Origin of the sequence: Isoptericola halotolerans (assembly GCF_013149785.1) — a bacterium.
Taxonomy (GTDB): Bacteria; Actinomycetota; Actinomycetes; order Actinomycetales; family Cellulomonadaceae; genus Isoptericola; species Isoptericola halotolerans.
The window spans coordinates 1,588,758-1,641,054 of the sequence record NZ_JABEZU010000001.1; the positions used below are offsets into that span (position 1 = coordinate 1,588,758).

The 52,297-nt window shown below is 72.8% G+C and carries 52 protein-coding genes and 1 rRNA gene; 36 read left to right on the forward strand and 17 right to left on the reverse strand.

Features of this window, described 5'->3' with window-relative positions:
* Positions 1–111 precede the first annotated feature (111 nt).
* From HDG69_RS07515 to HDG69_RS07525, 3 genes are read left to right on the forward strand one after another with little or no spacing between them, the layout of a single operon-like run.
* A complete protein-coding gene (locus HDG69_RS07515; protein WP_171783046.1) occupies positions 112–573 on the forward strand; it encodes a TraR/DksA family transcriptional regulator in 462 nt (153 codons plus the stop codon).
* Between the two features lie 17 nt (positions 574–590).
* Positions 591–1,223 (forward strand): signal peptidase II, encoded by a 633-nt coding sequence (lspA, locus tag HDG69_RS07520; RefSeq protein WP_171783047.1) that lies wholly within the window; start codon positions 591–593, stop codon positions 1,221–1,223.
* Positions 1,223–2,152, forward strand: a complete 930-nt coding sequence (locus HDG69_RS07525; protein ID WP_171783048.1) for an RluA family pseudouridine synthase — start codon at positions 1,223–1,225, stop codon at positions 2,150–2,152. The genes lspA and HDG69_RS07525 overlap by 1 nt, the downstream gene beginning before the upstream one ends.
* Positions 2,153–2,155: 3 nt before the next feature.
* Here the strand turns inward: HDG69_RS07525 and HDG69_RS07530 are convergent, their stop codons facing one another.
* Positions 2,156–3,124, reverse strand: a complete 969-nt coding sequence (locus HDG69_RS07530) for a substrate-binding domain-containing protein (RefSeq protein WP_171783049.1) — start codon at positions 3,122–3,124, stop codon at positions 2,156–2,158.
* 94 nt (positions 3,125–3,218) lie between these two features.
* Between HDG69_RS07530 and dnaE the strand changes: the two genes are divergently transcribed.
* From dnaE to HDG69_RS07545, 3 genes are read left to right on the forward strand one after another with little or no spacing between them, the layout of a single operon-like run.
* The gene (gene dnaE / locus HDG69_RS07535; protein ID WP_171783050.1) at positions 3,219–6,806 is read left to right on the forward strand and encodes a DNA polymerase III subunit alpha; all 3,588 of its coding nucleotides are present in this window, start codon (positions 3,219–3,221) and stop codon (positions 6,804–6,806) included.
* Entirely contained in the window at positions 6,803–7,303 is a 501-nt protein-coding gene (locus tag HDG69_RS07540; protein ID WP_171783051.1) for an NUDIX hydrolase, read from the forward strand. The genes dnaE and HDG69_RS07540 overlap by 4 nt, the downstream gene beginning before the upstream one ends.
* Positions 7,304–7,313: 10 nt before the next feature.
* A complete protein-coding gene (locus HDG69_RS07545) occupies positions 7,314–7,721 on the forward strand; it encodes a TIGR03618 family F420-dependent PPOX class oxidoreductase (protein ID WP_171783052.1) in 408 nt (135 codons plus the stop codon).
* Here HDG69_RS07545 and HDG69_RS07550 read toward each other — a convergent pair.
* Positions 7,706–7,945: an RNA-binding S4 domain-containing protein gene (locus tag HDG69_RS07550; protein WP_171783053.1), complete on the reverse strand. Its 240-nt coding sequence runs from the start codon at positions 7,943–7,945 to the stop codon at positions 7,706–7,708. The two genes, HDG69_RS07545 and HDG69_RS07550, sit on opposite strands and share 16 nt — an antisense overlap.
* Positions 7,946–8,055: 110 nt before the next feature.
* Here HDG69_RS07550 and hisD point away from each other — a divergent pair, with 110 nt between their 5' ends.
* Positions 8,056–9,378 (forward strand): histidinol dehydrogenase, encoded by a 1,323-nt coding sequence (hisD, locus tag HDG69_RS07555; protein WP_171783054.1) that lies wholly within the window; start codon positions 8,056–8,058, stop codon positions 9,376–9,378.
* A 19-nt stretch (positions 9,379–9,397) separates the two neighbouring features.
* On the opposite strand, the gene HDG69_RS07560 is transcribed toward hisD, so the two are convergent.
* Positions 9,398–10,240, reverse strand: a complete 843-nt coding sequence (locus HDG69_RS07560) for an alpha/beta hydrolase (protein WP_171783055.1) — start codon at positions 10,238–10,240, stop codon at positions 9,398–9,400.
* Positions 10,241–10,338: 98 nt separating this feature from the next.
* Here HDG69_RS07560 and HDG69_RS07565 point away from each other — a divergent pair, with 98 nt between their 5' ends.
* Complete coding sequence (locus HDG69_RS07565; protein WP_171783056.1) at positions 10,339–13,647, forward strand: SNF2-related protein; 3,309 nt, start codon at positions 10,339–10,341, stop codon at positions 13,645–13,647.
* Between the two features lie 41 nt (positions 13,648–13,688).
* Here the strand turns inward: HDG69_RS07565 and HDG69_RS07570 are convergent, their stop codons facing one another.
* Together HDG69_RS07570 and HDG69_RS07575 are read right to left on the reverse strand one after the other, a co-directional pair.
* The gene (locus HDG69_RS07570; protein WP_171783240.1) at positions 13,689–15,968 is read right to left on the reverse strand and encodes a RecQ family ATP-dependent DNA helicase; all 2,280 of its coding nucleotides are present in this window, start codon (positions 15,966–15,968) and stop codon (positions 13,689–13,691) included.
* A gap of 235 nt (positions 15,969–16,203) precedes the next feature.
* Positions 16,204–16,617 (reverse strand): hypothetical protein, encoded by a 414-nt coding sequence (locus HDG69_RS07575; RefSeq protein ID WP_171783057.1) that lies wholly within the window; start codon positions 16,615–16,617, stop codon positions 16,204–16,206.
* 50 nt (positions 16,618–16,667) lie between these two features.
* On the opposite strand from HDG69_RS07575, the gene HDG69_RS07580 reads away from it, so the two are divergent.
* The 7 genes from HDG69_RS07580 (at position 16,668) to HDG69_RS07610 (ending at position 21,771) form a co-directional block, all read left to right on the forward strand.
* A complete protein-coding gene (locus HDG69_RS07580) occupies positions 16,668–17,135 on the forward strand; it encodes a QcrA and Rieske domain-containing protein (RefSeq protein WP_171783058.1) in 468 nt (155 codons plus the stop codon).
* A gap of 136 nt (positions 17,136–17,271) precedes the next feature.
* Positions 17,272–18,396: a histidinol-phosphate transaminase gene (locus tag HDG69_RS07585; protein ID WP_171783059.1), complete on the forward strand. Its 1,125-nt coding sequence runs from the start codon at positions 17,272–17,274 to the stop codon at positions 18,394–18,396.
* Positions 18,396–18,998: an imidazoleglycerol-phosphate dehydratase HisB gene (gene hisB, locus HDG69_RS07590; RefSeq protein WP_171783060.1), complete on the forward strand. Its 603-nt coding sequence runs from the start codon at positions 18,396–18,398 to the stop codon at positions 18,996–18,998. Before HDG69_RS07585 ends, hisB begins: the two co-directional genes overlap by 1 nt.
* 1 nt (position 18,999) lies before the next feature.
* Entirely contained in the window at positions 19,000–19,524 is a 525-nt protein-coding gene (locus HDG69_RS07595) for a hypothetical protein (RefSeq protein WP_171783061.1), read from the forward strand.
* Positions 19,521–20,261: an imidazole glycerol phosphate synthase subunit HisH gene (hisH, locus tag HDG69_RS07600; RefSeq protein ID WP_171783062.1), complete on the forward strand. Its 741-nt coding sequence runs from the start codon at positions 19,521–19,523 to the stop codon at positions 20,259–20,261. The genes HDG69_RS07595 and hisH overlap by 4 nt, the downstream gene beginning before the upstream one ends.
* Before the next feature lie 44 nt (positions 20,262–20,305).
* Positions 20,306–21,037 (forward strand): bifunctional 1-(5-phosphoribosyl)-5-((5-phosphoribosylamino)methylideneamino)imidazole-4-carboxamide isomerase/phosphoribosylanthranilate isomerase PriA, encoded by a 732-nt coding sequence (priA, locus tag HDG69_RS07605; RefSeq protein ID WP_171783063.1) that lies wholly within the window; start codon positions 20,306–20,308, stop codon positions 21,035–21,037.
* A complete protein-coding gene (locus HDG69_RS07610) occupies positions 21,034–21,771 on the forward strand; it encodes an SseB family protein (RefSeq protein WP_171783064.1) in 738 nt (245 codons plus the stop codon). Before priA ends, HDG69_RS07610 begins: the two co-directional genes overlap by 4 nt.
* A 19-nt stretch (positions 21,772–21,790) precedes the next feature.
* On the opposite strand, the gene HDG69_RS07615 is transcribed toward HDG69_RS07610, so the two are convergent.
* From HDG69_RS07615 to HDG69_RS07635, 5 genes are all read right to left on the reverse strand, one after another.
* Positions 21,791–22,525 (reverse strand): trypsin-like peptidase domain-containing protein, encoded by a 735-nt coding sequence (locus HDG69_RS07615; RefSeq protein ID WP_343036311.1) that lies wholly within the window; start codon positions 22,523–22,525, stop codon positions 21,791–21,793.
* Entirely contained in the window at positions 22,522–23,001 is a 480-nt protein-coding gene (locus HDG69_RS07620) for a hypothetical protein (RefSeq protein ID WP_171783065.1), read from the reverse strand. Before HDG69_RS07620 ends, HDG69_RS07615 begins: the two co-directional genes overlap by 4 nt.
* A gap of 121 nt (positions 23,002–23,122) precedes the next feature.
* Positions 23,123–23,485 (reverse strand): DUF1844 domain-containing protein, encoded by a 363-nt coding sequence (locus HDG69_RS07625; RefSeq protein ID WP_171783066.1) that lies wholly within the window; start codon positions 23,483–23,485, stop codon positions 23,123–23,125.
* Between the two features lie 163 nt (positions 23,486–23,648).
* Positions 23,649–25,100, reverse strand: a complete 1,452-nt coding sequence (locus tag HDG69_RS07630) for a catalase (protein WP_171783067.1) — start codon at positions 25,098–25,100, stop codon at positions 23,649–23,651.
* A 38-nt stretch (positions 25,101–25,138) separates the two neighbouring features.
* A complete protein-coding gene (locus HDG69_RS07635; RefSeq protein WP_171783068.1) occupies positions 25,139–25,582 on the reverse strand; it encodes a Fur family transcriptional regulator in 444 nt (147 codons plus the stop codon).
* Positions 25,583–25,947: 365 nt separating this feature from the next.
* Here HDG69_RS07635 and infC point away from each other — a divergent pair, with 365 nt between their 5' ends.
* The 8 genes from infC to HDG69_RS07675 all read left to right on the forward strand — a co-directional run bounded on the left by infC (position 25,948) and on the right by HDG69_RS07675 (position 33,764).
* Positions 25,948–26,691: a translation initiation factor IF-3 gene (gene infC / locus HDG69_RS07640; RefSeq protein WP_171783242.1), complete on the forward strand. Its 744-nt coding sequence runs from the start codon at positions 25,948–25,950 to the stop codon at positions 26,689–26,691.
* Positions 26,692–26,792: 101 nt separating this feature from the next.
* On the forward strand, positions 26,793–26,987 hold the full coding sequence (gene rpmI, locus HDG69_RS07645; protein ID WP_171783069.1) for a 50S ribosomal protein L35: 195 nt from the start codon (positions 26,793–26,795) through the stop codon (positions 26,985–26,987).
* A gap of 62 nt (positions 26,988–27,049) precedes the next feature.
* Positions 27,050–27,433: a 50S ribosomal protein L20 gene (gene rplT / locus HDG69_RS07650; RefSeq protein ID WP_171783070.1), complete on the forward strand. Its 384-nt coding sequence runs from the start codon at positions 27,050–27,052 to the stop codon at positions 27,431–27,433.
* A gap of 42 nt (positions 27,434–27,475) precedes the next feature.
* Positions 27,476–28,351 carry a TrmH family RNA methyltransferase gene (locus HDG69_RS07655; RefSeq protein WP_171783071.1) on the forward strand — a complete coding sequence of 292 codons (876 nt, stop codon included), beginning with the start codon at positions 27,476–27,478 and terminating at the stop codon, positions 28,349–28,351.
* A 203-nt stretch (positions 28,352–28,554) separates the two neighbouring features.
* Positions 28,555–29,214, forward strand: a complete 660-nt coding sequence (locus HDG69_RS07660; protein WP_171783072.1) for a 2'-5' RNA ligase family protein — start codon at positions 28,555–28,557, stop codon at positions 29,212–29,214.
* Between the two features lie 41 nt (positions 29,215–29,255).
* Entirely contained in the window at positions 29,256–30,323 is a 1,068-nt protein-coding gene (gene pheS / locus HDG69_RS07665; protein ID WP_171783073.1) for a phenylalanine--tRNA ligase subunit alpha, read from the forward strand.
* A complete protein-coding gene (gene pheT, locus HDG69_RS07670; RefSeq protein ID WP_171783074.1) occupies positions 30,323–32,926 on the forward strand; it encodes a phenylalanine--tRNA ligase subunit beta in 2,604 nt (867 codons plus the stop codon). The genes pheS and pheT overlap by 1 nt, the downstream gene beginning before the upstream one ends.
* Complete coding sequence (locus HDG69_RS07675; RefSeq protein WP_171783075.1) at positions 32,919–33,764, forward strand: SDR family NAD(P)-dependent oxidoreductase; 846 nt, start codon at positions 32,919–32,921, stop codon at positions 33,762–33,764. Before pheT ends, HDG69_RS07675 begins: the two co-directional genes overlap by 8 nt.
* 6 nt (positions 33,765–33,770) lie before the next feature.
* Here the strand turns inward: HDG69_RS07675 and HDG69_RS07680 are convergent, their stop codons facing one another.
* From HDG69_RS07680 to HDG69_RS07705, 6 genes are all read right to left on the reverse strand, one after another.
* Positions 33,771–34,559: an LLM class F420-dependent oxidoreductase gene (locus HDG69_RS07680; RefSeq protein WP_171783076.1), complete on the reverse strand. Its 789-nt coding sequence runs from the start codon at positions 34,557–34,559 to the stop codon at positions 33,771–33,773.
* A gap of 80 nt (positions 34,560–34,639) precedes the next feature.
* On the reverse strand, positions 34,640–35,434 hold the full coding sequence (locus HDG69_RS07685; protein ID WP_171783077.1) for a methyltransferase domain-containing protein: 795 nt from the start codon (positions 35,432–35,434) through the stop codon (positions 34,640–34,642).
* Positions 35,435–35,465: 31 nt separating this feature from the next.
* A complete protein-coding gene (locus HDG69_RS07690; protein WP_171783078.1) occupies positions 35,466–36,107 on the reverse strand; it encodes a response regulator in 642 nt (213 codons plus the stop codon).
* Positions 36,104–37,231: a histidine kinase gene (locus HDG69_RS19535; protein ID WP_171783079.1), complete on the reverse strand. Its 1,128-nt coding sequence runs from the start codon at positions 37,229–37,231 to the stop codon at positions 36,104–36,106. The genes HDG69_RS07690 and HDG69_RS19535 overlap by 4 nt, the downstream gene beginning before the upstream one ends.
* Positions 37,232–37,241: 10 nt before the next feature.
* On the reverse strand, positions 37,242–37,889 hold the full coding sequence (locus HDG69_RS07700; protein WP_171783080.1) for a DUF2306 domain-containing protein: 648 nt from the start codon (positions 37,887–37,889) through the stop codon (positions 37,242–37,244).
* A gap of 89 nt (positions 37,890–37,978) precedes the next feature.
* Positions 37,979–38,962: a quinone oxidoreductase family protein gene (locus HDG69_RS07705; protein ID WP_171783081.1), complete on the reverse strand. Its 984-nt coding sequence runs from the start codon at positions 38,960–38,962 to the stop codon at positions 37,979–37,981.
* A 35-nt stretch (positions 38,963–38,997) separates the two neighbouring features.
* On the opposite strand from HDG69_RS07705, the gene HDG69_RS07710 reads away from it, so the two are divergent.
* The 11 genes from HDG69_RS07710 to HDG69_RS07760 are packed head-to-tail and all read left to right on the forward strand — an operon-like array spanning position 38,998 to position 49,501.
* Complete coding sequence (locus tag HDG69_RS07710; protein ID WP_343036312.1) at positions 38,998–39,510, forward strand: GNAT family N-acetyltransferase; 513 nt, start codon at positions 38,998–39,000, stop codon at positions 39,508–39,510.
* A 53-nt stretch (positions 39,511–39,563) separates the two neighbouring features.
* A complete protein-coding gene (gene argC / locus HDG69_RS07715) occupies positions 39,564–40,646 on the forward strand; it encodes an N-acetyl-gamma-glutamyl-phosphate reductase (protein ID WP_171783082.1) in 1,083 nt (360 codons plus the stop codon).
* Complete coding sequence (gene argJ / locus HDG69_RS07720; RefSeq protein WP_171783083.1) at positions 40,643–41,824, forward strand: bifunctional glutamate N-acetyltransferase/amino-acid acetyltransferase ArgJ; 1,182 nt, start codon at positions 40,643–40,645, stop codon at positions 41,822–41,824. The genes argC and argJ overlap by 4 nt, the downstream gene beginning before the upstream one ends.
* Positions 41,821–42,744: an acetylglutamate kinase gene (argB, locus tag HDG69_RS07725; RefSeq protein ID WP_171783084.1), complete on the forward strand. Its 924-nt coding sequence runs from the start codon at positions 41,821–41,823 to the stop codon at positions 42,742–42,744. The genes argJ and argB overlap by 4 nt, the downstream gene beginning before the upstream one ends.
* Positions 42,741–44,003: an acetylornithine transaminase gene (locus HDG69_RS07730; protein ID WP_171783085.1), complete on the forward strand. Its 1,263-nt coding sequence runs from the start codon at positions 42,741–42,743 to the stop codon at positions 44,001–44,003. Before argB ends, HDG69_RS07730 begins: the two co-directional genes overlap by 4 nt.
* Positions 44,003–44,935 carry an ornithine carbamoyltransferase gene (argF, locus tag HDG69_RS07735; RefSeq protein WP_171783086.1) on the forward strand — a complete coding sequence of 311 codons (933 nt, stop codon included), beginning with the start codon at positions 44,003–44,005 and terminating at the stop codon, positions 44,933–44,935. Before HDG69_RS07730 ends, argF begins: the two co-directional genes overlap by 1 nt.
* Positions 44,932–45,465, forward strand: a complete 534-nt coding sequence (locus HDG69_RS07740; protein ID WP_171783087.1) for an arginine repressor — start codon at positions 44,932–44,934, stop codon at positions 45,463–45,465. Before argF ends, HDG69_RS07740 begins: the two co-directional genes overlap by 4 nt.
* Before the next feature lie 44 nt (positions 45,466–45,509).
* Positions 45,510–46,739, forward strand: coding sequence for an argininosuccinate synthase (locus tag HDG69_RS07745; RefSeq protein WP_171783088.1), 1,230 nt, complete (start codon positions 45,510–45,512; stop codon positions 46,737–46,739).
* Between the two features lie 3 nt (positions 46,740–46,742).
* Positions 46,743–48,212: an argininosuccinate lyase gene (argH, locus tag HDG69_RS07750; protein ID WP_171783089.1), complete on the forward strand. Its 1,470-nt coding sequence runs from the start codon at positions 46,743–46,745 to the stop codon at positions 48,210–48,212.
* A gap of 3 nt (positions 48,213–48,215) precedes the next feature.
* Complete coding sequence (locus HDG69_RS07755) at positions 48,216–48,827, forward strand: uridine kinase family protein (RefSeq protein ID WP_171783090.1); 612 nt, start codon at positions 48,216–48,218, stop codon at positions 48,825–48,827.
* Positions 48,824–49,501 (forward strand): DNA-3-methyladenine glycosylase, encoded by a 678-nt coding sequence (locus HDG69_RS07760; protein WP_171783091.1) that lies wholly within the window; start codon positions 48,824–48,826, stop codon positions 49,499–49,501. Before HDG69_RS07755 ends, HDG69_RS07760 begins: the two co-directional genes overlap by 4 nt.
* Here the strand turns inward: HDG69_RS07760 and HDG69_RS07765 are convergent.
* Positions 49,471–50,391, reverse strand: a complete 921-nt coding sequence (locus HDG69_RS07765) for an MHYT domain-containing protein (RefSeq protein ID WP_246256011.1) — start codon at positions 50,389–50,391, stop codon at positions 49,471–49,473. The genes HDG69_RS07760 and HDG69_RS07765 overlap by 31 nt on opposite strands.
* A 114-nt stretch (positions 50,392–50,505) precedes the next feature.
* Between HDG69_RS07765 and tyrS the strand changes: the two genes are divergently transcribed.
* Both tyrS and HDG69_RS07775 read left to right on the forward strand, forming a co-directional pair.
* Positions 50,506–51,765, forward strand: a complete 1,260-nt coding sequence (tyrS, locus tag HDG69_RS07770) for a tyrosine--tRNA ligase (protein ID WP_343036313.1) — start codon at positions 50,506–50,508, stop codon at positions 51,763–51,765.
* A 464-nt stretch (positions 51,766–52,229) separates the two neighbouring features.
* Positions 52,230–52,297 (forward strand): 16S ribosomal RNA (locus tag HDG69_RS07775); the annotation flags it as partial.

Genomic DNA, 52,297 nt, shown 5'->3' on the forward strand with positions numbered 1-52,297 from the left:
AGTCCCGCGCGGACCGGCTCGCACCCAGGACACGCCACGTCGGCGCGTGCTGTTGTGCGGGCCGGTCCGCGCACTTACGCTGCGGTGACTCCACGAACGGAAGGGCAGCGAATGTCCAAGCTCTCCACCTCTCAGCGCGCGACGGTCCGCGACGAGTTCCCGAACCTGGCGAAGGACGTCAAGACGTTCCCCGTCCGCGACGGGGAGGATCCCTGGACGCTCCCAGAGGTCTCCGAGCTCGCGGTGCTCCTCCTCGAGGACCGGGAGCGCTTCACGCGCGAGCTCGCGGCCGCGGACGCCGAGCTGAGCGACCTCCTGCGCAACTCCGGCGACGGCGCCGGTGACGACCAGGCGGACTACGGCTCGAGCGCCCTCGAGCGTGAGCAGGAGCTGACGCTGGTGAACAACCTGCGCGACCTGCTCGCACAGACGACCCACGCGATCGGGCGCATCCGCAACGGCACGTACGCCACCTGCGAGATCACCGGGGCGCCCATCGGCAAGGCGCGGCTCCAGGCGTTCCCGCGAGCCACCCTGTCCGTGGAGGCGAAGGCGCGCGAGGAACGGCGCTGACCGTAGAATCGGGCGCGATGTCCTCCACGCCCGCCGGTCACGACCCGGCTTCCGCTGTCCCTGACGACGACGCTCCGGCCGCCGATCGGACGTCCTCGCGGCGTCGTCGGCTCGGTACCTGGGCACTCGCCCTCGCAGCGGTGGTACTCGTGGTGGACCAGCTCACCAAGTGGTGGGCGCTGAGCGCGCTGACCGTGGGTGAGCGGATCGACCTGGTGGGCGACCTGCTCGGACTGTCCCTCGTGTTCAACGACGGGGCAGCACTGTCGATCGGGTCCGGGTACACGGGCGTCCTGACGGTCGTGGTGGTCGTCGTCGTGGTGGTGATCCTGCGCGCGATCCGCAGGATCGGCTCGGTCGGGTGGGCCGTCGCGCTGGGGCTGCTGCTCGGCGGTGCGGTCGGCAACCTGCTCGACCGGCTCTTCCGCGAACCAGGGTTCGCCCGCGGGCACGTGGTGGACATGATCGCCTATGCCGACTTCTTCGTCGGGAACGTGGCCGACATCGCCATCGTGGTCGCGGCAGGCCTGATCGTGGTGCTGTCCTTCCGTGGCATCGCGCTCGACGGCACCCGGCACGAGGAGCAGGGCCGCGGCAAGGACGAGGCCGACGCGGACGCCCCGCCCCGCACGGACGAGGACCGTCCCTGATGGCGCTGAGGACGCTGCCCGTGCCGGACGGTCTGGCCGGCGAGCGCGTCGACGTGGCCCTCGGGCGGATGCTCGGCTTCTCGCGCACGCAGGCCGCCGAGCTGGCTGCGAGCGGCGCCGTGCACCTCGACGGCCGGGAGGTCGGCAAGTCGGACCGCGTCACCCCCGGCGGCTGGCTCGAGGTCGACGTCCCGGAGGCGCCGTCGTCGACGCCGGTGGTCGCCGAGCCCGTGGAGGGCATGGCGATCGCCTACGAGGACGACGACGTCGTCGTGATCGACAAGCCGGTCGGCGTGGCCGCCCACCCGTCGCCGGGATGGACCGGACCGACGGTGGTCGGGGCGCTCGCTGCGGCGGGGTACCGGGTGTCCACCTCGGGGGCCGCGGAGCGCCAGGGCATCGTGCACCGGCTGGACGTGGGCACGTCGGGCCTCATGGCGGTCGCCAAGAGCGAGGCCGCCTACACCGGTCTGAAGCGCGCCTTCAAGGAGCGCACGGTCGACAAGGTTTACCACGCCCTGGCGCAGGGGCACCCGGAACCCACGACGGGCACGATCGACGCCCCGATCGGCCGGCACCCCCACCACGACTACCGGTTCGCCGTCGTGGCCGACGGCAAGCCGTCGGTGACGCACTACGAGGTCCTGGAGATGCTGCCGGCCGCGTCCCTGGTCGAGGTGCACCTGGAGACCGGGCGGACCCATCAGATCCGCGTGCACCTGTCGGCCCTGCGCCACCCGCTGGTGGGCGACCTCACCTACGGGGCCGACCCGGTGCTGGCCTCGAAGGTCGGGCTCGAGCGTCAGTGGCTGCACGCCATGCGGCTCGCCTTCGACCACCCCGTGACCGGCGGGCGCGTCGAGGTCACCAGCGAGTACCCGGCCGACCTGCAGGACGCTCTCGAGGTCGTGCGCGGCGCCTACTCCTGACCGTCAGGCCGACTCGCGGACCACCACGTAGGCCGGGTCGTCCGGCCACGGCGGGGAGACGAGACCGTCGAGCGCGGCCAGCACGACGGCCGCCAGGTGCTCCGACTGCGGGGTGACCGGCTGGGCGACGGTGGTCAGGGTCGGTGCGGCCACGGCGGCTGCGGGGGAGTCGTCGACCCCGATCACCGCCAGGCTCTCGGGCACGCCGAGCCCGGCGACCCGGGCGCCGGCCAGCACGGCCAGCGCCACCTCGTCGTTGTAGGCCGCCACGGCCGTGACGCCGTCCCGGTGCCAGCGGCGGACGGCGTCGGTGGCGGGTTCGTCCGTCCGCACCGCGGTCCGTCCTGGCCGCGGCAGCCCTCGGTCGGCGCAGGCGTCCTGGACGCCGGTGTACCGGGCGTCACCGAACCGGCGGAGCCGGTCGTCCGTGGTCGTGGCGAACGCCACGGACCGGTGCCCGCGGGCGGCGAGATGGTCGACCTGCAGTGCCGCGAGGTCGTGCTGGGACCGGTCGAACGCCCCGGCGTCGGCGGGCTCGACGGGTCCCACGACGGTGATCCCCGCCTGCTGCATCGCGCGCGCGTCGTCGGCGGCGAACGGGGCCAGCCCGACGACCGCCTGCGGCGTCACGGCCCGCCACAGGTCGCTCAGGGCGCGCGAGTCGCGGTGGTGGTGGACGAGCACGAAGAGCCCGCGTTCCGCGAGCACGTCGGTCAGATGGTCCAGCAGGGAGTCCACGACCGGACCGGTGGGCCAGTCGGGCAGCACGCAGACCACCAGGTCGCTGCGACCGCGCCGCAGCGTGCGTGCGGCCGCCGACGGCGCGTAGCCGAGCTGCGCGGCGGTCTCCCGCACGTGCCGGCGGGTCGCCTCCGAGACCGACGCCCCCGGGGTGTCGTTGAGGACGTAGCTGACGGTGGTACGAGAGACCCCCGCGGCACGGGCGACGTCGGTGCTCGTCACTGAGCCCACGGATCCTCCTCCTGCGACCGGACGTTGGGCAGCACTGTACTGGGCCGCGCGGCGCGGCCGGGAGGTGTCACCCGCGGGACCTAGACTCGTGGCCATGTCGGACGCCGCTGCACCCCCCGGACCTGCCTCCACCGCAGAGAAGGCGGACGACTTCGTCCACCTCCACGTCCACACCGAGTACTCGATGCTGGACGGCGCGGCACGGATGAACGACCTGTTCACCGAGGTCGCCCGGCTGGGCCAGAAGGCCATCGCGATCACCGACCACGGGTACCTGTTCGGAGCGTTCGACTTCTGGAGCACGGCGCAGAGGTTCGGGGTCAAGCCGATCATCGGCGTCGAGGCGTACGTCACGCCGGGCACCAGCCGTCACGACCGCACCAAGGTCCTGTGGGGGGACCAGAACCAGCGGCGCGACGACGTCTCCGCCGGTGGCGCGTACACCCACATGACGCTGTGGGCCCGCGACAACGTCGGGATGCACAACCTCTTCCGCGCGTCGTCGCTGGCCTCGCTCGACGGTCAGATGGGCAAGTGGCCGCGCATGGACCGCGAGCTGCTGGAGACGTACTCCGAGGGACTGATGGCCACCACGGGCTGCCCCTCGGGAGAGGTGCAGACGCGGTTGCGGCTCGGTCAGTGGGACGAGGCCGTGCGGGCGGCCGGCGAGCTCCAGGACCTGTTCGGCAAGGAGAACTACTTCGTCGAGCTGATGGACCACGGGATCGAGATCGAGTCCCGCACCTCCAAGGACCTGCTGCGCCTGGCCGAGCACATCGGTGCACCGCTGGTGGCCACGAACGACCTGCACTACACCAAGCAGGAGGACTCCCACGCGCACGAGGTGCTGCTCGCGGTGAACTCCGGATCGACCCTCGACGAGCCCACGTACGACCAGGGCGGGAGCCGGTTCGCGTTCAGCGGCGACACCTTCTACGTGAAGTCCGGGGCGGAGATGCGCCGGCTCTTCGCCGAGATGCCCGAGGCGTGCGACAACACGCTGCTCATCGCCGAGCGGTGCGAGGTGTCCTTCGACACCGGCGCGAACTACATGCCGAACTTCCCGGTGCCCGAGGGCGAGGACGAGATCTCCTGGTTCGTCAAGGAGGTCGAGCACGGGCTGCACCGGCGCTACCCTTCCGGCATCCCGGACGAGGTGCGCAAGCAGGCGCAGTACGAGACCGAGGTCATCATCCAGATGGGCTTCCCGGGGTACTTCCTCGTGGTCGCCGACTTCATCAACTGGGCCAAGGAGCAGGGCATCCGGGTAGGCCCTGGCCGTGGGTCCGCGGCGGGCTCCATGGTGTCCTACGTGATGGGCATCACCGAGCTCGACCCGCTGGAGCACGGGCTGATCTTCGAGCGGTTCCTCAACCCGGAGCGCGTCTCGATGCCCGACGTCGACGTCGACTTCGACGAGCGCCGGCGCTCCGAGGTCATCCGGTACGTGAGCGACAAGTACGGCGACGACCGCGTGGCGATGATCGTCACGTACGGCTCCATCAAGGCGAAGCAGGCGCTCAAGGACGCCTCGCGCGTGCTGGGCTTCCCGTTCGCGATGGGGGAGAAGCTCACCAAGGCGATGCCGCCGCCCGTCATGGGCAAGGACATCCCGCTGTCGGGGATCTTCGACCCGTCCCACGAGCGCTACTCGGAGGCGGCGGAGTTCCGGCAGATGCACGACGCGGACCCCGAGGCGCAGCGCGTCGTGGAGACGGCACGCGGCATCGAGGGCCTCAAGCGGCAGTGGGGGGTGCACGCGGCCGGCGTCATCATGTCGAGCGAACCGTTGATCGACGTCATCCCGATCATGCGCCGGCCCCAGGACGGCGCGGTCATCACGCAGTTCGACTACCCGACGTCCGAGGGCCTCGGCCTGATCAAGATGGACTTCCTCGGCCTGCGCAACCTGACGATCCTGGACGACGCGCTCGAGAACATCACGATGAACGGCAAGGACGCCGTGGAGATCGAGCACGTGCCGCTCGACGACGTCGACACCTACGCCCTGCTCGCCCGCGGTGAGACGCTCGGCGTGTTCCAGCTCGACGGCGGGCCGATGCGCTCGCTGCTGCGGCAGATGCGCCCGGACAAGTTCGACGACCTGTCGGCCGTCATCGCGCTGTACCGCCCCGGCCCGATGGGCATGAACTCGCACGTCAACTACGCGCTGCGCAAGAACGGCCTGCAGAAGATCGAGCCGATCCACCCCGAGACGGCCGAGCCCCTGTCGGAGGTGCTCGACGAGACGTACGGCCTGATCGTCTACCAGGAGCAGGTGCAGCGCGCCGCCCAGATCCTCGCGGGCTACTCGCTCGGTCAGGCGGACCTGCTGCGCCGCGCCATGGGCAAGAAGAAGCCCGAGGTGCTGGCCAAGGAGTTCGTGAACTTCGAGGCCGGCTGCAAGGAGCGCGGCTACTCCGACGCGGCGATCAAGGCGGTGTGGGACGTGCTGGTGCCGTTCGCCGGGTACGCCTTCAACAAGGCGCACTCGGCGGGCTACGGGCTGGTGGCCTACTGGACGGCGTACCTCAAGGCGAAGTACCCCACCGAGTACATGGCCGGCCTGCTGCAGTCGGTGCGGGACGACAAGGACAAGATGGCGCTGTACCTCGGCGAGTGCCGCCGGATGCGCATCACGGTCCTGCCGCCCGACGTCAACGAGTCGGCGGCGAAGTTCACGGCCGTCGGCGACGACATCCGGTTCGGGCTGACGGCCGTGCGCAACGTCGGGGCCAACGTGGTCTCGGCGATCATCGCCGCCCGGGAGGAGCACGGCGACTTCACCTCGTTCACCGACTTCCTCGACAAGGTGCCCGCGGTCGTCTGCAACAAGCGCACCATCGAGTCGCTCATCAAGGCCGGGGCGTTCGACTCGCTCGGGCACCCGCGGCGCGCCCTGCTCGTCGTCCACGAGCAGGCGGTGGACTCGGTGATCTCCGTCAAGCGCAAGGAGGCCGAGGGGCAGTTCGACCTGTTCGCCGACCTCGGCGGGGGCGGCGACGACCCGGTGACCTTCGCCGTCGAGGTGCCGGACCTGCCGGACTGGGACAAGAAGCAGCGTCTCGCGTTCGAGCGGGAGATGCTGGGGCTCTACGTCTCGGACCACCCGCTGTCGGGCATGGAGCACGTCCTCGCCCGGGCGGCCGACACCTCGATCGCGTCGTTGGTCGCGGACGAGGGCCGGCCGGACGGCTCGTCGGTCACCGTCGCCGGGCTGCTGACCTCGGTGCAGCGCAAGATGAGCAAGAACGGCAACCCGTGGGCGGCCGTGACGATCGAGGACCTGGAGGGCTCGGTCGAGGTGATGTTCTTCGGCGAGACCTACCTGGCGTACTCGACGGTCCTCGCCGAGGACCAGGTGGTCACGCTCAAGGGCCGCGTGCGGCGCCGTGACGAGCAGATGCAGCTCCAGGCGCAGGAGGTCACGCTGCCCGACACCTCGGCCGTGGCCGACGCGCCGGTCCAGGTGACCGTGCCGCACACACGCTGCGTCGAACCGGTCATGGTGCGGCTGCGCGAGGTGCTGGTGTCGCACCCCGGACCGGCCGAGGTCCACGTGCACGTCGCCGAACCCGGCAAGAAGACGGTCGTGCGGGCCGCCGACCGGCTGCGCGTCGAGAAGTCGCCGGCGCTGTTCGGCGACCTCAAGGCGCTGCTCGGACCGAGCTGCCTGTCATGACCGGGTCCGACGACGGCAGCGCCGACCACCGGTTCCGGGTGGTCCCGGCCGCGTACGTCCTGCTGCGACGTGAGGGGCAGGTCCTGCTGCAGCTGCGGGCCGGCACGGGGTTCATGGACGGGTACTGGGCCGCCGGTGCGGCCGGTCACGTCGAGGCCGGGGAGTCCGTGCTGGAGGCCGCGGTCCGCGAGGCGCGCGAGGAGCTCGGCGTGACGGTGGGCCCGGCGGACCTCGAGCCGCTGACGGTCGTGCACCGGGGGGAGCCCGGTGGTCCTGCGCTCGAGCAGCGCGTGGACTTCTTCTTCGCGACGACCCGGTGGCAGGGGGAACCGGCGCTGCAGGAGGCGGACAGGGCCGCGGACCTGCGCTGGTTCCCGTTCGTGCACCTGCCGGACCCCGTCGTGCCGCACGAGCTCGCGGTGCTGCGTGCCCTGCACGACGGCGACGTCCCGCGGGTGATCACCCTCGGCTTCGGCGACCCGGGCGACGGCGCGTAGGCTCACGCAGGTGATCCGTCTCAACCCCGAGCAGCTCGTCTTCGTCACCGAGCGCCACCTGGCCACCCTGACCACCCTGCGCGCCGACGGCACGCCGCACGTGGTCCCGGTGGCCTTCACGTGGGACGCCGAGCAGGGCGTGGCGCGCGTCACGGCACGGCGGACGTCGGTCAAGGCCCGTAACGCGGGCCGCCGCGGGCCGGACGGGCAAGCCCCGCGGGCCGCCCTCTGCCAGGTCGACGGCGGCCGCTGGATGACGCTCGAGGGGACGGTCGAGGTGGTCGAGGACCCCGACGAGGTCGCCGAGGCCGTGCGTCGCTACGCCACCCGGTACAGGCAGGTCGAGTACGACCCCCGCCGGATCGTGCTGCGGCTCACACCCGACCACGTCATGGCGTCGGCCTACATGTCCTCCTGAACGACCACGGCGGTCTGGTCGCCCTCGGGTCCCGCGACGGTCACGCGGGCACCGGCTCGCAGCTGGCGGCCGCGCCGGGTCTCGGTCTCGCCGTCGACGCGCACGTCGCCGTCGGCCACGAGGTCGCGGGCGTGGTTGCCCGACTCGGCGAGCCCTGCCAGCTTGAGGAACTGGCCGAGCCGGATGACGTCGTCGCGGATGGGGACCTCGAGGGGGGTGTCCATCCGTCCATCCTCCCAGGCCGCTGCCGGCCGCGGTCGCGGGTGCGCGTGGCGCGGGGTCCTGAGGGTGGACCGCAGGGAGAGGCTCGGCGGCGATCTCCTAGACTGGAGCGGTGATCCGACGCATCGATCTTCGCGGGCAGGTCCTGTCCCGTTCCGAGCTGCTGCAGGTGCTGCCGCGCCCCGAGGTGGGCGTGGAGCAGGCGGTCGACGCCGTGGCTCCCGTCCTGGCGGACGTCCGTTCCCGCGGTGGTGCCGCCCTGCGCGACCTGGCCGAGCGCTTCGACGGGGTGCGGCCACAGCATCTGCGGGTGCCGGCCGCCGCGCTCGACGAGGCGCTCGCGGGCCTCGACCCGGTCGTCCGTGCGGCTCTCGAGGAGGCGGTGGTGCGGGTGCGTGCCGTGCACGCCGACCAGCTGCCCGGCGAGCACACGACGGTGCTGGCCGACGGCGCCGAGGTACGGCAGCGGTGGATCCCGGTGCAGCGGGTCGGCCTCTACGCGCCCGGGGGCCTGGCCGTCTACCCGTCGTCGGTCATCATGAACGTGGTCGCCGCCCAGGAGGCCGGCGTCCCCGAGCTGGCGGTGGCCTCCCCGCCGCAGAAGGATTCCGGCGGGCTGCCGCACGCGACCATCCTCGCGGCCTGCGCCCTGCTCGGCGTCGACGAGGTGTACGCGGTCGGGGGAGCGCAGGCCGTGGCGATGTTCGCCTACGGGGCGACCGGGAGCGAACCGGCCGACGGCGAGGTGCTGTGCGAGCCCGTCGACGTCGTGACCGGCCCCGGGAACGTCTACGTCGCGGCGGCCAAGCGCCTGGTGCGGGGCGTCGTCGGGATCGACGCGGAGGCCGGCCCGACCGAGATCGCGGTGCTGGCCGACGACTCCGCCGACCCCGGGCACGTGGCGCTCGACCTCATCAGCCAGGCCGAGCACGACCCGATGGCGGCGTCGGTGCTCGTCACGCCGTCCGTGGAGCTCGCCGGTGCGGTGGAGTCCAAGCTGGTGGACCTGGCGGAGGCGACCAAGCACACCGCCCGGGTGACGACGGCGCTCGCGGGTCCGCAGTCGGCCGTGGTGGTGGTCGACGACCTCGACCAGGGGCTGGCGGTGGTGGACGCCTACGGTGCCGAGCACCTGGAGATCCAGACCGTGGGCGCTGCCGAGCTGGCTCAGCGGGTGCGTTCGGCGGGGGCCATCTTCGTGGGGCCGTACTCGCCGGTCTCCCTCGGTGACTACATGGCCGGCTCCAACCACGTGCTGCCCACGGGGGGCACGGCGCGCTTCGCCAGCGGTCTGGGGGTCCACGCGTTCCTGAGGTCGGTGCAGGTGGTCGACTACTCGCGCGAGGCCCTGGCGGAGGTCGCCGAGCGCATCGTCGCCGTGGCGAACGACGAGGACCTGCCCGCCCACGGCGAGGCGGTGCGCGGGCGGTTCTGAGCCGCCTGGTCGGTGGCTGTCACAGGCCCGCGGCGTCGGCGAGGCGGTCGACGGCGTCGGCCACGTCGGGCCCGAACATCACCGGGTCGTTGTGGTCGGCGCCGGGCAGCGCGAGACGCTCGGCGAGCCGGGGTGCGGCCTCGGCCACCGCGTGGCTCTGGTCCGGCGGGACCACCGAGTCGGCGTCACCGTGCACGACGGTGACCGGCACCTGAGCGGCGGCGACGTGCTCGCGCACCTCGTAGCGGTCGCGCAGCAGGCTCCGGACGGGCAGCACGGGATAGTGGTGCTCGCCGACGTCGGCGAGCGAGGTGAAGGGCGAGCGCAGCACGAGCCCGGCCCCGGGATCCTCGGTGTGGAGCCGGGCCACCACCGCGGTGCCCAGCGACTCGCCGAGGTAGACGGTGCGCTGCGGCGGGTACCCGCGGTCGTCGAGCGCCTCCAGCGCGGCGAGCGCGTCGGCGTGCAGGCCGTCGGCGGACGGTGACCCCGGGTTGCCGCCGTAGCCGCGATACTCCAGCAGCAGCACCGCGAACCCGCGGTCGGCGAGGCGCTGAGCGAGACCGGTGCGGCCGAGCCGGTTGCCGCCGTTGCCAGGGGCCATGAGCACGGCGGCGTCGCGTGCCGTGGCGCCGGCCGGCACGAACCACGCGGTGAGCTCCAGCCCGTCGTCGGTCCGGAGCGTGACGTCCTCGCCGCCGTCGAGGACGGAGGCTGCGGGACCGGGGTCGGTGCGGTCGGGGTGGTAGACGAGCAGGTCCTGCCCCCACCAGACCAGGGCGAGCAGGAGCGCGCCGACGGCGACCAGGGCGACGAGGCCGCCCAGCGCCCGGCGCCTCCACGGGGACGTGGTCGTGTCCATCCGTCCATCGTCGCCGATCGGTCGCTCGGTCCAGAAATACTGTGCCAAGCGCGCCGCCTCGTGGGTCCGCTGTCAGCGCGGGGTGCGAGCATGGGCACGTGCCCCCGCCGTCCTCCGCGCCACCCCGCATCGACCCGCTCGTCGTCGGCGGGATCGTCGGCACCACGACGTTCCGTCGGGCACAGGGATATCAGCGCGCGGGAGCCGTCGTCTCCTGGCGGTGGGAGGCCGAGACGCTGGTCCTGACGTCCCAGGTGGGGGGCAGCGGCCCGCGGCCGTACGCCTGTCGGGTGTGGTTCGACCTCGACGCCGCGGGACGGTACGCGTTCGTGGACTCCTCCTGCTCGTGCCCGGTGGGCGTCGACTGCAAGCACGTCGCCGCCACGCTCCTGCACGTCGGACCGCACGGCGTGGCCGGGCCGCGGGCACCGGCACCGGACGACACGGGGTGGCGCAGCCGGCTCGCCGCGGTGACCGGACGCTCGACCCCGACGGCGGCGCCACCGTCGGGCGCGGCCCTGCCCGTCGCGCTCCGCTTCCGCCTGGACGGGGCGTTCGGCGACGCCGACCCCGGCCTGTCGGTGCGACCGGTGGTCCCCGCCCGCAACGGGGGGTGGAAGACGGCGCCCGAGGCGAGCTGGGACGCCCTCGCCCGTGGCCTCTACGCGTTCGCCGACGTCAGGGCGACGCCGACGCCGCCGGTGCGGCGATGGTTCGCCGACCTCGGCGCCGCGCTGCAGGACGGCACGTCCCGGCCGCGGGAGGCCTGGCGGCCGCTGGCGACGGGAGGCCGAGGTCTCTGGCCGTTGCTGGCCGAGGCCGCGGAGCTGCGCATCCCTCTCGTCGGGCACGGCCACCAGGACGAGGTCGTCCTGGCGGGGGCCGCGACGGTACGGCTCGAGGTCTCGGCCTCGGACACGGGGGTCCGGCTGGCGCCCGTGGTCTCCCTCGACGGCGTCGACGTCGGGAGCGCCGCGCAGCTCGGCGTGGTCGGGGACACCGGCCTGTTCGCCGCCGAGCCCGGGTCCGGCCGCACGACGCTCCGCCTCGGCCCGGCACCGCGTCGGCTCGGCGACGGGGTGCGTGAGCTCGTCACCCTCGGCCCCACGGAGGTGCCGGCGTCAGACGTCGACGAGCTCTTCGCCGAGCACCTGCCGGCGCTGCGGCGGACCGTCCGCGTGGTCCCGGACGGCAGCGTCGAGCTGCCCGAGAACCCTCGCCCCCGGCTCGTCGCCACGACCCGGTTCGCCTCGCCCGAGCAGGCCGAGCTGACCTGGGGCTGGCACTACCCGCGGGGTGACGGGGGTCCGTGGACCGTCCCGCTCGACGGTGCCCGGCTCGACCCGGCGCGAGACCCCGAGGCGGAGTCCGAGATCCGCGCCAAGGCCACCTCCGCCGTCCGCGGCGTGGTGGGCTTCGAACGGTTCGAGCCCGAGGCCCACCACCGGTTCACCGGGCTCGACGCCCTCGACCTCGCGCACGACGTGCTGCCCGCGCTCGCCGCGGCCGGGGTCGTCCTCGACGGCGACCCGGCGCCCGACTACCACCACCTCGACGGCCCGGCCCGGGTGGTGGTCGACGGGGCGCCGTCCGGCGGCTCGGACTGGCTCGACCTCGGTGTGTCGGTGACCGTCGGCGGCAGGGAGATCCCGTTCACCCGACTCTTCACCGCGCTGTCCCAGGGACGCAAGCGCCTGCTCCTGGTCGACGGCTCCTGGATGATGCTGAACCAGCCGTCGCTCGGGCGCCTGCGATCGCTCATCGAGGAGGCGACGGCGCTCAGCGACAAGCCCGGTCGGCTGCGGGTCAGCGGCTACGACGCCCAGCTCTGGGGCGAGCTCGAGGACCTCGCCGACGACGTCCGCGTCCCGGAGCGCTGGCACCGCACGGTGTCGGGGCTGCGAGAGCTGGCCGACGGCCGGCGCACCCCGGAACCGCTCGAGGCGCCGGACGGGTTGCGGGCCGCGCTGCGGCCCTACCAGCACCAGGCGTTCGAGTGGCTGACGTTCCTGTGGCGGCACGGGCTCGGCGGGATCCTCGCCGACGACATGGGGCTGGGCAAGACGATCGAGACGCTGGCCTTCCTCGAGCACGTCCGCGCCGAGAGCGCGGCCACGCACGACGTCACGTCCCCACCTCCGTTCGTCGTGGTGGCACCGGCGTCCGTGGTCGGCAACTGGGTGGACGAGGCCGCGAGGTTCACCCCGGGACTCACCGTGGTCGCGATGACCGCGACGACGAAGAAGCTCGGCCGCGGCCTCGCCGACGTCGCCCGGGACGTGGACGTGCTGGTCACCTCCTATGCCGTCTACCGGTTGGAGTTCGAGGCGTTCGCCGGCCTGGAGTGGTCCGGCCTGATCCTCGACGAGGCCCAGTTCGCGAAGAACCCGCGCACCCGCGCGAACCAGATGGCGCGGCGCCTCGACACACCGTTCAAGCTCGCGATCACCGGCACGCCGATGGAGAACAACCTCACCGAGCTGTGGGCGATGCTCGCGATCGTGGCCCCGGGCCTGTACCCGTCGCTGCACCGGTTCCGGGCCGAGACCGTCCGGCCGGTCGACGCCGCGGCGCAGGACGACGACCCGGCGGTCGTCGCGGCCGGCAACCGTGCGCTCGCACGTCTCCAGCGGCGCATCCGGGCACTCATGCTGCGCAGGACGAAGGAGCAGGTGGCGCCCGAGCTGCCGGAGCGGCAGGAACAGGTGCTGAGGGTGCCGCTGTCGCCGGACCACCGGCGCGTCTACGACACCCACCTGCAGCGCGAGCGCCAGCGGCTGCTCGGGCTGCTGACGGACTTCGAGGCGAACAAGGCCGCGATCTTCCGCTCGTTGACGACCCTGCGCCGGCTCGCCCTCGACGCCTCGCTGGTCGACCCCGCGTACGCCGGCGTGGGGTCCGCCAAGCTCGACGTGGTCGTCGACCAGCTCGTCGAGATCGCGGCCGAGGGCCACCGCGCGCTCGTCTTCTCCCAGTTCACGTCGTTCCTGCGACGGGTCGAGGAGCGATGCGCCGCAGCGGGTGTGGCGACGGTCTACCTCGACGGGAGCACCCGTGACCGCCCGGCGGTCATCCGGAGCTTCAAGCAGGGGCGGGCGCCGGTGTTCCTCATCAGCCTCAAGGCGGGTGGGTTCGGTCTCAACCTCACCGAGGCCGACCACGTCTACCTGCTCGACCCGTGGTGGAACCCGGCAGCGGAGGCCCAGGCGATCGACCGCACGCACCGCATCGGCCAGACCCGTCACGTCGTGGTCACCCGGCTGGTCGCGGCCGACACCATCGAGGAGAAGGTCATGGCTCTCGCGCAGCGCAAGGCCGCTCTCTTCGACGCCGTCGTGGACGACGACGCCGGGGCGTTCGCCGGGGCGCTCGCGGCCGACGACGTGCGCGGCCTGCTGGAGGCCTAGGGCGGACCTCGGACCGAGCCGCCACGGCCGGGAGCGACGCGTCAGCGCGTCCCCAGGACGAACGGGTGGACCGCGGCGGCCCCGGCCTGGCGCAGGAGCCGTGCCGCGACCGCGAGCGTCCAGCCCGACTCCGTCCAGTCGTCCACCAGCAGGATCGTGCGTCCGGGCAGGCCCGAGAGGGCGGCCTCACCGAGCTCGAGCCGCAGGCGCCGGGCGACACCGGCGAGGCGCATCGCCGAGTTCACGTCGTGCCGGCCGGGTTCCTCCTCGCCCGGCGCCGGACCCACCGCACCGATCATCGGCACGCCCAGGTACGCCGCGAGGCCGGTCGCCAGGTGGTAGGTGAGCTGCGGTCGGGTCACCGATCGCACCGCCACGACCCCCTCGATGCGCAGCGGTCGTCCGGCATCGCCCGGCCTGATGTCGCCGTCCGGGTCCGCCGAGTCCTGCGTGTCGTCCGGGACCCGGATCGCGTCCCAGTCGTCCAGCACCCGCGCCGCGGCGGTGCGCAGGGCGACCGGGGTCTCGCCGTCAGGGGTCGTGGGGGCGAACAGCTCACGAACCGGTCCTGACCATCCCAGGCCGTCGAACCGGGCCACGGCCCGCCCGGGCTCGGCGCGCTCGGCCTCGGGGATCTTCCCCTTCATGTCCAGCCCGAGCGTCGCCAGCCCGGAGGGCCACATCTTGCGGGGCTCGACCTCCACTCCGGGACGGTCCATCTCGGAGCGCGCCTCGGCCACCGACTCCGAGGAGGGCGGCGGGGGCAGCAGCACGCCGCCGCACCTGTCGCACCTCCCGCACGTCCATCCGTCCGGGAGGGCGGGGTCGTCGAGCTGCGCCCGCAGGTAGCGCATCCGGCAGCCGTCGGTCGCCACGTAGTCGAGCATGGCCTGCGCCTCGACGCGCCGGGTCTCGGCCACCCGCTCGTAGCGGGCGGCGTCGTACACCCACTCGACGCCCGTGGCGACCCAGCCGCCCTTGACCCGTCGGACGGCACCGTCGACGTCGAGCACCTTGAGCATCGACTCCAGGCGGGAACGCTTCAGGTCCACCCGCGTCTCCAGCGCTGCCGTCGAGACGGTGCCGCCCTCGTCGGCCAGCGCGGCGAGGGTGGCGCGCACCTGCGCCTCGGCGGGAAAGGCCTGGGAGCCGAACCATTCCCAGATGGCCTTGTCCTCGTGCCCGGGCAGCAGCACGACCACCGCGGAGTCCACCCCACGGCCGGCACGTCCGACCTGCTGGTAGTACGCGATGGGCGACGACGGTGCCCCGAGGTGGACGACGAACGACAGGTCGGGCTTGTCGAAACCCATGCCGAGCGCCGACGTCGCGACCAGGGCCTTGACGCGGTTCTCCTTGAGGTCCTCCTCGAGCTGGGCGCGCAGCGTCGGGTCCGTGCGACCGGTGTACGCCGCCACGGCGAGCCCTGCGGAGCGCAGCTGCGAGGCGACCTCGTCGGCCGCGGACACCGTGAGGCAGTACACGATCCCGGAGCCGTCGATCTCCTGCAGCGCCTCCACGAGCCAGGCGACGCGGGTCGGCTGGTCGCCGAGCTCGAGCACCGCCAGGTGCAGGGACTCCCGGTCCAGGCCGCCGCGCAGCACGAGCACCTCGTCCGAGGAGGCCATGGCGCCGTCCACGGCGGCGACGCCGCCGCCGTCGTGCCCGCCCGTCCTGACCGCCAGCTGTTCGGCGACGTCGCGGGTGACACGCTCGTTCGCCGTCGCGGTCGTGGCGAGCACCGGGATGCCCGGTGGCAGGTCTGCGAGCAGGGTGCGGATGCGCCGGTAGTCGGGGCGGAAGTCGTGGCCCCAGTCCGAGATGCAGTGGGCCTCGTCGATCACGACGAGGCCGGCGTCGGCCGCCAGCCGGGGGAGCACCTCGTCCCGGAACGCGGGGTTGTTGAGGCGCTCGGGCGAGCACAGCAGCACGTCGACCTCACCGGCGGCGATCCCGGCGTGCACCTGGTCCCACTCGGTGACGTTCGAGGAGTTGATCGTCACCGCGCGGATGCCGGCGCGCGCGGCGGCGGCGATCTGGTCGCGCATCAGTGCCAGCAGCGGCGAGACGATCACCGTCGGCCCGGCACCCCGGGCCCGCAGCAGGCTGGTGGCGACGAAGTACACGGCCGACTTGCCCCACCCGGTGCGCTGCACCACCAGGGCTCGGCGGTGGAAAGCCACCAGTGCCTCGATGGCGCTCCACTGGTCGTCACGCAGCTCGGCGTCGTCGCGCCCGACGAGCGCCCGCAGGGACTCGGTCGCCTGCTCGCGCAGCGTGCCCCCGGCACCTCCCGCGGTGTCCATCAGACCGCGCAGCATGGCGAGCTTGGCGCGCTTGGCCGCGTCGTCGTGCGCGGTCGGGGCGGGCATGTCAGGGGCCGGTGGAGGAGCGTCGTGGGGTGGTGGGACGTCGTCGGGCGGGGGAGCGTCGTCGGGTGGTGGGACGTCGTCGTCGGTCCAGGTGGGCACGAGGTCGGCGTACGGGTCGTCCGAGGAGGTCACCCTGTGATCGTAGGGGGAACCGGCGACATGCCGCGGGCTGTCTCCACAGGGGTCAGCGGGCCTGCTCGCGGACCAGCGCGATGGTGGACGCGACGACGGCGACGAGCTCTGCGGCCGCGGCGACGAGCTCGGTGGTGCCCACGACCTGCGTCGTGATCCCCAGCAGGTCCGAGGTGGCCGAGGCGACGAAGGCGAGCAGCGTGGCGGCCCCGAAGATGATGCCGCCCACCAGCGGGAGCCAGTGCCGCCAGGTCAGGAGCAGCACCGCCAGGACGACGCCGCTGATCGCGTTGACGAGGAACAGCGGCCCCACCAGCGGGATGTCGTCGTAGCCGCGGGTCCACAGCACCAGGTGCACCAGCGCCGAGACGACCACCCCGGCCGCAGCCAGGGACCGCCACACCCACGAGGGGGCGACGGCGGGTCGCCCGTGTGCCGCTGGCACCTTCGGTGTGGGTGCGTCCATGATGGACATGCTGCCACCGAGTTCACCCTGCGTCACCACCGAGGAGCTCCATGACCGAGACGATCCGCACTCCTGAGGCGTCGACCGCACGAGGCTGTTCCCGCCGACAGCTGCTGCGCCGCGCCGGCGTGGCCGCCGGGACCGTCGCCGGTGCGGGGGTCCTGGCAGCCTGCGCCGAGGGGGCCGACCCGGCGGCATCGGTCAGCGAGGCCTCCGGCTCCGGGGCGGGCGAGTTCGTGGTGGCCCTGTCGGACGTCCCGGTCGGCGGCGCGGTGAGCGCCGAGGTCGCCGGCGTGGCCGTGCTGGTCACCCAGCCCGTCGAGGGCGAGGTCCACGTCTTCAGCGCGGTCTGCACGCACCAGGGCTGCACGGTCACCCCGGGTGACGGCGAGCTCGAGTGTCCCTGCCACCGGTCGGTCTTCACGCTGACCGACGCCGCGGTCGTCTCCGGACCCGCCCCCGAACCCCTCGGTGAGATCGCGGCCGAGATCGTCGACGGCGAGGTCGTCGTGGCCTGACCGTCCGGCCGTCGGCCGCTCGGCAGCTCCGTGACCTGCGCCGTCGTCGGCGGCACGACCCGCGCCGGCGCCTCGTGGATCGCGGTGTCGCGGTACCCGCGACGAGGCAGGCCCGAAGGGTTCGTAGACTGGTGCGGTGACCACCCCCGACGCTCCGGCCCTGCCGCTGCGCCCCGAGCTCGCCGACGAGGTGCCCTACGGTGCACCGCAGCTCGACGTGCCCGTCCGGCTCAACGTCAACGAGAACCCCTACGCGCCGTCCGACGACGTCGTGGCGACCATCGCCGAGCACGTCGCGCACGCCGCGCGCGGGCTCAACCGGTACCCCGACCGCGACTTCGACGCGCTGCGCGACGACCTCGCGCAGTACCTGGCCGTGGAGTCGGGGGTCCACCTCCACCGGTCGCAGCTGTGGGCGGCCAACGGGTCGAACGAGGTCATGCTGCACCTGCTGCAGGCGTTCGGCGGGCCCGGCCGCACGGCCGTGTCGTTCGCGCCGACGTACTCGATGTACCCCGAGTACGCGCGCGACACGCACACCCGCTGGGTGACCGGCCGCCGCGCCGAGGACTTCACGATCGACACCGCCGAGGCGGTCGGGCTCGTCGAGACGGAGCGGCCGTCGGTGATCCTCCTGGCCAGCCCGAACAACCCCACCGGCACGGCCCTGGACCTCACCACGATCCGGGCGGTGCTGGACGCGGCGGCGCGGATCCCCGCCGTCGTCGTCGTCGACGAGGCCTACGCCGAGTTCCGGCGCGCGGGCACCCCGTCGGCCCTGGAGCTGCTCGACCGCTACCCGCACCTGGCTGTGACGCGCACCATGTCCAAGGCGTTCGCCGCCGCCGGGCTGCGCCTGGGCTACCTCGCCGCCTCCACGGAGCTCGTGGACGCGCTGCGGGTGGTGCGGCTGCCGTACCACCTGTCCGCCGTCACCCAGGCGACGGCGCGTGCGGCGCTCTCGCACCGGGACTCGCTGCTCGCCCAGGTGGCGGACCTGCGTGCGGGGCGGGACGACCTCGTGGGATGGTTGCGCGCGCAGCGTGTCGACGGCCGGCCGCTGCAGGTGGCCGACAGCGACGCCAACTTCGTGCTGTTCGGCACCTTCGACGACCGGCACGCCGTCTGGCAGGGGCTGCTCGACCGCGGTGTGCTCATCCGCGAGACCGGCCCGGAGGGCTGGTTGCGGGTCTCGGTGGGGACACCGGGGGAGACCCAGGCGTTCAAGGACGCGTTGACCGACGTGATCGGAGAGAAGTGATGGAAGACCGCACCGCGCGCGTGGAGCGCGCCACGAGCGAGTCGAACGTGGTCGTCGAGGTGAACCTCGACGGCAGCGGGCGCACCGACGTCTCGACCACCGTGCCCTTCTTCGACCACATGCTCACCGCCCTCGGCAAGCACTCCCTCATCGACCTCACCGTCAGGGCGACGGGCGACACCCACATCGACGCCCACCACACCGTCGAGGACACCGCCATCGTGCTCGGCGAGGCGCTCGAGCAGGCGCTCGGGGACAAGCGCGGCATCTCCCGCTTCGGCGACGCGCTGGTGCCGCTCGACGAGGCGCTCGCCCAGGCCGTCGTCGACGTCTCGGGCCGCCCGTACCTCGTCCACTCCGGCGAGCCCGCGGGCCAGGAGTACCACCTCATCGGCGGGCACTTCACCGGGTCGCTCACCCGGCACGTGCTCGAGTCGATCGCCCACCACGCGAACATCTGCCTCCACGTGCGGGTCCTGGCCGGCCGTGACCCGCACCACATCGTCGAGGCGCAGTTCAAGGCCCTGGCCCGCGCGCTGCGGGCCGCCGTCGCGCGGGACCCCCGCGTCGACGGCATCCCGTCGACCAAGGGAGCGCTGTAGCGTGCCCATCCACCCTGAACCCGACCTGCCCGAGGTCCCCGACGACCTCGAGATCCCGGACGACCTGTCCGGGCTGAGCGGGTCGCAGGACCCGGACATCGCGGTGCTCATCACCCAGGTGGCGGCGGCCGAGCCGCTGGCCGCCGCCTGCGTGCTCGCCGACGTGGAGGTCGACGCCGTCCCGACGCCCGTCGGGGCGCTCGCGGTGCTGCGTGACCGCGCGGACGACGCGCCCCGCCGCGCCGCGGAGACGATCTCCCAGCTGGTCACCGGTGTGCCCCTGATCCTCGTCACACGCCACGGCGAACAGCTCACCTGCCGCCGCTTCGCCGACGGCGTCGAGGACGGTGAGCTGCCGGCCGGCCTCGTGCTCGGCGGGGCCCCCGACGCCCTCGAGGACCTGCTGACCGGTCACGTGACGCTCGACGACCTGCCCGGTGTCGTGCCCTCGTCGGGCATCGGACGCCTGAAGGCCGTGCGGATGCTGTCCCAGGTCTCCCGCAAGGCACGGAGGAAGAAGGGATGACGGAAGCGCCCGACCTGCTGCCCGACGGCGGCGCCGCGGCCGAGCTCAACGCACGCCCCTCCGCACGGCCCGCAGCGGGCGGCCGTCCGAGGGTCGTGGTGCTCGACTACGGCTTCGGGAACGTGCGCTCCGCGGTCCGCGCCCTGGAGCGGGTCGGTGCCGACGTCGAGCTCACGGCGGACCGACGCACCGCGATCGAGACCGACGGGCTCGTGGTGCCCGGGGTGGGCGCGTTCGCCGCGTGCATGGAAGGACTGCGTGCCGTCGGCGGTGACCAGGTCGTCGACCGTCGCCTCGCCGGGGGGCGGCCGGTCCTGGGCGTCTGCGTCGGCATGCAGGTGATGTTCGGCGCGGGCGTCGAGCACGGGGTCCGGGCCGACGGGCTGGGCGAGTGGGCCGGCGTCGTCGACCGGCTCGAGGCGCCGGTGGTCCCCCACATGGGCTGGTCCGCCGTCGAGCCCGCGGAAGGCTCCACGCTCTTCCGGGGCGTCGAGCACGAGCGCTTCTACTTCGTGCACTCCTACGCCGCGCAGACCTTCACCCAGGGCCACGACGACGCGGCGGACCCGCGGTACACGCCGCCACGCGTCACCTGGGCGTCGCACGGCCCGGAAGGTTCAGCGGCTCGGTTCGTCGCGGCCGTCGAGGACGGCCCGCTGTCCGCCACGCAGTTCCACCCCGAGAAGTCCGGCGACGCCGGCGCCACCCTGCTCGAGAACTGGGTGCGGTCGCTCTGAGGCGACCCCGCACCCACCCCGCCACACGACTGGAGACCTGACGCATGACCGAACGACTCGTGCTGCTGCCCGCCGTCGACGTCGCCGACGGCCAGGCCGTCCGCCTCGTCCAGGGCGAGGCCGGATCGGAGACCTCGTACGGCGACCCGCGCGCCGCCGCGCTCGACTGGCAGGCCGGAGGTGCCGAGTGGATCCACCTGGTGGACCTCGACGCCGCGTTCGGTCGCGGCTCGAACGCCGAGCTCCTCGCGAGCGTCGTGGCGGAGGTCGACGTGCAGGTCGAGCTCTCCGGCGGCATCCGGGACGACGCCTCGCTGGAGCGTGCGCTCGCCACGGGTGCCCGGCGGGTCAACATCGGCACGGCCGCGCTCGAGGACCCGGAGTGGACCGCCCGTGTCATCGCCGAGCACGGGGACAAGGTCGCCGTGGGCCTGGACGTGCGGGGGACCACCCTCGCCGCTCGCGGCTGGACGCAGGAGGGCGGCGACCTGTGGGAGGTCCTCGCCCGTCTCGACGACGCCGGGTGCGCCCGCTACGTCGTCACCGACGTCACCAAGGACGGCACGCTGCGGGGGCCGAACGTCGAGCTGCTGCGCGAGGTCGCCGCACGCACCCCCGCCAAGGTGGTGGCCTCCGGGGGCATCTCGTCGCTGGCGGACCTCGAGGTGCTGCGCGGGCTCACCGGCGACGGCGTCGAGGGCGCTGTGGTGGGCAAGGCGCTGTACGCGGGCGCGTTCACCCTGCCCGAGGCGCTCGACGTCGCGGGTCGCCCATGAGGTCCATCCAGCCGACCAGCCAGTTCGCCGGCGACGACGGCTCGGCCGACCCGGAGCTCGCCCGACGCCTCGAGGGCCTGCAGGCGGGCACCACCCCCCTGCGGGACGTCGTGGCCCGCCTGGCCGAGACGCGCGTGCTGGTGCCGGTGCTCGCCGAGCTCGAGGCCACCGGCACCGTCTCGCACGACGGTGTCGAGCACACCGTCGACAAGGAGGCCTCCTCCGGCGTCGTCGCGCTGGAGTCCGCCGACGGCCGCCGCGCCCTGCCGGTCTTCACGTCGGTGGCGGCGATGCAGGCCTGGCGTGCCGACGCCCGCCCGGTCCCTGTCGAGGCAGCCCGGGCCGCGTTGTCCGCGGTGAACGAGAAGTGGTCGCTGCTCGTCGTCGACCCTGCCGGGCCCGTGACGGCGCTCGTGCCACGCCCGGCGGTGTGGGCGCTGGCGCAAGGGGTCGAGTGGCGCCCGGCGCTCGTGGCGACGGACGACGGGATGGAGGTCGACGCCGAGGTGGCCCGCGCCATCGGCGACGCCGCCGCGCCGGTCCAGCACGTCGTGCGGGCGTCCGCCGAACCCGGTCGCCAGGCCGAGGTGGCTGTCGTGCTGGCGATCGATCCTGGTCTGGACCGTGCCGGGCTGGACGTGGTCCTCGGCCAGGTCAACGCCCGCCTCGCTGCGGCGAAGGTCGTCGCCGACCGGGTGGACTCCCTCGAGCTCCGGATCGGCGCGGCCCGCTGACGGACGCCCGCGAGGGTCCTCAGCAGGGTTCGAGCGTGGTGAAGGCCGAGGCGTCGTCGAGCATCCCGCGCAGCGTGGACTGCGGCACCAGCAACGACCGGCCGTCGGTGGTCTTGGCGTAGACGACGCCGATGACGTCGCCGGCCTCGTCGAGAGCGGCAGAGCCCGAGGACCCGGGTTCGACCGGGGCGTCCGTGACGAGCACCTCGCCGAGGTTCTCGTGCAGGGGGTCGGTCGTGGTGCCGATGACGCTCCCCGCGGTGACGGTCAGACGACCTCCGGCCGGGTAGCCCACGACGGTGACCTCGTCACCCTGCTCGGGGTCGTCGTCGGCGAGCCGTGGGAACGACGGCAGCGGGTCCTCGGTCCGGACGACGGCGAGGTCGGCCAACGCGGCCGTGCTCGCTGCCGAGACGTCGAGGTCCCGACCGTCGTACGTGCTCACCTGCAGCGCGGACGAGTCGGCGACGACGTGCCGGTTCGTGATGAGCGTGTGCTCGTCGACGGCGAACCCGGAACCGGTCGACAGCGCGTCGCAGCCGACGTTGCGGATGCGTACCGCCATGCGTTGCACCGCGTCGAAGCCGTCAGGGGAGAGCTGGTCGGAGCCCTCGGCGGACAGCGACGGCGCCGCGAGGGTGGGGACGATGTCTTCCGGCACGGCGGGCGGCATCTCGGGCAGCGCGGCGCACCCACCCAGCAGGAGCCCTGCGGCGGTCGCGGCGACCGCCTGCCGCCACCCGGCAGACCTCACTGCGCCAGCTCCTGCTGCAGCTGGGTGTTCGCGTCGTTCGCCTCGTCGCACAGCCCTTCGACATCGGAGGCGAACCGTTCGAGGTCGTCGGGGTCGTACGAGTCGCGGTCCTCGAGGTAGCCGATGAGCTGCGACTGCGCGGCGGTGCACTGCCCGAGGGCGGTCGCCACGACGCCGGCCGCCTCGCTGACCCTGCGCTGGTAGTCGAGGTACTGCTGGCTGGCGACGTTCTCGTCACCGAGCTGGGCCTTCTCGTCGGCCAGGTCGGTGATCCGGGCGGTGGCCGTGTCGAGCTGCTCGCGGGCGGCGACCAGCTCGGCCGTGACCCCGTCGAGCTCCGACCGGAGCACCGCCACCTCTTCGGCGTACGCGTGCGCGTCGCTCTCCCACCGGGCGGCGTGCTCCTCCCAGGCCGTCGTGGCCTGCCAGAGATAGCCGGCGACGGCGATGGCCCCGAGGAGCAGGAGGGCCAGCACGACGGCCGTGACACGTGCGGCCCGACCGCGGCGACGGCCCGGCCGCCCCGGGGGTGGCGGCCCGGGGACGGCCTGCCTCGAGGTCGGCGCAGGTTCCCACGGTGCCGAGGACTGCGCCATGTCAGACGACGGAGCCCGTGTACTTCTCGCCGGGGCCCTCGCCGGGCTCGTCGGGGATCACCGAGGCCTCCCGGAAGGCGAGCTGGAGCGACCTGAGGCCGTCCCGCAGGGAGCGGGCGTGCTGGTTGCCGATGTCCGGGGCGGCAGCGGTCACGAGCGCGGCGAGCGCCGTGATGAGCTTGCGCGCCTCGTCGAGGTCGAGGTGCTCGGCGGAGTCCTCCTCCGCGAGGCCGCACTTGACGGCCGCGGCACTCATGAGGTGCACGGCGGCGGTGGTGATGACCTCGACGGCCGCGACGTCGGCGATGTCCCGGGTCGCTGCGCCGGCGTCGGGTGCTGCGCCGGGCTCGGTGGTGTGGCTCATGGGGTCCATCTTGGCACCTCTGCGGCGGACAGATGCCCGAGGCCGGGCCCGCGCACGGCGGGCCCGGCCTCGGGTGGGGGGTTCGCACCGGCGGGGGCCGGTGTCACGGGACGTCTGCCTCAGGCGGCGCTGGTGGCCGCCTGAGGCCGCGGTTCCGCTCCGGTCAGGCGGCGGCGACCTCGGTGCGGAGCTTGGCGCCCAGCTCGGCGTCGACGTTGGTCCAGTACTGGAAGAACCGCTCACGGATCTCGGCGATCGTGATGGCCCGGCCCTGGCCGGTCAGGGTCTCCAGGAAGCGCGCCCTGGCGGCGTCGTCGAAGACCTCGCGGTAGAGCGTGCCGGCCTGGCCGAAGTCGTCGTCCTCGGAGTGCAGGGTGTAGGCGGAGCGCAGCAGCTCGCCGTCGGTCTCCCAGCTGCCCTCGGAGGCGAGCGCCGGGTCCGCGGCCGGCCCACCGAACGAGTTCGGCGTGTAGACGGGGTGCTCGGGGCCGTTGAAGTGGTAAGCCATCGGGCCCTGGTGCATGTAGTTGCTCACCGGGGCGGCGTGCGGCTGGTTCACCGGCAGCTGGTTGAAGTTCGCGCCGATGCGGTGGCGGTGCGCGTCGTTGTACGCGAACACGCGGGCCATGAGCATCTTGTCCGGGGAGATGTCCGTGCCGGGCACCTGGTTGCCGGGGGAGAACGCGGCCTGCTCGATCTCCGCGAAGAAGTTGCGCGGGTTGCGGTTGAGCGTGAACGTCCCGACCTTGATCAGGGGGTAGTCCGCGTGCGGCCAGACCTTGGTCATGTCGAACGGGTTGAACCGGTAGGTCTTGGCGTCCTCGTACGGCATGACCTGGACCTTGACGTCCCACGAGGGGTGCTCGCCCCGCTCGATCGCCTCGTACAGGTCGCGGCGGTAGTAGTCGGCGTCCTCGCCGGCGATGCGCTCGGCGTCGGCGGGCGACATGTGCTCCACGCCCTGCTGGGAGATGAAGTGGTACTGCACCCAGAACCGCTCGCCGGCGGCGTTGATCCACTGGTAGGTGTGCGAGCCGTAGCCGTTGAGGTGACGCCAGGACTTCGACAGCCCGCGGTCGCCCATGAGGTAGGTCACCTGGTGGGCCGACTCCGGGGAGAGGGTCCAGAAGTCCCACTGCATGTCGGCGTCGCGCAGGCCGGAGGCACCGAGCCTCTTCTGCGAGTGGATGAAGTCGGGGAACTTCATCGCGTCGCGCAGGAAGAAGACCGGCGTGTTGTTGCCCACGACGTCGAGGTTGCCCTCGGTCGTGTAGAAGCGCAGGGCGAAGCCGCGCACGTCGCGCCAGGTGTCGGGCGAACCCTGCTCACCGGCGACGGAGGAGAAGCGCAGGACGGTCTCGGCCTTGGCCCCCGGCTGGAAGACCGCGGCGGAGGTGTACCGCGAGACGTCCTCGGTCACCTCGAACTCGCCGAAGGCGCCGCCGCCCTTGGCGTGGGGGTTGCGCTCCGGGACGCGCTCGCGGTTGAAGGAGGCGAGCTTCTCGACCAGGTACCGGTCGTGCAGGACGGTGGGGCCGTCGGGGCCGACGGTGAGGGAGTACTGGTCGCTGGTGACCGGCGTGCCGGTCTGCGTCGTCGTGAACGGGGTCGTCATGGACGTCCTTTCTCGGGGACTTCTGGGGGGTCGGGTGGTCAGTGGGCCGGGGCGCAGGCGGGGCACAGGCCCCAGAACGTCACCTCGGCGAGGTCGACGGCGAAGCCGTGCGTGTCGCCCGGCGTCAGGCAGGGAGAGTGACCGACGGTGCAGTCGACGTCGGCGACGACGCCGCAGCCGCGGCACACGATGTGGTGGTGGTTGTCACCCACGCGCCGCTCGTACCGTGCCGGGTGCCCGGCAGGTTCCATCCGGCGAAGGATGCCGGTGGCGGAGAGGGTGTTGAGGGAGTCGTAGACCGCCTGGACGGAGACGGTGCCGAGGTCGGCGCGCACGGCGCGGACGACGTCGTCGGCGGTCGAGTGCTCGCGCCCGTCGAGCGCGCGCAGCACGGCGAGCCGCACACCGGTCACCCGCAGGCCGGCGCCGCGCAGGAGCTGGTGCTCCGTCGTCGGCGTCGTGGCGGGCGTCGTCGTGGACATGTGCCCAGCCTAGGGCGTTCTCTGGAATCCTTCCAGCATGGAGTGCGTGACGCAGGCAACAGCGAGGTGGGCGCCGTCGGGTGGTCCGTGTCGGCCGGGATCGTGCTAGCCTCGTGTGTTGACCGACCCGACCGCACCGCGGCCGGGTGCAGCAAGTGGAGACATCCCACCCGAGCACCGACGGGCGCGTGCCGAGCAGGCAGCGCCGACAGGGGCCGGGTTCGGTCGGACGGCTCGCGTCGTCCTGCCCCGGTCGTCGGCACCTTCGTGCCCGACGTCGCCGGACCGATGGCCTCCACCTGTTCGTTCAGGTCGGGGGCCTTCCTCGTTCCTGACGGTCTGACGACGAGCTTAGGAGCATCACCATCAGCGAGCCTCGCATCAACGACCGGATCCGCGTTCCCGAGGTCCGGCTCATCGGCCCGGGCGGGGAACAGGTCGGCGTGGTTGCCACCGGGGTCGCCCTCAAGCTGGCGCAGGACGCCGACCTCGACCTCGTCGAGGTCGCGCCGGAGGCCCGGCCGCCCGTGGCCAAGCTCATGGACTTCGGCAAGTTCAAGTACGAGTCGGACATGAAGGCGCGCGAGGCGCGCCGCAAGCAGGCGAACACCCTCCTCAAGGAGATCCGGTTCCGCCTGAAGATCGACCCGCACGACTACGCCACCAAGAAGGGTCACGTCGAGCGCTTCCTCTCGGCCGGCGACAAGGTCAAGGTCATGATCATGTTCCGTGGCCGCGAGCAGTCCCGCCCCGAGATGGGCGTGCGGCTGCTGCAGCGGCTCGCGGACGACGTGGCCGAGCTCGGCTTCGTCGAGTCCATGCCGAAGCAGGACGGTCGCAACATGACCATGGTCCTCGGGCCGGTGAAGAAGAAGGCGGAGGCCAAGAGCGAGCAGCGCAAGCGCTCTGCCGAGGTCAACGCCCAGCGCAAGACCAAGTCCGAGGTCAAGGCCGAGGCCCGCGCCAAGGCTGCGACGGAGGAGACGCCCGCCGCGAAGGAGGCGCCCGCCGAGGAGCAGGCCCCGGCGGCGGCGTCCAGCGCCCCGGAGCAGAGCGGGCCGACTCCGGCGCCCCGGCCCAGCCCCACGCCGCGCCCGAAGGCCGGCTGAGGACGCGACAGACCATCTGGCACCGGGCCGGCGCACCGGCCGCGGTCAGCATCACGTCCCTGCCCTCGGGTGGGTGACCGACACGAGGAGAGACGGCAGTCATGCCGAAGAACAAGACGCACTCCGGCTCCAAGAAGCGCTTCCGGGTGACCGGCAAGGGCAAGCTCATGCGCGAGCAGACGAACGCTCGCCACTACCTCGAGCACAAGTCGAGCCGTCGTACGCGCCGGCTCGCCGTGGACCAGGACGTCGCACCCGCCGACGTCAAGCGAATCAAGAAGCTGCTCGGTAGGTGAGCCCCGCCGGCGGCTGAGGCCGCCGGGAGCCATCTTCCGACCCGAACTGCAAGGAGCATCACGTGGCACGCGTGAAGCGGGCGGTCAACGCCCACAAGAAGCGCCGTACGACCCTCGAGCGCGCCAGCGGCTACCGCGGCCAGCGTTCGCGCCTGTACCGGAAGGCCAAGGAGCAGGTCACCCACTCCTTCGTCTACTCGTACCGCGACCGGAAGGCCAAGAAGGGCGACTTCCGCAAGCTGTGGATCCAGCGGATCAACGCTGCGTCCCGCGCCGAGGGCCTCACCTACAACCGCTTCGTCCAGGGCCTCAAGGCCGCGGGCGTCGAGGTCGACCGCCGCATGCTCGCCGAGCTCGCGGTCAACGACATCGCCGCGTTCAACGCGCTGGTCCAGGTCGCGAAGAACGCCCTCCCCGAGGACGTCAACGCGCCCAAGGCCGCCTGAGCCTGCGACGCACCGCCCGAACGCCCGGACAGCCCCCTGCCGATGCCCCGCATCCCTGACGTGACCCTCGCCAACCCGCGAGCCGATCGCGTCAAGCAGGTCAGGGCGTTGTCCGGGCGTTCGGCGCGTTCCAAGCACGGACAGTTCCTCGTCGAGGGACCGCAAGGCGTGCGTGAGGCCGTGCGGCACGCCACGGGCGACGTCCGCGACGTCTACCTCAGCCAGGCTGCCGCGGCGCGGTACGACGAGATCCTCGACGACGCGCTCGACGCCGGTCTGCGGGTCCGTGTCGGCGCGCCCGAGGTGCTGGACGCGATGAGTCCCGACGGCCAGGGTGTCGTCGCGGTCCTGCGGGCACGCTCCTGGCCGCTCGCCGACGTCGTCGGTTCGTTGGCCGCCTCCCGGGACGAGGCGGGTCGGCCCCTGATGGTCGCCGTCCTGGCGACGGTGCGCGACCCCGGGAACGCGGGCACGGTGATCCGCGCGGCGGACGCCGCCGGCGCCGACCTGGTCGTCCTGGCCGGCGAGAGCGTCGACGTGCACAACCCGAAGGTGGTGCGCTCCACCGCCGGGTCGCTGTTCCACCTGCCGGTGGTGACGGGTCCGACGCTGGCCGAGACGGTGGCCGCACTCCGCGACGCCGGCTGCACGGTGCTGGCCGCCGACGGCGCGGGCGACCACGACCTCGACGACCTGCTCGACGTCGCCGGCCCGGTGGCCACCAGGGAGGCCGGCACCCCGGACCTCGCCGCGTCCACCGCGTGGGTCTTCGGGAACGAGGCGTGGGGACTTCCCGAGGCGGACCGGGAGCTGGCCGACGCCGTCGTCCGCGTGCCGATCCGTGGCCAGGCCGAGTCCCTCAACCTCGCGACCGCCGCCACCGTGTGCCTGTACGCCTCGGCCCGGGCGCAGCGCTGACCCCACGGGCAGCAGGACCTCGGCCCCGTCCCCGTGGCGAGCGCCGCCAGGGCGGCCGAGGCTCCGGTGATGATCGTGCGGTGCATGGCACCGTCCTCGCCTTCGGGGGCCGTGCACCTGTCGTTCGCCCCGGCGCGCCGGGTGGATGCACCTCGGCCGAACGAGGTCCGGGGGTCCTGGTTCGGCGGGCCTACCATCGACGCGTGCGACTCTTCACGGCCGTGTACCCGTCCGCGCGGGCCCTGGCGCACCTCGACCTGGCGCTCGGCGGGGTGGGGCTCCACGCGGTGGCCGACCCGGGCAGCGGGTTGCGCTGGTTGCCGCGCGAGCAGCGGCACGTCACCCTCGTGTTCCACGGAGAGGTGCCCGACGGCGCGGTCCCCGCCTACGTCGACGCCCTGCACGCGGTGCTGGCAGGGATCGGGCCGTTCGAGCTGGACCTGGCCGGCAGCGGTACCTTCGGTGGCCGGACCCTGTGGGTCGGGCTGGGTGGCGACGTCGCCGTGCTGCGCGACCTGTCCGGCCACGTCGCCGACGCCGCCGGCACCGCGGGGCTGCCCGCCGGCGACCGCGCCGGGGGACGCCCGCACCTGACGGTGGCACGGGCGTCCGCCGCGCGCGTCGGTGCGGACCGCACCCGGCGGCGGGCGACGCGTCGGGCAGGTGCCGGACCGGGGGAGGGTGGCCAGGGGGCGCCGTTCACGCAGTGGTCGCGCGCCCTGACGGTCTACCGCGGGCCGGCGTGGGCGGTGACCGAGGTGGCCGTGGTCTCCTCGGCCCTGGGTGCCGGGCGCTCGGGCGGCCCGCTGCACACCCTCGAGGCCGTGGTCCCGCTGGGTGGGGCAGCAGCGGCGCGCCAGTAGACTGGCCGCTGCTGATCTCCCACCTCTGACGGAAGGCACGCATGTCAGCGCCTGAACAGCTGCCCGACCCTCTGGACACGGTGGCGCTCGACGCCGCGGTGTCCGCGGCGCTCGCCGACATCGCCGCGGCCGGCGACATCGCCGCGCTCAAGGCCGTGCGCTCCCAGCACGTCGGCGACAAGAGCCACCTGGCACTGGCGAACCGTGCCATCGCCACGCTGCCGGGGCCTGACAAGGCTGCGGCAGGCAAGAACCTCGGCCCCCGCAAGGGCCGGGTCGCGCAGGCCGTCGCCGCTCGCCAGGTCGAGCTCGAGGCCGAGCGGGACGAGCAGGTGCTGCGCACCGAGGCCGTCGACGTCACGCTGCCGACGAACCGGATCCCGCGGGGCGCGCGGCACCCGATCGAGCTGCGCCAGGAGCGCATCGCCGACTTCTTCGTCGGGATCGGCTGGGAGATCGCGGACGGCCCCGAGGTGGAGGCCGAGTGGTTCAACTTCGACGCCCTGAACTTCGGCCCGGACCACCCGGCACGGCAGATGCAGGACACCTTCTACATCGCCGACTCCGACGACGGGGTCAAGAGCAACCTCGTCCTGCGTACCCACACCTCGCCGGTGCAGGCACGCACGCTGCTGGACCGTGGTGTGCCTCTCTACATCGCCTGCCCGGGCAAGGTGTTCCGCACCGACGCCCTGGACGCCACCCACACCCCGGTGTTCCACCAGGTCGAGGGGTTGGCGGTCGACAAGGGCCTGACGATGGCGAACCTCGTGGGCACCCTCGACGCGTTCGCCCGTGCGATGTTCGGCCCCGAGGCCAGGACGCGGCTGCGCCCCAGCTTCTTCCCGTTCACCGAGCCGAGCGCCGAGATGGACCTGTGGTTCCCGCAGAAGAAGGGCGGGCCGGGCTGGATCGAGTGGGGCGGCTGCGGGATGGTGCACCCCAACGTGCTGCGTGCGGCCGGGATCGACCCGGACGTCTACTCCGGGTTCGCCTTCGGGATGGGGATCGAGCGCACCCTGATGCTGCGCCACTCCATCGCTGACATGCACGACATCGTGGAGGGCGACGTCCGCTTCTCCACCCAGTTCGGGACGGAGATCTACTGATGCCCCGCATCGTCACCGACTGGCTCGCCGACCACGTCGAGCTGCCGGACGACCTCACTGCCGACCGGCTCGCCCACGACCTGGTCAAGGTCGGGCTCGAGGAGGAGGAGGTCCATCCCGCTGCCGTCTCCGGACCGCTCGTGGTGGGTCGTGTCCTCGAGCTCACCCCGGAGGAGCAGAAGAACGGCAAGACGATCAACTGGTGCCTGGTCGACGTCGGCCCGGAGCACAACGCCACGCAGATCAAGGGGGTCGACGACGCCGACGTCCCCACCGGTGGGGCGCGCGGCATCGTGTGCGGCGCGCACAACTTCGGCGTCGGTGACCTGGTCGCCGTCTCGCTGCCCGGGACGGTCCTGCCCGGCGGCTTCGAGATCGCCGCTCGCAAGACCTACGGTCACGTCTCGGACGGCATGATCTGCTCGACCGCCGAGCTGGGCATGGGTGACGACGGGGGGCACGGGATCCTCGTGCTCACCGAGGCCGGGTTCGACGCCGCGGACCTCGAGCCGGGCCAGGACGCCGTCGAGCTGCTCGGCCTGGGCGACGAGGTCCTGGAGATCAACGTCACGCCGGACCGCGGGTACGCGTTCAGCTACCGCGGTGTGGCGCGCGAGTATTCCCACTCCACGGGTGCCGTCTTCACCGATCGCGGTCTGCCCGAGTCCTTGCCGACGCCGCCGCCGGCGGCGACGTCCGACGGGTTCGCCGTCGAGGTGGACGACGTCTCGCCCCTGGACGACCAGGTCGGCTGCGACCGGTTCGTCACCCGGATCGTGCGGGGCATCGATCCGTCGGCCCCGACGCCGGCGTGGATGAAGCGTCGCCTGGAGGGGTCGGGCATGCGGTCCATCTCCCTGGCTGTCGACGTGACCAACTACGTCATGCTCGACCTCGGCCAGCCGCTGCACGCCTACGACCTGGACCAGGTCGCGGCGCCGATCGTCGTGCGCCGGGCGACGGCAGGGGAGCGGCTGACGACGCTCGACGACGTCGACCGTGCCCTGGACACCGAGGACCTGCTCATCACCGACTCGCCCGAGGGAGCCCGCGGAGCGCGGGTCCTCGGGCTGGCGGGCGTCATGGGTGGTGAGTCCTCCGAGGTCTCGACGGTGACCACGGACGTGCTCGTCGAGGCCGCGCACTTCGACCCGGTCACCGTCGCGCGCACGGCCCGGCGTCACCGGCTGCCCTCGGAGGCGGCCAAGCGGTTCGAGCGCTGCGTCGACCCGCAGCTTCCGGCCGTCGCGGCGCAGCGCGCGGTCGACCTGCTGGTGGAGCTCGCGGGCGGCACGGCCGACGCTGCCGTCGGCGACCTGGACCACACCGGTGCGCCGCCGCAGATGGCGCTGGACGTGACGCTCCCCTCACGGGTCGCGGGGGTGCCGTACACCCGTGACCAGGTGGTCGGCATCCTGCGCACCATCGGCTGCACGGTGACCGAGGGCGTGGCGGGTTACGTGAACGTCACGCCGCCGACCTGGCGCCCCGACCTGACCGAGCCGGTGACCTTCGTCGAGGAGATCCTGCGGGTCGCCGGCTACGACGAGATCCCCTCGGTGCTGCCTGCCGCCCCGGGCGGCCGGGGGCTGGACCTGTCCCAGCGCACCCGCCGCTCGGTCGCGCGGGCACTGGCGGAGGCGGGCCTGGTCGAGGTGCTGACCTACCCGTTCATCGGCGAGGCGGACCTCGACGCGCTCGGTCTGCCCTCCGCCGACCCCCGGCGCCGGGCGTTGCGGTTGGCCAACCCGCTGGCCGACGACAAGCCGCTGCTGCGCACCAACCTGCTGGTGACGCTGCTGGAGGCAGCGCGGCGCAACGTCTCGCGCGGGCTGAGTGACGTCGCGGTCTTCGAGATCGGGCTCGTCACCCGCCCGGCGTCGGACGCCCCGCCCGCCCCGCAGCTCCCGGTGGCGGTGCGACCGACGCCTGCCGAGCTCGACCGGCTCGCGGCGGCGGTGCCCGACCAGCCGCGCCGGGTGGCCGGCGTGCTGACGGGCAACGCCTTGCCGGCCGGCTGGTGGGGCGAGGGCCGTCCGGTGGACTGGGCCGACGCCGTGGAGGCCGCCCGGCTGGTGGCCCACATCGCCGACGTCGAGGTCACCGTGGAGGCCGACGCCGACCACATGCCCTGGCATCCGGGGCGGTGCGCACGGATCACCCTGACCGACGGGACTCTCGTGGGCCATGCCGGCGAGCTGCACCCCAAGGTGCTCGAGTCGCTGGGGCTGCCGCCGCGCACCTGTGCGTTCGAGGTGGACCTGTCGGTGCTCCTGGACGCCGCCAGCGGCGACCCGGTGGTCGCGCGTCCGGTCTCGTCGTTCCCGGTGGCCAAGGAGGACTTCGCGTTCGTGGTCGACGCCGCCACCCCGGCTGCGGAGGTGCGTGCCGCCGTCGTCGCCGGCGGGGGCGACCTGCTGGAGGACGTCACGCTGTTCGACGTCTTCACCGGAGCCCAGGTCGGCGAGGGCAAGAAGTCGCTGGCCTACTCGCTGCGGCTGCGGGCCGCCGACCACACCCTGTCGGCCGACGAGGTGCGCGCGGTGCGGGACGCCGTCGTCGCCTCCGCTGCCGAGCGGGTGGGGGCCGAGCTGCGTGGCTGAGGTCCCCGCGTCCCGGACCGCGCTGGTGACGGGCGCGACCCGCGGCATCGGCCGCGCGGTCGCGCTCGGCCTGGCGGGTGCCGGGCTCGACGTCGCGCTGCTGGCGCGGGACACCGCTCGGCTCGAGGAGGTCGCCGACGAGGTGCGCGCCCTGGGTCGGACCGCCGTCGTGCTGACCTGTGACGTCACGGACGAGCCTGCGGTCCGGTCCTCCGTGGCGCAGGCCGAGGCCTCCCTGGGCGACGGGGGGCTCGGGTCGGTCGACCTGCTGGTCAACAACGCCGGTCGGATCGACGCCGAGGTGCCGCTGTGGGAGGCCGACCCGGACGAGTGGTGGTCCGTGCAGGAGACCAACGTGCGGGGCCCGTTCCTGCTGTCGCGGTACGTGATCCCGGGCATGCTGGCCCGCGGCGGGGGTCGGGTGCTCGACCTGAGCTCCGGGTCGGGCTCGCACGACATGGACGTGGCCAGCGCGTACAACGTGTCCAAGACGGCACTGATGCGCATGGGGCACCACCTGCACGCGGCCGGGCACTCTCGTGGCCTGCGGGTGCTGGAGCTTGCCCCGGGCGTGGTCGCCACGGACATGACCGCGTCGATGGACGCCCACGTGGGGCGCACCGCGTGGACGCCGGTGGAGCGCACGGTCGAGGCCGTCGTGGCGTTCGCGGCCGGTGACCTGGACGCGTGCTCCGGCTGGTTCGTGCGTGTCTCGGACGACACCCCCGCGTCGCTGCGGGCGCTGGCCGCCGAGGCCACCGCCGCCGCGCCGCGTCACCTGCGGGTGCTCCCGGCGTCGTCGGCCGACCCGATGACCCAGACGCTCACGGGCCGCTGAGGCGGCTCAGGACCGTTCGTCGCGCCAGGCGACCCACTGCTCCACGAGGTCCAGGTCGAAGTCGGGACCGCTGGTGCCGATCGTGAAGAGCGTGGCACCGGCGTCGACGAGGTCGTCCGCGACCTCCTGCGGTGGCCGCTTCACCCCGACCGACCGTTCGACCGACATGGCCGTGTCGCGCTGGACGTCCCTGCCGTGCGCGTCCAGCACCTGCGACTTGTGGCGCAGCGTCGCCGCGTCGCCGAACGAGTGCCAGACGTCGGCGTGCTCGGCGACCAGCCGCAACATCTTCTTCTCGCCGCCGCCGCCGATGAGCAGGGGGATCTCGCGGGTCGGCGCCGGGCTGCCCGCTGCCAGGCGTGCCCGGATGCGAGGGAGGGCCGCGGCGAGGTCGGCGATGCGGGTGCCGGCCGTGCCGAACTCGTAGCCGAACTCCCGGTAGTCCCTCTCGGCCCAGCCGGCCCCGATCCCGAGGATGAGGCGCCCGCCGCTGATGTGATCGACCGTGCGTGCCATGTCGGCCAGCAGGTCCGGGTTGCGATAGCCGTTCCCGGTGACCAGCGCCCCGATCTCCACGCGCTCGGTCTGCTCGGCCCAGGCGCCCAGCATGGTCCAGCACTCGAAGTGCTTGCCGTCGGGGTCGCCCGACAGCGGGAAGAAGTGGTCCCAGTTGAACACGACGTCGACGCCGGCGTCCTCGGCGCGCAGCACCGTGTCCCGGATCGTCGAGTAGTCGCCGTGCTGCTGACCGAGCTGGTACGCGATGCGGACGTTGCGCAGAGGTATGTCACTCATTGTCGGGATCATAGGTGCACGAAGAGGCTGGCGGTCACGGCCCGCGCCGCCGGGTCGTACCGCAGTGAACCCGCACCGGGTCAGTCGCGCGCGGCGACGACGAAGACTCGTCGGAACGCCAGCGCGGTCCCGTACGGGCGGAGGGGATAGGCCTCTGCCAGCGCTGCTGAGTACTCGGCCTCGAAGGCGTCCTGCAGAGCTGTGTCGTGCGCAGCGTCGTACGCGGCCAGTGCTGCCAGCGTGGGGCGGGCGCCTGTGGCTGCGATCCAACGCAGCACCGGGTGGGTGCCGTCGGTGGGCGGCAGCAGGTGGGTGTACGTCGTCTCCCACGTGTCCACGGTCCAGCCCGGACGGGCGAGGATCTCCAGGTATTCTGCGGGGTCGCCGGTGGCGCGCACCTCGACGGGTCCGACGGCGGTCGCGTAGGGCTCGCGAGCGGCCACCTCGCGCAGCAGCACATGGCTGGGGGCGTCGTGGTTGCCGGGCACGGAGAACGCCAGCACTCTGCGGGCGCGGTCGGCGAGAGCCGGCAGCAGGTCGCGATGCCCGGGCACCCACTGGAAGGTGGCGTTGCTGATGACGAGGTCGGCGTCGTCTCTCGAGCTGCCGGACGCGTAGTCCGTCACGTCGCCGACGGCGTACGTGCCCTGCGGGTCGGCCTGGCGTGCCCGGTCGATCATCGCCGGTGAGGTGTCCAGGCCGATGACGGCGGCACCGGGCCAGCGCGAACGGAGCACCGCGGTCAGGTGTCCCGGGCCGCAGCCGAGGTCGACGATGCTGGTGTGGTCGCCCGGCACCCGGGTCACCAGCTCGGTGAACGGGCGGGAGCGCTCGTCGGCGAAGCGCAGGTAGTCGGTGGGGGTCCAGTCGGCCATGACTCTCCTCTTGATATCAAGTATCTTGATGTCAAGATATACCAGCATCGTAGGCCCAGCGCGCCACCTCCACCCGGTTGCGCGTGCTGGTCTTGGCCATGATCGCCCCGAGATGCGTCTTGACCGTGCTCATCCCCAGGTGCAGCTCGGCGGCGATCTCGGCGTTCGTCCGCCCGGCCGCGACCAGGCGCAGCACGTCGCGCTCGCGGTCGGTCAGCGGGTCCACCAGCACCGGCGGCCTCGCGGCCGGCTGCGCGAAGTGGGTCAGCAGCCGCACCGTGACCGACGGGTCGATCAGCGCGTCGCCCGCGGCCGCCACCCGGACCGCCTGCCCGAGGAGCTCGGGCCCTGCGTCCTTGAGCAGGAAGCCCCGTGCTCCGGCACCGAGGGCGGCATGCACGTACTCGTCCAGGTCGAAGGTGGTGATGACGACGACGGCCATCGGGTCCGCCACGTCCGGCCCGGCGAGCGCCCGGGTCGCCGCGACGCCGTCCGTGCCCGGCATGCGGATGTCCAGGAGACACACGTCCGGCCGGTGCGCGTGGGCCAGGCGCACCGCCTCGGCGCCGTCGGCCGCCTCGGCGACGACCGTGATCCCGTCCAGGGAGTCGAGGATCGTGCGCAGCCCGGTGCGCACGATCTCCTGGTCGTCGGCGAGCAGGACGCGGATCACCGCGGCAGCCTCGCGCGTCCGGCCGGCAGGGTCAGGTCGACGGTCCAGCCACCGGCCGGATCCGGTCCTGCGGTGCACGTGCCCCCCAGGGCGGCAGCGCGCTCGGCCATCCCGACCAGACCGAAACCGCCGTGGCCCGGGGCGGTCGCCGCGCCGTCGTCGTGCACCCGCATCCGCACGTCGTCGCCGTCGGCCTCGACCACGACGTCCACGCACGTCGCGCCGCGGGCATGACGGCGTGCGTTGGCCACGGACTCCTGGGCCACCCGGTACAGCGCTGTCCCGGTCGCGTCGTCGAGCGCGTCCATCGCGTCGACCCGGACGACGACGGCCGGGACGCCGTCGTCGGCAGCCAGCGTCGTCAGGTCGTCCATCCCGGGCGCGGGCTGCAGGGCCGGGCTGCCGTCGTCGCGCAACGCTCCGACCACGAACCGCATCTCGGCCAGCGCACGCCGGGCCTCCGTCTCGATCACTCCGAGCGACTCGATCGCCGTCTCCGGTGCCACCTGCCCGGCCTGGGCGCGTACGGCGATCGCCGAGACGTGGTGGGCGACGGTGTCGTGCAGGTCGCGGGCGATGCGCTCGCGCTCGCGCGCGCGAGCCTCCTCCAGCAGCCGGGCCCGTGCGGTGACACGCTGGCGCACCGTCTCGCCGATGCTCATCGCGAGCACCAGCACGACGGCGCCACCGATCGCGTCGCCGGGTCCGGACCAGCCGGTGACCACCGACACGGCCGCACCGGTGACCAGCAGGACGGTGCCGACGACGATCGCAGGGCCGGACCCCCACCGGTACAGCGCATAGGGGAGCAGGATGAGCGCCGCCTGCGTGATCATCCCGACGGTCTCGAGCCCGGCCGCGTGCTGGGTGATCTCCAGTGTGCTGCCGACGACCGTCCCCGCCGCGACGGCGGCCACCGGGTGCGTGCGCCGCCAGGGCAGCACGCACAGCACGGCCACCGTGACGGCGACGCTCGCGACGGGCCACGTGAGGTCGGTGCGCAGCACGCCCTCGAGGACCGCGCAGACGACCAGGACGGCGACGAGGGCCACGTCGGCCCGGCGCGGCGGGGGCGCGCCGGGTACGGACGGCCGGTTCCAGATCGCGCCGAGGGTGCGCTGCACGTGACGCATGCTAGCCGCGCACCCGGGCCCGGCGTCGGATGACGACCTCGGCGACGACGACGTTGATCGCCCAGCCCAGTCCCATCCCGACCGGTCGGGTCCAGTCGGGGATCTCGTCGAGCGCCAGGAGCGGTCCCTGGGTGAGCACCTGGGTCCCGGCGCCCATCGCGAGCGCGTAGGCGCGGGTCATCCAGGCGCCGTGCGCGACGTAGTCGTGCCGGGCGAGCGCCCGGACGGCCAGGGCGAGCTGGACGAGCATCGCGGCCCCGACGGCGTAGCGGATGACGACCAGCGCTCCGGCGTCGGCGGGCGGGAACTCGTACGCGGCCGTCATCCACAGGCCGCTCGCGGCCGACAGCGCCCCGGCCGGCACGAGCACCGCCCCGGCCCGACGGTGCCAGCCGACGTGCCGACGTCGGAGGTCACGGGAGAACTGGAGGGCGCCGAGGACCGCGTAGACCACGCTGGTCGCCACATGGATGACGATCGGCACGGGGTCGGTGACGAAGCGGGCGTTCTGCGGCGTGACGACCGACAGGTCGCCGAGCCGCATGGCACCACCGAGGATCGGCACGGCGGCGAGGACGAGCAGTCCCGCGACGGCGAGCCGGTTCAGGGGGAGCGAGGGTGCTGTGGTCCGGGCTGCGGTGGTGGTCATGGCTCCACGGTCCGACGACGGCACGTGCTCGCGGATCGGCCGTCCGGCCGGACCGGCTCCACCGATGGGCCGGACCGTCCGGCGGGGGGTCAGGGGACCAGCAGCACCTTGCCGGTGGTCGCCCGGCCCTCCAGCGCGCGGTGCGCCTCGGCGGCGTCGGTGAGCGCGTAGGTGGTTCCCACCCGCACGTCGAGGTCGCCGGACGCCGCGAGCCCCAGGACCTCGCCGGCCCGCCACTCGAGCTCGCCGCGGGTGGCGGTGTAGTGGGCCAGGGTGGGACGGGTCAGGAACAGCGAGCCGCCGGCGTTGAGGCGCTGCGGGTCGAACGGTGGTACCTGACCGGACGCACCGCCGAACAGCACCAGCATCCCGCGCGCCCGCAGCGAGGCGAGCGAGGCGTCGAACGTCGCCGCTCCCACGCCGTCGTACACCACGTGGACCCCGGCTCCGTCGGTGAGGTCGCGCACGACGGCGGGCAGCTCGGTGGTCAGGTCGTCCATCGCGGCGTAGTCGATCGTGTGCAGGGCGCCGGCGTCCCGCGAGAGCGCCGCCTTCTCGGGGGTGGAGACGGTGGTGACGACGCGTCCACCGCGGTGCGTCGCGAGCTGGGTGGCGAGCAGGCCGACACCGCCCGCGCCGGCGTGCAGCAGGACGTCGTGACCGAAACCGACCTCGAAGGTCGAGGCCACGAGGTAGTGGGCCGTCATGCCCTGCAGGGGCAGGGCGGCCGCGGTGACCAGGTCGAGACCGGCCGGGACGCGCACGGCACCTACGGCCCGCACGACGGCGAGCTCGGCGTAGGAGCCCGGTGCGTCGTGCCAGGCGACCTGGTCGCCGACCGCGAAGCCCGTCACGCCGTCGCCGGTCGCCTCGACGGTCCCGGCACCCTCGGTGCCCACCACGTGCGGGAACTCCATGGGGTAGACCCCCGCCCGCCGGTAGGTGTCGATGAAGTTCACGCCGGCCGCTGCGACGCGGACCAGCAGCTCTCCCGGCCCGGGCTCCGGGTCGGGGCGTTCGGAGTGCTCCAGGACCTCGGGACCGCCCGCGGTGCGGGCCACGACTGCGCGCATACCCCGAGCCTACGACCTGCCCGTAGTCTGTGGCCGTGACCGTGGAGATCCGCACCGCGACCGACGCCGACTGGCCGCTGATCTGGCCCCTCGTCGAGCGGGTCGTCCGTGCGGGGGAGACCTACGCCTACCCGCTCGACCTGACGTCCGAGCGGGCGCGCGAGCTGTGGCTGGAACGCCCGCCCGGTCGTACCGTCGTCGCCGTGGGCGTCGGCGGCGACGGCCGCGACGAGGTGCTGCTGGGTACCGCGAAGATGGGCCCGAACCGCCCGGGCCACGGTGACCATGTCGGTACGGCGTCCTTCATGGTCGACGAGGCCGCTCGAGGCAGGGGCGTCGGACGGGCGCTCGGGGAGCACGTGATCGCCTGGCACGCCGAGCAGGGATACCGCGGCATCCAGTTCAACGCCGTCGTCGAGTCGAACACGGCCGCGGTCAGGCTGTGGCGGTCGTTGGGCTTCGAGATCGTCGGCACCGTCCCGGAGGCGTTCCGCAGCCCCACCCACGGCTACGTGGGCCTGCACGTCATGTACCGCCACCTGGGGTGACCGCATCGCAGAATATGTTCGCTGATGGGCGCATACGTATGTACCATGGCCGTATGGTCAGCACATCGGACGCCCGGCTCCGCGTCGCCGTCGCCGGCGCCTCGGGGTACGCCGGCGGAGAGTTCCTGCGCCTCGCCGTGGCGCACCCCCACCTCGAGATCGGCACGCTCACCGCGCACTCCAACGCCGGCAGCCGACTCGGGGAGCTGCAGCCTCACCTGCGATCCCTGGCCGATCGCGTCCTCGAGCCCACGACCCCCGAGGCGCTCGCCGTGCACGACGTCGTCGTCCTCGGCCTCCCGCACGGCGCCTCCGGCGAGATCGCCGCGCAGCTGCCCGACGACGTCCTCGTCCTGGACCTCGGGGCCGACCACCGGCTCGCATCCACGGCGGACTGGGAGGCGTTCTACGGCTCCGAGCACGCCGGTACCTGGCCGTACGGGCTGCCGGAGCTCATCGTCAGCGACAGCTCGGGCTCGACGACGCAGCGCACCCGCCTCGCCGGAGCACGTCGCCTCGCGATGCCCGGGTGCAACGTGACCGCCGTCACCCTCGGGCTGCAGCCCGGGATCGCCGCCGGGCTGCTCGACCCGACCGACCTGGTCGCGGTCCTGGCCAACGGGTACTCCGGCGCCGGCAAGGCGCTCAAGCCGCACCTGCTCGCCGCCGAGGGACTGGGCTCGGCCGTGCCGTACGCCGTCGGGGGCACCCACCGGCACATCCCGGAGATCATCCAGAACCTGCGCACCGCGGGGGCGGCCGACGTCTCGATCAGCTTCACGCCCACGCTCGTCCCGATGGCCCGTGGCATCCTCGCGACCGCGACCGCACGTCTCGCCCCGGCGCACCGCGACGCCGACGCCGACGCCGTGCGCGCCGTGTGGGAGCGGGCCTACGCCGACGAGCCGTTCGTCGACCTGCTGCCCGCCGGGCAGTGGCCCTCGACGGCCTCGACGACGGGTGCGAACACGGCGCTCGTCCAGGTCGCGCTCGACGCGGCCGCCAGCCGGGTCGTCACCGTCACCGCGCTCGACAACCTCGCCAAGGGCACCGCCGGCCAGGCGGTCCAGGCCATGAACATCGCCCTCGACCTGCCGGAGTCGGCCGGTCTGCCCACCGAAGGAGTCGCACCGTGAGCGTCACCGCCGCACAAGGGTTCCGGGCGGCCGGGGTCACCGCCGGCCTCAAGGCCTCCGGCACCCCCGATCTCGCCCTCGTCGTCAACGACGGCCCCGAGCACACCGCCGCCGCCGTCTTCACCAGCAACCGGGTGGTCGGGGCACCCGTGATGTGGTCGCGCCAAGCCGTCAAGGACGGCGTCGCGCGCGCCGTCGTGCTCAACTCCGGCGGTGCCAACGTCTGCACCGGACCCGGCGGCTTCCAGGACGCGCACGCCACCGCCGAGACCGTCGCCGACGCGCTCGGGATCGGCGCCATCGACGTCCTGGTCGCGTCGACGGGCCTCATCGGCGTCCGGCTGGCCGCCGACAAGCTCCTCGCGGGCATCCCGGTCGCCGTCGGCTCCCTCGCCACCGACCCCGACGCCGGGCAGGCCGCGGCCACCGCGATCATGACCACCGACACCGTGCCGAAGACGGCGGTGCGCACCGTCGACACCCCGGCCGGGACGTACACCGTCGGCGGCATGGCCAAGGGGGCGGGCATGCTCGCCCCGGCCCTGGCGACCATGCTGTGCGTCGTCACCACCGACGCGGTCGTGGCGACCCCGGACGCGGACGCCGCCCTGCGGGCCGCGACCCGTGCCACCTTCGACCGGGTCGACTCCGACGGCGCCATGTCGACGTCGGACACCGTGGTGCTCATGGCGTCCGGTGCCTCCGGCGTCGCCGCGGACCTCGGGTCACTGACCGAGGCCGTCACCGCGGTCTGCGCGGACCTGGCGCGCCAGCTCGTGGCCGACGCGGAGGGTGCCTCGCACGACATCGCCATCACGGTCACGCACGCGACCACCGAGGACGCGGCGCTCGCCGTCGCGCGCGCCGTGAGCCGCTCCAACCTCGTAAAGGCCGCGGTCTTCGGCAACGACCCGAACTGGGGGCGCATCCTGTCGCAGGTCGGCACCGTGCCCGAGGACGTCGCCCCGTTCGACCCGGCGGCCCTGGACGTCAGCATCAACGGCGTCATGGTCTGCCGCGCCGGCGGAGCGCACGAGCCGCCGGAGAACGTCGACATGGCGGCCGACCGGGACGTGACGATCACCGTCGACCTGCACGCCGGTGACGCCGAGGTCACGTTGTGGACCAACGACCTGACCCACGCCTACGTCCACGAGAACAGCGCGTACTCCTCATGAGCACCTTCGACACCCGCACCGACCTGCGCCCCGACCAGAAGGCCGAGGTGCTCATCGAGGCGCTGCCCTGGCTCCAGGAGTTCGCCGGAGCGCTCGTCGTCGTCAAGTACGGCGGCAACGCCATGGTCGACGACGCCCTCAAGGCGGCGTTCGCCCAGGACATGGTCTTCCTGCGCCAGGTGGGCCTGCGTCCCGTCGTCGTCCACGGCGGCGGCCCGCAGATCTCCACGATGCTCGAGCGCGTGGGCATCGCCTCGGAGTTCCGCGGCGGGCTGCGGGTCACCACGCCCGAGGCGATGGACGTCGTGCGCATGGTCCTCACCGGCCAGGTCCAGCGCGACCTGGTGGGGCTGCTGAACGCCCACGCGCCGCGAGCCGTCGGGCTCTCCGGCGAGGACGCCGGGCTGTTCGGCGCCGTGCGCCGGCACGCCACGGTCGACGGCGAACCGGTGGACGTGGGCCTCGTCGGCGACGTCGTGCAGGTCAACCCGTCGGCCGTCCAGGACCTGCTCGACGCGGGCCGCATCCCGGTGGTCTCGACCGTCGCGCCCGACCTCGACGAACCCTCGCAGGTGCTCAACGTCAACGCCGACACCGCGGCGTCGGCGCTCGCGGTCGCGCTCGGCGCGAAGAAGCTCATCGTGCTCACCGACGTCGAGGGCCTCTACACGAGCTGGCCGGACCGCGACTCGTTGGTCGAGGAGATCACCGCGGGTGACCTGGCGACCCTGCTGCCGAGCCTGACCTCGGGCATGGTCCCGAAGATGGAGGCCTGCCTGCGGGCGGTCCAGGGCGGTGTCCCGCGCGCCTCCGTGATCGACGGGCGCCAGCCGCACTCGGTGCTGCTCGAGGTGTTCACCTCGCGGGGCAACGGCACGATGGTCGTCCCGGACCCTCGGCCTGGGAAGGTTGACGCATGACCGAGATCACCAGCACCGGCCGGGACCTGAGCACCCAGGGCTGGACCGAGGCGTACTCCCGCTCCGTGATGGACACCTTCGGACCGCCGCAGCGCATCCTCGTGCGCGGCGAGGGCCCGTACGTCTGGGACGCCGAGGGCACGCGGTACCTCGACCTGCTCGCCGGGATCGCCGTCAACGCGCTCGGGCACGCCCACCCGACGCTGACCGCGGCGGTGAGCGCCCAGCTCGGGACGCTCGGACACGTGTCGAACTTCTTCGGCACGCCGACGCAGATCACGCTGGCCGAGCGGCTCCTGCAGCTCGCCGAGGCGCCGGCCGGTTCGCGGGTCTTCTTCACGAGCTCCGGCACGGAGGCCAACGAGGCCGCCTTCAAGATGACACGGCGCACCGGGCGCACGCGGGTGCTGGCCCTCGAAGGAGGCTTCCACGGACGCAGCCTCGGGGCGTTGGCGCTGACCCACAAGCCCGCGTACCGCGAACCCTTCGAACCGCTGCCCGGTGGCGTCGAGCACCTGCCCTTCGGCGACACCGAGGCGCTCGAGGCCGCCTTCGCGCCCGACGCCGTCGCCGAGCACGGCGAGGTGGCCGCGCTCGTCGTCGAGCCGATCCAGGGCGAGGCCGGGGTGCGCGAGCTCCCGGCCGGGTACCTCGCGCTCGCGCGCCGGCTCACGCAGGACGCCGGGTCCCTGCTCGTGCTCGACGAGGTGCAGACCGGCATGGGCCGCACCGGTTCGTGGTTCGCCTTCCAGCAGCCGGAGATCGGCGGCGGCATCGTGCCCGACGTCGTCACTCTCGCCAAGGGCCTGGGCGGAGGATTCCCGGTCGGTGCCGTCCTGGCGTTCGGGGAGCGGGCCGCGACGCTGCTGGGCCGCGGCCAGCACGGCACCACGTTCGGCGGCAACCCGGTGGCCGCGGCCGCCGCGCTGGCCACCATCGGCGTGATCGAGCGTGACCGGTTGCTGGCCCACACCCGGACCGTCGGGAAGGTCCTGCGCCGCGCCGTCGTGGCGGCGGGCAACCCGCTGGTGAAGGACGTCCGAGGACGCGGCCTGCTCCTCGCCGTCGAGCTCACCCGTCCGGTGGCGGCGCAGGTCGCGGCCGCCGCGCTGGACGCCGGGTTCATCGTCAACGCCGTCGCCCCGGACGCCGTCCGGCTGGCGCCGCCCCTGGTGCTGACCATCGACCAGGCGCTCGACGCCGCGCGATTCTTCGCCGGCGTGAGCGTCGAGACCACTGCGCCCGAGAAGGACGACTGATGCCCCGCCACTTCCTGCGAGACGACGACCTGACGCCCGCCGAGCAGCACGAGGTGCTCGAGCTCGCCCTCGCGTTCCGTGAGGACCGCACCGTGCGCACGCCGCTGTCCGGACCGCAGGGCGTCGCGCTGCTGTTCGACAAGCCGACGCTGCGCACGCAGCTGTCCTTCGCCACCGGCGTCGCGGAGATGGGGGGATTCCCGACGGTGGTCGACGGCCGGCTCGCCCAGATCGGCGTGCGCGAGTCCGTCGCCGACGTCACCCGCGTGCTCGACCGCCAGGTGTCCGCGATCGTGTGGCGGACGTTCGGCCAGGACCGCCTCGAGGAGATGGCATCGGTCTCCCGGGTCCCGGTGATCAACGCGCTCACGGACGACTACCACCCGTGCCAGCTGCTCGCGGACCTCGTGACGATCGCCCAGCACCGGGGCGGTCTGAACGACCTGCCGGGTCAGCGGCTGGTCTACGTCGGCGACGCGGCCAACAACATGGCGGCGTCCTACCTGCTGGCCGGCGCGACCGCCGGGCTGCACGTGGTCGTCTGCGGCCCCCAGGGGTACCTGCCGACCGACGACGTCGTCGCCCGGGCCGGGAGGATCGCGGCCACGACGGGCGGCTCGGTCGCCGTCACCACCGACCCGCGTGCCGCCGTCGTCGGCGCCGACGTCGTCGTGACCGACACCTGGGTCTCCATGGGCGACGAGGAGTCGGCCGCGCAGCGGGTCACCGACCTGCTGCCGTACCAGGTCACGCCCGACCTCATGGCGGAGGCGAAGGACGACGCGATCTTCCTGCACTGCCTGCCCGCCTACCGGGGCAAGGAGGTCGCCGCCGAGGTCATCGACGGCCCGCGGTCCGTCGTCTGGGACGAGGCCGAGAACCGCCTGCACGCCCAGAAGGCGATCCTGACGTTCCTCCTGGAGCAGCGATGACCGCCTCCGGACCCGGGCCGCTGACCACCAAGGCGGCGCGGCACGCCCGCATCGTGGAGATCGTGCGCCGCACCGCGATCCACTCGCAGGCCGAGCTCGCCCGTGAGCTGGCTGACGAAGGCCTCTCCGTCACCCAGGGCACGCTCTCGCGCGACCTCATCGAGCTGAGGGCCGAGAAGGTGCGCAGCGACTCCGGCGCCCTGGTGTACGCGGTGCCCGGCGAGGGTGGGGACCGGAGCGTGCGGGCCGCCGGCGTCGGCGGGCACGACGACGGGTACCTCGCCGCCCGCCTGGCGCGGCTCTGCGCAGACCTGCTGGTCTCGGCCGAGGCCTCGGGCAACCAGGTGGTGCTGCGCACCCCACCGGGGGCCGCGAACTACCTGGCCTCCGCCATCGACCACTCCGTCTTCCCCGGGGTCCTCGGCTGCATCGCCGGGGACGACACGATCCTCGTGATCGCCCGGGACCCCGCGGGCGGCGACGAGCTCGCCGCCCGGTTCCTCGAGCTCACCGCGTCACCGGACGCCTGAGCCTGCCAGACTCGACACCCACCGCACAGCAAGGAAGAACACTCATGACTGAACGCGTCGTGCTCGCCTACTCCGGCGGCCTGGACACCTCCGTCGCGATCGGCTGGATCGCCGAGGCCACCGGTGCCGAGGTCGTCGCCGTCGCCGTCGACGTCGGCCAGGGCGGTGAGGACATGGAGATGATCCGTCAGCGTGCCCTCGACTGCGGTGCCGTCGAGGCGTACGTGGCCGACGCCCGCGACGAGTTCGCCGACGAGTACTGCATGCCTGCGCTCAAGGCCAACGGCCTCTACCTCGACCGGTACCCGCTGGTCTCGGCGATCTCGCGGCCGGTCATCGTCAAGCACATGGTCCGCGCCGCCCGGCAGTTCGGGGCGCAGACCGTGGCGCACGGTTGCACCGGCAAGGGCAACGACCAGGTGCGCTTCGAGGTGGCCACCACGTCCCTGGCGCCCGACCTGCGGACCATCGCCCCGGTCCGTGACCTCGCCCTGACGCGCGAGAAGGCGATCGACTACGCCGAGAAGCACGACCTGCCGATCGCCACGACGAAGAAGAACCCGTTCTCGATCGACCAGAACGTCTGGGGTCGCGCCGTGGAGACGGGCTTCCTCGAGGACATCTGGAACGAGCCCACCAAGGACGTCTACTCCTACACCGACGACCCGACCTTCCCACCCGTCGCGGACGAGGTCGTCATCACGTTCGCCGGCGGCGTCCCCGTCGCGCTGGACGGTGTGGCGGTCACCCCGCTGCAGGCCATCATGGAGATGAACCGCCGCGCCGGTGCGCAGGGCGTGGGCCGGATCGACATCGTCGAGGACCGGCTGGTGGGCATCAAGTCCCGCGAGGTCTACGAGGCGCCCGGCGCCATGGCCCTCATCGCGGCCCACCAGGAGCTCGAGAACGTCACCCTCGAGCGCGAGCAGGCACGCTTCAAGAAGGGCGTCGAGCAGCGCTGGACCGAGCTGGTCTACGACGGCATGTGGTTCAGCCCGCTGAAGAAGAACCTCGACGTGTTCGTCGAGGAGACCCAGAAGTACGTCTCCGGCGACATCCGGATGGTCATGCACGGGGGCCGCGCCACCGTGACGGGACGTCGCTCGGAGGCGGCGCTGTACGACTTCAACCTCGCCACCTACGACGAGGGCGACTCGTTCGACCAGTCGCACGCCAAGGGCTTCATCGAGATCTACGGCCTGGCCGCGAAGCAGGCCGCAGCCCGCGACGAGCGCTTCGGCAACGGCGTCGACTTCGGCACCGGGGACCTGTGAACCATGGCTGAGATCGAGAAGCCCTCCAGCGACGGCACCGACGGCACAGGTGGAGCCGTCGACGCCCCGGCGTCGGTGAGCCTGTGGGGCGGCCGGTTCACCGGCGGCCCCGCACCGGAGCTCCAAGCACTGTCGCAGTCCACGCACTTCGACTGGCGGCTCGCGGCCTACGACATCGCCGGCTCACGGGCGCACGCACGCGTGCTGCACCGCGCGGCCCTGCTCGACGACGACGAGCTGACCGGGATGCTCGACGCCCTGGACCGCCTCGAGGCCGACGTCGAGTCGGGCGTGTTCCTGCCCGAGCTCGGCGACGAGGACGTGCACACCGCCCTGGAGCGCGGTCTGATCGAGCGGGCGGGTGACGAGCTGGGTGGCAAGCTGCGGGCCGGCCGCTCTCGCAACGACCAGATCGCCACGCAGGTGCGGCTGTACCTGCGCCAGAACGCCAGGACGATCGCCCAGCAGGTCGTCACCGTGGCCGACGAGCTCATCGCGCAGGCCCAGGCTGCCGGTGAGGCCGTCATGCCGGGGCGCACGCACCTGCAGCACGCGCAGCCGGTGCTGCTGGCGCACCACCTGCTGGCGCACGTCTGGCCGTTGCTGCGGGACGTCGACCGGCTCATCGACTGGGACGTGCGCGCGGCCCGCTCCCCGTACGGCTCGGGGGCGCTCGCGGGCTCGTCGTTGGGGCTCGACCCTGCCGCCGTGGCCGCCGAGCTGGGTTTCGACGGTCCGGTCGAGAACTCGATCGACGGCACGGCGGCTCGCGACGTCGTCGCGGAGTTCGCCTTCGTCGCGGCGATGATCGGGGTGGACCTGTCGCGGCTCTCGGAGGAGATCATCGCGTGGAACACCAAGGAGTTCGGGTTCGTGCGGCTCGACGACGCGTGGTCGACCGGGTCGAGCATCATGCCCCAGAAGAAGAACCCGGACATCGCCGAGCTGGCGCGCGGCAAGTCCGGGCGTCTGATCGGTGACCTGACGGGTCTGATGGCCACGCTCAAGGGCCTTCCGCTCGCGTACAACCGCGACCTGCAGGAGGACAAGGAGCCGGTCTTCGACCAGGTGGACACGCTGACGGTGCTGCTGCCGGCGTTCGCGGGCATGGTGCGCACCCTGACGTTCGACACCGACCGGATGGCCGAGCTCGCCCCGCAGGGGTTCTCGCTGGCCACCGACGTCGCCGAGTGGCTGGTGCGTTCCGGCGTGCCGTTCCGGGTGGCGCACGAGGTCGCCGGGGCGTGCGTGCGGGTCTGCGAGGAGCGCGGCATCGAGCTCTGGGACCTCTCGGACGCCGACCTCGCGGCGATCTCGTCGCACCTCACCCCGGGGGTGCGCGAGGTGCTGACCGTCGAGGGTTCCGTCGCCTCTCGGGACGGTGTCGGCGGGACCGCTCCGCAGCGGGTGGCCGAGCAGCTCGAGGCTGCCAAGGAGCGAGCCACGGAGTACCGGTTCTGGGCCGAGGGCTGACCGATGAGCGTCGGTCCTGACGTGCTCGCCGCCGTCGTGCGGAGAGTGCGTGCGGCACCGCCGCGCCTGCCTGGGCCGGGGGTGCCGCCGCCGTGGCGGCGCACCCGGCTCGTGTGCGTGGACGGGCCCGCCGGGTCCGGCAAGACGACGCTCGCGACACAGCTCGCGGTCGAGCTGGACTGCCAGGTCGTGCACATGGACGACCTGTACGAAGGGTGGCAGGACGGGCCCGGCGGCGGTGCGGCCCGGCTGGGCGAGTGGGTGCTCGCTCCGCTCGCGAGCGGCCGACCGGGGGAGTACCGGCGGTACGACTGGATGACGGCAGCCCGGGCCGAGCGACACCTGGTGCCGCCGGCCCCCAGCCTGGTCGTCGAGGGTTGCGGCGCGGCCGCCCGGCAGGTGGACGCCTGGACCGCACTGCGGATCTGGGTGGAGGCCGCGGACGCCGAGAGGCTGCGACGCGGCCTGGCGCGGGACGGTGAGGCCGCGCGACCGCACTGGTTGCGGTGGATGGAGGACGAGGCGGCCCACTACGCTGCCGAGCAGACGCGCGAGCGCGCCGACGTCCGTCTGGACGGCTTCGGTCGGATCCGCGCGTCCCAGGAGGTCCGATGAGCGTCACGTCAGGGCAGGCGGGCGATGTCGCCGCCGACGCGTGGCGCGTCCCGGGCGCTTCCTGGTATGCGAGGTCGGTGCACGACGTCGCCCGTGACCTGCTCGGCGCCTACGTCGTCCGGCGGCACGGTGACGGGGACGTCGTGCTGCGCCTGACCGAGGTCGAGGCCTACGGGGGACCCGACGATCCGGCGTCGCACGCCTTCCGAGGTCCGTCGACCCGCAACCGGTCGATGTTCGGCCCGCCGGGCCGGCTCTACGTCTATCGACACCTGGGCCTGCACCACTGCGTGAACCTGGTGTGCGGATCCGTGGGTGACGCCGGTGCTGTCCTGCTGCGAGCGGGCGAGGTCGTCGAGGGCGCGCCGTTGGCGCGGTCTCGACGGGAGTCGGTCGGAGCGTGCGACTCGGACCGTCAGATCGCCCGCGGGCCGGCTCGTCTCGCGGTCGCGCTGGCGCTGGACCTGGACGACGACTCCGAGGACGCGACCGAGCCTGCCGGGGTGCTTTCCGTGCGTCTCCCGGTCGACCCGCTGCCCCGGACCGTCGCGACCGGTCCACGGGTGGGGGTCGGCGGGGACGGCGCGGACCCCGAGCGCTTCGGCTGGCGCTCGTGGTTGGTCGACGAGCCGACCGTGTCGGCCTACCGCCCGGTCGTCCGACGCTCGCGCTGACGCAGCCGGTCGGACTCGGGGGCGCCGGTCGTGGTCGGCGCGCCGCCAGGTCGTGCACCGACGGCCTCGAGCTCGCGCTCCTCACGGCCGTGCAGCGCCTGGCGCCACTGCGCGAACTCCCGGTCGGCCCGGATCTCGTGCGGGGCACGCGCGATCATCGCCACCACGACCAGGGCGAGGACCGAGACCGTGAGCACGACCACGAGCGGCCCGACGAGCTCCTGGGTCGTCAGGCCGTCGACGGGTGCAGTCGTGTGACCCGCGTGATCGGCCACGTCCATGGCGGCCATGCCGGTGTAGTGCATCCCGGAGACGGCGAGCGCCATCACGGCGGCCGCCAGGATGCCGCCCAGCGCGGACCGGACGGTGTACGTGAGCCACAGCCCTGCCGTCGCTGCGACCACACCGATCAGGACGGACAGGGCGACCAGGCCCCCGTCGTAGCGGATCGCGACCTCCGTGTGCATGGCGTGCATGCCGAGGTAGTGCATGCTCGCCACGCCGAGACCGGTGACGGTGCCACCGGTCAGGACGGCCGCAGGTCGTCCCGAACCTCGGTCGACGATGAAGAGGCCACCAGCGACGACGAGCACGGCGAGCCCCACGCTGGCGATCGTCAGGGGAAGGTCGTACCGGATCTCCATGCTCGAGACGGTGAACCCCAGCATGGCGACGAAGTGCATCACCCAGATGCCGATGCCTCCGATCGCCAGGGCACCCATCCAGAGCCAGAGGCGTCGGGCACGCCCGTCGTAGAGCCGGCTTCGCGCCGTGGCCGAGAGTCCGATGGCGCATCCGACGAAGGAGAGCCCGAAGGAGAGCACGGGGGTCAGGAGGCCGTAGGTGAAGTGGGATATCAAGGGTTCCTCGACGATGTAGGGCGCTAACATTCCCAGGCAAGGTAAGCCTCACTTCACTGATATGGCAACGTTTTTCACCCGCGGCGTCGTGCACACTAGGGAGGCGGCCCGCCCGGGCCCAGGACCCATCCGAAGGAGTACACCGTGATCGACGTTCTCGACGAGCTGCACTGGCGCGGCCTGGTGGCGCAGTCCACCGACGAGGCTGCGCTGCGAGAGGCACTCTCGAACGGGCCGATCGCGTACTACTGCGGCTTCGACCCGACGGCGCCGAGCCTGCACCACGGCCATCTGGTCCAGCTCATCGTGCTGAGTCACCTGCAGCGCGCCGGACACCGTGCGGTCGCACTGGTGGGTGGCGCGACAGGGATGATCGGCGACCCTCGCCAGTCGGGCGAGCGGGTGCTGAACACCAAGGAGACGGTCGCCGAGTGGACCGGACGGCTCCAGGCACAGATCTCTCGGTTCCTGGACTTCGAGGGCGACAACCCGGCGGTCATGGTCAACAACCTCGACTGGATCCAGGGGATGTCGGCGATCGACTTCCTGCGGGACGTGGGCAAGCACTACCGCCTGGGCACGATGCTCGCCAAGGACACCGTCGCGCGCCGTCTGCGGTCCGACGAGGGCATCAGCTTCACGGAGTTCAGCTACCAGATCCTGCAGGGCATCGACTTCCTGGAGCTGTTCCGCCGTCATGGCGTGACGCTGCAGACCGGAGGCAACGACCAGTGGGGGAACCTGCTCTCCGGGGTCGAGCTCGTGCGTCGGACCGAGGGTGAGGTCGTCCACGTGCTGACGACCCCGTTGATCACCAAGGCGGACGGGACCAAGTTCGGCAAGACCGAGGGCGGTGCGGTCTGGCTGGCGCCCGACATGATGAGTCCCTACGCCTTCTACCAGTACTGGCTGAACGCCGCGGACGCCGACGTCGTGAGCTGGCTGAAGATCTTCACCTTCCGATCGCGCGAGGAGATCGAGGATCTCGCCGTCGCGGTCCGTGAGCGTCCCGGTGCCCGCGAGGCGCAGCGCACGCTGGCCGCCGACGTGACCACGCTGGTCCACGGGCAGGAGGCGACGGACGCGGTCATCGCGGCGAGCCAGGCCCTCTTCGGTCGCGGTGAGCTCGCCGGGCTCGATGCCACGACCCTCGACGCTGCCACGGCCGAGCTTCCCCGCGTGGATGTCACGGTCGGTACCCCGGTGCTCGACGCCCTGGTCGACAGCGGTCTCGTGCCGTCGCGCGCCGCCGGCCGGCGAGCGATGGCGGACGGTGGCGCGTACGTCAACAACGTCAAGGTCGAGGCAGAGGACGCGGTGCTGCAGGCCCAGGACCTGCTCCACGGGCGCTTCGTCCTGCTGCGACGTGGCAAGAAGACGCTCGCGGTCGCCGTCGCCCAGTGACGATCCAGCCCCTGGCCTGCGGATTTGGCACCGCGGCCAGGGGCTGTGTAATGTTCTGGTTGTTCGCCCGACAGGGAGGCACGGACACCGAGGAGACGGCCTGAGGCCGGGTACCGGTGGCCGATCCCGAGGCGGACGACCTCGGACCTTCGGATCAGGTACAGTTGTGTGCCCGGTCAGTCGAGGGCCCGATGGGTCTCAGGATGTCCAGCGCAGCGCGGTGGACAGCGGAGATCGGATCGGGTAAGGTTGAAGGGTTGCCCCGGATGGGGCCGGAGCGGTTGTTCCGGTGCTGGATGGTGTGCGTCGGTTGTTTGAGAACTCAACAGTGTGCTTGATAGTCAATGCCAAATTTTGAACCTTTTTGGTTCCTTTGGACTGGATTGAACAGCTAGTCTGTTTGGTCTGGCCAGTATCGATTGGCGACTGGTGGCCCTTTGGGGGTCGTTGGTTGTTTTCTCTCTTTTACGGAGAGTTTGATCCTGGCTCAGGACGAACGCTGGCGGCGTGCTTAACACATGCAAGTCGAACG

Bases quoted from the DNA above. Each gene is read 5' to 3' on its own strand.
- hisB (WP_171783060.1), top strand. From the start codon at position 18,396: ATGGAAGACCGCACCGCGCGCGTGGAGCGCGCCACGAGCGAGTCGAAC.
- hisH (WP_171783062.1), top strand. From the start codon at position 19,521: ATGACGGAAGCGCCCGACCTGCTGCCCGACGGCGGCGCCGCGGCCGAG.
- HDG69_RS07760 (WP_171783091.1), top strand. From the start codon at position 48,824: ATGAGCGTCACGTCAGGGCAGGCGGGCGATGTCGCCGCCGACGCGTGG.
- HDG69_RS07550 (WP_171783053.1), bottom strand. From the start codon at position 7,945: ATGGACACCCCCCTCGAGGTCCCCATCCGCGACGACGTCATCCGGCTC.
- argF (WP_171783086.1), top strand. From the start codon at position 44,003: ATGCCCCGCCACTTCCTGCGAGACGACGACCTGACGCCCGCCGAGCAG.
- argB (WP_171783084.1), top strand. From the start codon at position 41,821: ATGAGCACCTTCGACACCCGCACCGACCTGCGCCCCGACCAGAAGGCC.
- lspA (WP_171783047.1), top strand. From the start codon at position 591: ATGTCCTCCACGCCCGCCGGTCACGACCCGGCTTCCGCTGTCCCTGAC.
- HDG69_RS07745 (WP_171783088.1), top strand. From the start codon at position 45,510: ATGACTGAACGCGTCGTGCTCGCCTACTCCGGCGGCCTGGACACCTCC.
- HDG69_RS07580 (WP_171783058.1), top strand. From the start codon at position 16,668: ATGACCGAGACGATCCGCACTCCTGAGGCGTCGACCGCACGAGGCTGT.
- HDG69_RS07765 (WP_246256011.1), bottom strand. From the start codon at position 50,391: ATGTTAGCGCCCTACATCGTCGAGGAACCCTTGATATCCCACTTCACC.
- HDG69_RS07740 (WP_171783087.1), top strand. From the start codon at position 44,932: ATGACCGCCTCCGGACCCGGGCCGCTGACCACCAAGGCGGCGCGGCAC.
- HDG69_RS07700 (WP_171783080.1), bottom strand. From the start codon at position 37,889: ATGACCACCACCGCAGCCCGGACCACAGCACCCTCGCTCCCCCTGAAC.
- rpmI (WP_171783069.1), top strand. From the start codon at position 26,793: ATGCCGAAGAACAAGACGCACTCCGGCTCCAAGAAGCGCTTCCGGGTG.
- HDG69_RS07630 (WP_171783067.1), bottom strand. From the start codon at position 25,100: ATGACGACCCCGTTCACGACGACGCAGACCGGCACGCCGGTCACCAGC.
- HDG69_RS07610 (WP_171783064.1), top strand. From the start codon at position 21,034: ATGAGGTCCATCCAGCCGACCAGCCAGTTCGCCGGCGACGACGGCTCG.
- pheS (WP_171783073.1), top strand. From the start codon at position 29,256: ATGTCAGCGCCTGAACAGCTGCCCGACCCTCTGGACACGGTGGCGCTC.
- HDG69_RS07525 (WP_171783048.1), top strand. From the start codon at position 1,223: ATGGCGCTGAGGACGCTGCCCGTGCCGGACGGTCTGGCCGGCGAGCGC.
- HDG69_RS07685 (WP_171783077.1), bottom strand. From the start codon at position 35,434: ATGGCCGACTGGACCCCCACCGACTACCTGCGCTTCGCCGACGAGCGC.
- HDG69_RS07570 (WP_171783240.1), bottom strand. From the start codon at position 15,968: ATGCTGCGCGGTCTGATGGACACCGCGGGAGGTGCCGGGGGCACGCTG.
- HDG69_RS07560 (WP_171783055.1), bottom strand. From the start codon at position 10,240: ATGGACACGACCACGTCCCCGTGGAGGCGCCGGGCGCTGGGCGGCCTC.
- HDG69_RS07680 (WP_171783076.1), bottom strand. From the start codon at position 34,559: ATGAGTGACATACCTCTGCGCAACGTCCGCATCGCGTACCAGCTCGGT.
- argC (WP_171783082.1), top strand. From the start codon at position 39,564: ATGGTCAGCACATCGGACGCCCGGCTCCGCGTCGCCGTCGCCGGCGCC.
- HDG69_RS07705 (WP_171783081.1), bottom strand. From the start codon at position 38,962: ATGCGCGCAGTCGTGGCCCGCACCGCGGGCGGTCCCGAGGTCCTGGAG.
- dnaE (WP_171783050.1), top strand. From the start codon at position 3,219: ATGTCGGACGCCGCTGCACCCCCCGGACCTGCCTCCACCGCAGAGAAG.
- HDG69_RS07655 (WP_171783071.1), top strand. From the start codon at position 27,476: ATGCCCCGCATCCCTGACGTGACCCTCGCCAACCCGCGAGCCGATCGC.
- HDG69_RS07515 (WP_171783046.1), top strand. From the start codon at position 112: ATGTCCAAGCTCTCCACCTCTCAGCGCGCGACGGTCCGCGACGAGTTC.
- HDG69_RS07540 (WP_171783051.1), top strand. From the start codon at position 6,803: ATGACCGGGTCCGACGACGGCAGCGCCGACCACCGGTTCCGGGTGGTC.
- HDG69_RS07755 (WP_171783090.1), top strand. From the start codon at position 48,216: ATGAGCGTCGGTCCTGACGTGCTCGCCGCCGTCGTGCGGAGAGTGCGT.
- pheT (WP_171783074.1), top strand. From the start codon at position 30,323: ATGCCCCGCATCGTCACCGACTGGCTCGCCGACCACGTCGAGCTGCCG.
- priA (WP_171783063.1), top strand. From the start codon at position 20,306: ATGACCGAACGACTCGTGCTGCTGCCCGCCGTCGACGTCGCCGACGGC.
- argH (WP_171783089.1), top strand. From the start codon at position 46,743: ATGGCTGAGATCGAGAAGCCCTCCAGCGACGGCACCGACGGCACAGGT.
- HDG69_RS07635 (WP_171783068.1), bottom strand. From the start codon at position 25,582: ATGTCCACGACGACGCCCGCCACGACGCCGACGACGGAGCACCAGCTC.
- HDG69_RS07625 (WP_171783066.1), bottom strand. From the start codon at position 23,485: ATGAGCCACACCACCGAGCCCGGCGCAGCACCCGACGCCGGCGCAGCG.
- HDG69_RS07575 (WP_171783057.1), bottom strand. From the start codon at position 16,617: ATGGACGCACCCACACCGAAGGTGCCAGCGGCACACGGGCGACCCGCC.
- HDG69_RS07730 (WP_171783085.1), top strand. From the start codon at position 42,741: ATGACCGAGATCACCAGCACCGGCCGGGACCTGAGCACCCAGGGCTGG.